Annotated in this window: 69 protein-coding genes (1 of these 69 only partly in view); 34 read left to right on the top strand and 35 right to left on the bottom strand. The window is 69.7% G+C overall.

Annotated elements, in window-relative coordinates; all coding sequences use genetic code 11:
* The 11 genes from F7R91_RS42265 to F7R91_RS32765 form a co-directional block, all read right to left on the bottom strand.
* Window positions 1–21: the 5' end (the start) of a phage tail protein gene (locus F7R91_RS42265; RefSeq protein WP_191971727.1), read on the bottom strand. It extends 2205 nt beyond the left edge of the window; only the first 21 of its 2226 coding nucleotides appear in the window; its start codon is at window positions 19–21; the stop codon falls past the left edge of the window.
* 247 nt (window positions 22–268) lie between these two features.
* Window positions 269–736, bottom strand: a complete 468-nt coding sequence (locus F7R91_RS32800) for a hypothetical protein (RefSeq protein WP_150955327.1) — start codon at window positions 734–736, stop codon at window positions 269–271.
* Window positions 733–1185, bottom strand: a complete 453-nt coding sequence (locus tag F7R91_RS32795; protein ID WP_150955324.1) for a phage tail tube protein — start codon at window positions 1183–1185, stop codon at window positions 733–735. Before F7R91_RS32795 ends, F7R91_RS32800 begins: the two co-directional genes overlap by 4 nt.
* 85 nt (window positions 1186–1270) lie before the next feature.
* On the bottom strand, window positions 1271–1426 hold the full coding sequence (locus tag F7R91_RS42260) for a hypothetical protein (protein ID WP_161069343.1): 156 nt from the start codon (window positions 1424–1426) through the stop codon (window positions 1271–1273).
* 307 nt (window positions 1427–1733) lie between these two features.
* Window positions 1734–2162: a minor capsid protein gene (locus F7R91_RS32790; protein ID WP_150955321.1), complete on the bottom strand. Its 429-nt coding sequence runs from the start codon at window positions 2160–2162 to the stop codon at window positions 1734–1736.
* Entirely contained in the window at window positions 2155–2508 is a 354-nt protein-coding gene (locus tag F7R91_RS32785; RefSeq protein ID WP_191971726.1) for a minor capsid protein, read from the bottom strand. The genes F7R91_RS32790 and F7R91_RS32785 overlap by 8 nt, the downstream gene beginning before the upstream one ends.
* A complete protein-coding gene (locus F7R91_RS32780; RefSeq protein WP_150955318.1) occupies window positions 2505–2822 on the bottom strand; it encodes a hypothetical protein in 318 nt (105 codons plus the stop codon). Before F7R91_RS32780 ends, F7R91_RS32785 begins: the two co-directional genes overlap by 4 nt.
* The gene (locus F7R91_RS32775; RefSeq protein WP_150955315.1) at window positions 2819–3211 is read right to left on the bottom strand and encodes a hypothetical protein; all 393 of its coding nucleotides are present in this window, start codon (window positions 3209–3211) and stop codon (window positions 2819–2821) included. Before F7R91_RS32775 ends, F7R91_RS32780 begins: the two co-directional genes overlap by 4 nt.
* Window positions 3212–3215: 4 nt before the next feature.
* Window positions 3216–3356, bottom strand: a complete 141-nt coding sequence (locus F7R91_RS42255; RefSeq protein ID WP_191971725.1) for a hypothetical protein — start codon at window positions 3354–3356, stop codon at window positions 3216–3218.
* Window positions 3357–3376: 20 nt separating this feature from the next.
* Window positions 3377–4234: a phage major capsid protein gene (locus F7R91_RS32770; RefSeq protein ID WP_150955312.1), complete on the bottom strand. Its 858-nt coding sequence runs from the start codon at window positions 4232–4234 to the stop codon at window positions 3377–3379.
* Window positions 4235–4299: 65 nt separating this feature from the next.
* Window positions 4300–5028, bottom strand: a complete 729-nt coding sequence (locus F7R91_RS32765) for a hypothetical protein (RefSeq protein WP_150955309.1) — start codon at window positions 5026–5028, stop codon at window positions 4300–4302.
* Window positions 5029–5641: 613 nt separating this feature from the next.
* Here F7R91_RS32765 and F7R91_RS32760 point away from each other — a divergent pair.
* Window positions 5642–6001 carry a hypothetical protein gene (locus F7R91_RS32760; RefSeq protein WP_150955306.1) on the top strand — a complete coding sequence of 120 codons (360 nt, stop codon included), beginning with the start codon at window positions 5642–5644 and terminating at the stop codon, window positions 5999–6001.
* Between the two features lies 1 nt (window position 6002).
* Here the strand turns inward: F7R91_RS32760 and F7R91_RS42250 are convergent, their stop codons facing one another.
* Window positions 6003–6176 carry an Rmf/CrpP fold protein gene (locus tag F7R91_RS42250; RefSeq protein ID WP_191971724.1) on the bottom strand — a complete coding sequence of 58 codons (174 nt, stop codon included), beginning with the start codon at window positions 6174–6176 and terminating at the stop codon, window positions 6003–6005.
* Between the two features lie 10 nt (window positions 6177–6186).
* Complete coding sequence (locus tag F7R91_RS32755) at window positions 6187–8409, bottom strand: phage minor capsid protein (RefSeq protein ID WP_331000670.1); 2223 nt, start codon at window positions 8407–8409, stop codon at window positions 6187–6189.
* A gap of 320 nt (window positions 8410–8729) precedes the next feature.
* On the opposite strand from F7R91_RS32755, the gene F7R91_RS32750 reads away from it, so the two are divergent.
* Window positions 8730–9302, top strand: coding sequence for a hypothetical protein (locus F7R91_RS32750; protein ID WP_150955303.1), 573 nt, complete (start codon window positions 8730–8732; stop codon window positions 9300–9302).
* Window positions 9303–9307: 5 nt separating this feature from the next.
* Here F7R91_RS32750 and F7R91_RS32745 read toward each other — a convergent pair whose 3' ends face one another.
* The 19 genes from F7R91_RS32745 to F7R91_RS42240 all read right to left on the bottom strand — a co-directional run bounded on the left by F7R91_RS32745 (window position 9308) and on the right by F7R91_RS42240 (window position 22548).
* Window positions 9308–10783, bottom strand: coding sequence for a phage portal protein (locus F7R91_RS32745; RefSeq protein ID WP_150955300.1), 1476 nt, complete (start codon window positions 10781–10783; stop codon window positions 9308–9310).
* The gene (locus tag F7R91_RS32740; protein WP_150955297.1) at window positions 10770–10949 is read right to left on the bottom strand and encodes a hypothetical protein; all 180 of its coding nucleotides are present in this window, start codon (window positions 10947–10949) and stop codon (window positions 10770–10772) included. Before F7R91_RS32740 ends, F7R91_RS32745 begins: the two co-directional genes overlap by 14 nt.
* Window positions 10950–10961: 12 nt before the next feature.
* Window positions 10962–12194 (bottom strand): PBSX family phage terminase large subunit, encoded by a 1233-nt coding sequence (locus tag F7R91_RS32735; protein WP_150955294.1) that lies wholly within the window; start codon window positions 12192–12194, stop codon window positions 10962–10964.
* Window positions 12184–12711, bottom strand: coding sequence for a helix-turn-helix domain-containing protein (locus F7R91_RS32730; RefSeq protein ID WP_150955292.1), 528 nt, complete (start codon window positions 12709–12711; stop codon window positions 12184–12186). Before F7R91_RS32730 ends, F7R91_RS32735 begins: the two co-directional genes overlap by 11 nt.
* A gap of 781 nt (window positions 12712–13492) precedes the next feature.
* Entirely contained in the window at window positions 13493–13786 is a 294-nt protein-coding gene (locus F7R91_RS32725) for a hypothetical protein (RefSeq protein WP_150955290.1), read from the bottom strand.
* A gap of 83 nt (window positions 13787–13869) precedes the next feature.
* A complete protein-coding gene (locus F7R91_RS32720; protein WP_150955287.1) occupies window positions 13870–14169 on the bottom strand; it encodes a hypothetical protein in 300 nt (99 codons plus the stop codon).
* A 59-nt stretch (window positions 14170–14228) separates the two neighbouring features.
* Window positions 14229–15713 carry a hypothetical protein gene (locus F7R91_RS32715; protein WP_150955284.1) on the bottom strand — a complete coding sequence of 495 codons (1485 nt, stop codon included), beginning with the start codon at window positions 15711–15713 and terminating at the stop codon, window positions 14229–14231.
* Between the two features lie 447 nt (window positions 15714–16160).
* Complete coding sequence (locus tag F7R91_RS32710; RefSeq protein ID WP_150955281.1) at window positions 16161–16994, bottom strand: hypothetical protein; 834 nt, start codon at window positions 16992–16994, stop codon at window positions 16161–16163.
* A gap of 54 nt (window positions 16995–17048) precedes the next feature.
* Complete coding sequence (locus F7R91_RS32705) at window positions 17049–17264, bottom strand: hypothetical protein (protein ID WP_150955278.1); 216 nt, start codon at window positions 17262–17264, stop codon at window positions 17049–17051.
* A 437-nt stretch (window positions 17265–17701) separates the two neighbouring features.
* Window positions 17702–18187 (bottom strand): single-stranded DNA-binding protein, encoded by a 486-nt coding sequence (locus F7R91_RS32700; RefSeq protein ID WP_150955275.1) that lies wholly within the window; start codon window positions 18185–18187, stop codon window positions 17702–17704.
* 3 nt (window positions 18188–18190) lie between these two features.
* The gene (locus tag F7R91_RS43890; protein WP_269144787.1) at window positions 18191–18769 is read right to left on the bottom strand and encodes an HNH endonuclease signature motif containing protein; all 579 of its coding nucleotides are present in this window, start codon (window positions 18767–18769) and stop codon (window positions 18191–18193) included.
* Window positions 18770–18819: 50 nt separating this feature from the next.
* The gene (locus F7R91_RS32690; RefSeq protein WP_191971723.1) at window positions 18820–18990 is read right to left on the bottom strand and encodes a hypothetical protein; all 171 of its coding nucleotides are present in this window, start codon (window positions 18988–18990) and stop codon (window positions 18820–18822) included.
* Window positions 18987–19454 carry a hypothetical protein gene (locus F7R91_RS32685; RefSeq protein WP_150955269.1) on the bottom strand — a complete coding sequence of 156 codons (468 nt, stop codon included), beginning with the start codon at window positions 19452–19454 and terminating at the stop codon, window positions 18987–18989. Before F7R91_RS32685 ends, F7R91_RS32690 begins: the two co-directional genes overlap by 4 nt.
* The gene (locus F7R91_RS32680) at window positions 19451–20134 is read right to left on the bottom strand and encodes a zinc finger domain-containing protein (protein ID WP_150955266.1); all 684 of its coding nucleotides are present in this window, start codon (window positions 20132–20134) and stop codon (window positions 19451–19453) included. The genes F7R91_RS32685 and F7R91_RS32680 overlap by 4 nt, the downstream gene beginning before the upstream one ends.
* Window positions 20131–21084: a mucin-2 gene (locus tag F7R91_RS32675; RefSeq protein ID WP_150955263.1), complete on the bottom strand. Its 954-nt coding sequence runs from the start codon at window positions 21082–21084 to the stop codon at window positions 20131–20133. Before F7R91_RS32675 ends, F7R91_RS32680 begins: the two co-directional genes overlap by 4 nt.
* Window positions 21085–21142: 58 nt before the next feature.
* A complete protein-coding gene (locus F7R91_RS43145; RefSeq protein WP_225320904.1) occupies window positions 21143–21733 on the bottom strand; it encodes a hypothetical protein in 591 nt (196 codons plus the stop codon).
* Window positions 21730–22086: a hypothetical protein gene (locus tag F7R91_RS32660; RefSeq protein ID WP_225320903.1), complete on the bottom strand. Its 357-nt coding sequence runs from the start codon at window positions 22084–22086 to the stop codon at window positions 21730–21732. Before F7R91_RS32660 ends, F7R91_RS43145 begins: the two co-directional genes overlap by 4 nt.
* Window positions 22087–22153: 67 nt before the next feature.
* The gene (locus tag F7R91_RS42245) at window positions 22154–22345 is read right to left on the bottom strand and encodes a hypothetical protein (RefSeq protein WP_191971722.1); all 192 of its coding nucleotides are present in this window, start codon (window positions 22343–22345) and stop codon (window positions 22154–22156) included.
* Window positions 22342–22548 carry an XRE family transcriptional regulator gene (locus tag F7R91_RS42240; RefSeq protein WP_191971721.1) on the bottom strand — a complete coding sequence of 69 codons (207 nt, stop codon included), beginning with the start codon at window positions 22546–22548 and terminating at the stop codon, window positions 22342–22344. Before F7R91_RS42240 ends, F7R91_RS42245 begins: the two co-directional genes overlap by 4 nt.
* A gap of 266 nt (window positions 22549–22814) precedes the next feature.
* On the opposite strand from F7R91_RS42240, the gene F7R91_RS32650 reads away from it, so the two are divergent.
* Genes F7R91_RS32650 through F7R91_RS32635 form a run of 4 tightly spaced genes read left to right on the top strand, consistent with a single transcriptional unit; the run spans window position 22815 to window position 26121 of the window.
* Window positions 22815–23249 (top strand): helix-turn-helix domain-containing protein, encoded by a 435-nt coding sequence (locus F7R91_RS32650; RefSeq protein WP_150955261.1) that lies wholly within the window; start codon window positions 22815–22817, stop codon window positions 23247–23249.
* 19 nt (window positions 23250–23268) lie between these two features.
* Window positions 23269–23643 carry a hypothetical protein gene (locus tag F7R91_RS32645; protein ID WP_150955258.1) on the top strand — a complete coding sequence of 125 codons (375 nt, stop codon included), beginning with the start codon at window positions 23269–23271 and terminating at the stop codon, window positions 23641–23643.
* Window positions 23640–25283: a recombinase family protein gene (locus F7R91_RS32640; protein WP_225320902.1), complete on the top strand. Its 1644-nt coding sequence runs from the start codon at window positions 23640–23642 to the stop codon at window positions 25281–25283. Before F7R91_RS32645 ends, F7R91_RS32640 begins: the two co-directional genes overlap by 4 nt.
* Before the next feature lie 34 nt (window positions 25284–25317).
* A complete protein-coding gene (locus F7R91_RS32635) occupies window positions 25318–26121 on the top strand; it encodes an exodeoxyribonuclease III (protein WP_150955255.1) in 804 nt (267 codons plus the stop codon).
* A 12-nt stretch (window positions 26122–26133) separates the two neighbouring features.
* Here the strand turns inward: F7R91_RS32635 and F7R91_RS32630 are convergent, their stop codons facing one another.
* Window positions 26134–26754 carry a MerR family transcriptional regulator gene (locus F7R91_RS32630; protein ID WP_150955425.1) on the bottom strand — a complete coding sequence of 207 codons (621 nt, stop codon included), beginning with the start codon at window positions 26752–26754 and terminating at the stop codon, window positions 26134–26136.
* Between the two features lie 166 nt (window positions 26755–26920).
* On the opposite strand from F7R91_RS32630, the gene F7R91_RS32625 reads away from it, so the two are divergent.
* The 10 genes from F7R91_RS32625 to F7R91_RS32585 all read left to right on the top strand — a co-directional run bounded on the left by F7R91_RS32625 (window position 26921) and on the right by F7R91_RS32585 (window position 36441).
* Entirely contained in the window at window positions 26921–28507 is a 1587-nt protein-coding gene (locus F7R91_RS32625) for a flavin-containing monooxygenase (RefSeq protein ID WP_150955252.1), read from the top strand.
* A complete protein-coding gene (locus F7R91_RS32620) occupies window positions 28504–29421 on the top strand; it encodes an alpha/beta fold hydrolase (RefSeq protein ID WP_150955249.1) in 918 nt (305 codons plus the stop codon). The genes F7R91_RS32625 and F7R91_RS32620 overlap by 4 nt, the downstream gene beginning before the upstream one ends.
* Window positions 29418–30302 carry an SDR family oxidoreductase gene (locus F7R91_RS32615; RefSeq protein ID WP_150955247.1) on the top strand — a complete coding sequence of 295 codons (885 nt, stop codon included), beginning with the start codon at window positions 29418–29420 and terminating at the stop codon, window positions 30300–30302. Before F7R91_RS32620 ends, F7R91_RS32615 begins: the two co-directional genes overlap by 4 nt.
* A gap of 96 nt (window positions 30303–30398) precedes the next feature.
* Window positions 30399–30548: a hypothetical protein gene (locus F7R91_RS42235; protein ID WP_191971734.1), complete on the top strand. Its 150-nt coding sequence runs from the start codon at window positions 30399–30401 to the stop codon at window positions 30546–30548.
* A 190-nt stretch (window positions 30549–30738) separates the two neighbouring features.
* A complete protein-coding gene (locus F7R91_RS32610; protein WP_150955244.1) occupies window positions 30739–31341 on the top strand; it encodes a TetR/AcrR family transcriptional regulator in 603 nt (200 codons plus the stop codon).
* Window positions 31342–31442: 101 nt separating this feature from the next.
* Window positions 31443–33677 (top strand): MMPL family transporter, encoded by a 2235-nt coding sequence (locus F7R91_RS32605; protein ID WP_150955241.1) that lies wholly within the window; start codon window positions 31443–31445, stop codon window positions 33675–33677.
* Window positions 33678–33807: 130 nt separating this feature from the next.
* Window positions 33808–34338 carry a YbaK/EbsC family protein gene (locus F7R91_RS32600; protein WP_150955238.1) on the top strand — a complete coding sequence of 177 codons (531 nt, stop codon included), beginning with the start codon at window positions 33808–33810 and terminating at the stop codon, window positions 34336–34338.
* Window positions 34335–35180, top strand: a complete 846-nt coding sequence (locus tag F7R91_RS32595) for a DMT family transporter (protein ID WP_150955235.1) — start codon at window positions 34335–34337, stop codon at window positions 35178–35180. Before F7R91_RS32600 ends, F7R91_RS32595 begins: the two co-directional genes overlap by 4 nt.
* A gap of 79 nt (window positions 35181–35259) precedes the next feature.
* On the top strand, window positions 35260–35535 hold the full coding sequence (locus tag F7R91_RS32590) for a DUF1876 domain-containing protein (RefSeq protein ID WP_150955232.1): 276 nt from the start codon (window positions 35260–35262) through the stop codon (window positions 35533–35535).
* A gap of 186 nt (window positions 35536–35721) precedes the next feature.
* Window positions 35722–36441, top strand: coding sequence for a ScbR family autoregulator-binding transcription factor (locus F7R91_RS32585; RefSeq protein ID WP_150955229.1), 720 nt, complete (start codon window positions 35722–35724; stop codon window positions 36439–36441).
* Window positions 36442–36701: 260 nt separating this feature from the next.
* On the opposite strand, the gene F7R91_RS32580 is transcribed toward F7R91_RS32585, so the two are convergent.
* A complete protein-coding gene (locus F7R91_RS32580; RefSeq protein ID WP_225320901.1) occupies window positions 36702–37376 on the bottom strand; it encodes a ScbR family autoregulator-binding transcription factor in 675 nt (224 codons plus the stop codon).
* A 225-nt stretch (window positions 37377–37601) separates the two neighbouring features.
* Between F7R91_RS32580 and F7R91_RS32575 the strand changes: the two genes are divergently transcribed.
* Window positions 37602–38591: a ScbA/BarX family gamma-butyrolactone biosynthesis protein gene (locus F7R91_RS32575; RefSeq protein ID WP_150955224.1), complete on the top strand. Its 990-nt coding sequence runs from the start codon at window positions 37602–37604 to the stop codon at window positions 38589–38591.
* Window positions 38592–38662: 71 nt separating this feature from the next.
* Here the strand turns inward: F7R91_RS32575 and F7R91_RS32570 are convergent, their stop codons facing one another.
* The gene (locus tag F7R91_RS32570; protein ID WP_150955221.1) at window positions 38663–39565 is read right to left on the bottom strand and encodes a response regulator transcription factor; all 903 of its coding nucleotides are present in this window, start codon (window positions 39563–39565) and stop codon (window positions 38663–38665) included.
* A 333-nt stretch (window positions 39566–39898) separates the two neighbouring features.
* Between F7R91_RS32570 and F7R91_RS32565 the strand changes: the two genes are divergently transcribed.
* The 17 genes from F7R91_RS32565 to F7R91_RS32485 all read left to right on the top strand — a co-directional run.
* A complete protein-coding gene (locus tag F7R91_RS32565; RefSeq protein ID WP_150955218.1) occupies window positions 39899–40843 on the top strand; it encodes a sensor histidine kinase in 945 nt (314 codons plus the stop codon).
* On the top strand, window positions 40827–41519 hold the full coding sequence (locus F7R91_RS32560; protein WP_150955215.1) for a response regulator: 693 nt from the start codon (window positions 40827–40829) through the stop codon (window positions 41517–41519). Before F7R91_RS32565 ends, F7R91_RS32560 begins: the two co-directional genes overlap by 17 nt.
* 214 nt (window positions 41520–41733) lie before the next feature.
* Window positions 41734–42282: a hypothetical protein gene (locus F7R91_RS32555; protein ID WP_225320900.1), complete on the top strand. Its 549-nt coding sequence runs from the start codon at window positions 41734–41736 to the stop codon at window positions 42280–42282.
* Window positions 42282–42503 carry a helix-turn-helix domain-containing protein gene (locus F7R91_RS32550; RefSeq protein ID WP_150955212.1) on the top strand — a complete coding sequence of 74 codons (222 nt, stop codon included), beginning with the start codon at window positions 42282–42284 and terminating at the stop codon, window positions 42501–42503. Before F7R91_RS32555 ends, F7R91_RS32550 begins: the two co-directional genes overlap by 1 nt.
* A 308-nt stretch (window positions 42504–42811) precedes the next feature.
* Window positions 42812–43183: a dehydrogenase gene (locus tag F7R91_RS32545; RefSeq protein ID WP_191971719.1), complete on the top strand. Its 372-nt coding sequence runs from the start codon at window positions 42812–42814 to the stop codon at window positions 43181–43183.
* The gene (locus F7R91_RS32540; RefSeq protein ID WP_150955209.1) at window positions 43180–43731 is read left to right on the top strand and encodes a nuclear transport factor 2 family protein; all 552 of its coding nucleotides are present in this window, start codon (window positions 43180–43182) and stop codon (window positions 43729–43731) included. The genes F7R91_RS32545 and F7R91_RS32540 overlap by 4 nt, the downstream gene beginning before the upstream one ends.
* Window positions 43732–43734: 3 nt before the next feature.
* Window positions 43735–44199, top strand: a complete 465-nt coding sequence (locus F7R91_RS32535; protein WP_150955206.1) for an ester cyclase — start codon at window positions 43735–43737, stop codon at window positions 44197–44199.
* A 326-nt stretch (window positions 44200–44525) separates the two neighbouring features.
* Complete coding sequence (locus F7R91_RS32530) at window positions 44526–44942, top strand: nitroreductase family deazaflavin-dependent oxidoreductase (protein WP_150955203.1); 417 nt, start codon at window positions 44526–44528, stop codon at window positions 44940–44942.
* Window positions 44939–45511, top strand: a complete 573-nt coding sequence (locus F7R91_RS32525) for an NADPH-dependent FMN reductase (RefSeq protein ID WP_150955200.1) — start codon at window positions 44939–44941, stop codon at window positions 45509–45511. Before F7R91_RS32530 ends, F7R91_RS32525 begins: the two co-directional genes overlap by 4 nt.
* A 90-nt stretch (window positions 45512–45601) precedes the next feature.
* Entirely contained in the window at window positions 45602–46915 is a 1314-nt protein-coding gene (locus F7R91_RS32520) for a cation:proton antiporter (protein ID WP_150955197.1), read from the top strand.
* A gap of 140 nt (window positions 46916–47055) precedes the next feature.
* Entirely contained in the window at window positions 47056–47718 is a 663-nt protein-coding gene (locus F7R91_RS32515; protein WP_150955194.1) for a hemerythrin domain-containing protein, read from the top strand.
* Between the two features lie 200 nt (window positions 47719–47918).
* Window positions 47919–49391 carry an MFS transporter gene (locus F7R91_RS32510; protein ID WP_150955191.1) on the top strand — a complete coding sequence of 491 codons (1473 nt, stop codon included), beginning with the start codon at window positions 47919–47921 and terminating at the stop codon, window positions 49389–49391.
* A gap of 112 nt (window positions 49392–49503) precedes the next feature.
* The gene (locus F7R91_RS32505) at window positions 49504–50604 is read left to right on the top strand and encodes a methyltransferase (RefSeq protein ID WP_150955188.1); all 1101 of its coding nucleotides are present in this window, start codon (window positions 49504–49506) and stop codon (window positions 50602–50604) included.
* 103 nt (window positions 50605–50707) lie between these two features.
* Entirely contained in the window at window positions 50708–51598 is an 891-nt protein-coding gene (locus tag F7R91_RS32500; protein ID WP_225320899.1) for a MarR family winged helix-turn-helix transcriptional regulator, read from the top strand.
* A gap of 209 nt (window positions 51599–51807) precedes the next feature.
* Window positions 51808–53466: an NAD(P)/FAD-dependent oxidoreductase gene (locus F7R91_RS32495; protein ID WP_150955416.1), complete on the top strand. Its 1659-nt coding sequence runs from the start codon at window positions 51808–51810 to the stop codon at window positions 53464–53466.
* A gap of 53 nt (window positions 53467–53519) precedes the next feature.
* Entirely contained in the window at window positions 53520–54098 is a 579-nt protein-coding gene (locus F7R91_RS32490) for a flavin reductase family protein (protein ID WP_150955183.1), read from the top strand.
* Between the two features lies 1 nt (window position 54099).
* Window positions 54100–54234, top strand: a 135-nt coding sequence (locus tag F7R91_RS32485; RefSeq protein ID WP_150955179.1) for a biotin carboxylase N-terminal domain-containing protein, incomplete at its 3' end; no start/stop codon positions are given.

Here is a 54234-nt window from a genome sequence, read left to right as displayed (position 1 = left end):
TTCACCAATGGTGAGGGACAAGGAGCACCCCCCACCGGCGCGCGCCGCGCGCTATTCAGTTGCCGTGCTGATCACCGCCCCGTGAGACGGGCGATCTCGTCGGGGTTCGACACGACGCGCGGCGTGCTGCGCCACGCGTTGGCGAACCGGGATTCGGAGGGCAGACCGGACAGTCGGACCAGGAACGCGCGCGTGGTCAGACGCGCGATGTCTTGGGCCGACAGGCCGTAGGTCTGGGCGAGGTCAGACTCGACCGCGCCCCAGTGGGTCAGGACCGCTTGCCAGAACTCCGCGGCTTCCCCTTGCCCTTGCCCTTGGGGCGGGGCTTGCCCGGGGCCGTCCGCGGCGCCGCTTTTCCCTTCGCGGCCTCGCGCTCGTCGTACAGCTGGGCGGCGCGTTCCATGGATACGGCGCCCGGCTCGGCGACGTTGGCGGTCGACCACAAAAGGACGATGCCGAGGCGGCGGTCGTCCATGCCCGCCTCGGTCCAGTGGTCTACGGCGTCCGGCCCGAACAGGGAGCCGAGCAGGCGCCGGATGTCCTCGGGGCGGGCGGAATGCTGCACGCGGTGCAGCTGGAGCGTGAACAGGGCGGGCAGCGCGGCGGGGAGGACGTACGTGCGGCCGTACAGCTTGAGCGGTACGCCCTGCTTTTCGGGCTCGGCCTGCTCGGCGAAAAACGCGTCGAAGTCGGCGACCTCGGGGGCGCCGTCCTGGTCGAGGGCGGGCTCGGTCATGTGGTCACCACCGGGGCGGTAGTCGGGGCGCCGCACCGGGTGAAGGTGCAGCCCCAAGAGGTCTTGGCGTTCGTCTCGCCGCCGCGCTCGCCGGGCGTGACCGTGCATTCCCACACGGTCCATTCGGTCTGCGAGGTGTGGCGGTAGCGCATCGTTCCGCGCGATGCCTCGCCGAACCGGTACGCCCACACCTTGTCGACGTAGTCCTGTCCGGGGTCGCGGGTGCCGGATGTCGCGCTGTACTGGCCCGACAGTTCGATTGTCGCTCCGCGCTGCATGACGTCCTGTTCGTAATAGCCGTCGCTGTCGAAATTGGTCGTGTCGGCGGTCTCCTCGTTTTCTCCGGGATTCTCGTTCCAGCTGGTGAGGTTGCCGATGCGCGCGAAGGTGTTCGCGGTGTCGGTCTCGACCTCGAACTCCCAGCCGCGGGCGTCGATGGGTCGCCCCATTTAGATGTATCTCCCTAGGCATAGAAAAAGCCGGAGCGACAGGAGTCGGCCCGGCTCTTTCTGTCGGATTCGGATTGATGCGTGGTTAATTGCTGCCATGACGAGTGAAGATGATCTCAAGCACTCGATAGGCGCGGGAACGCACCGAGGGATTGGGGTGCGCGATCGCCGCGAGGATTACGGCGCTGATGATCGCGCTCATGAACGTGAGCGGCGCAATGGCCGACATGGTTTCTGGCATGGGGCAAAGGTAACGCGGTCCTGCCCCGGACGCTGCGCGGCAAAGGCCCGAAGCCTCGCGCGCGCGCGAATTAAGAATTAATTCGAAAATTGAATGTTCGATATTCTGGAGAAGTCGAGTAATTGATATTTCTCGAAAACTCAAACAGAGTAAGCATTGTAATCTAGTCACGCGCGCGCACGCGAGGGCATGCATTCGTCGAAGATTGGCTGAAAGCTTCGCTTTCTTGGCTTGATTACGCTGCTGGGTGTGGTGGGGTGCTGATCATGATCGGCCGGGTCGGAAGAGCGAGGTTGTCTCACTCGCTCTATGCGGTGCGGTGGTCGGTCGGGGCCGAGACATCGAGGTCGAAGTTCACGACGTGTTCGTGTCGGCTGGAGGAATCGGGGCCCATCGGGGCCGGGGTGCCGCGCGCGGCGGCGAGCACAAGCCATGTCCCGTCGGTGAGGGCGACGCCGGCGAGGCCGTGCAACGCGCTGTAGATCGCCCAGCAACGGCGGCGGGAAACGCGGGGGTCGGGCCCGCCGCGTACGCGCACCTGTAGGCGCGGGGTGTCGTAGGCGTTGCGGGTGTCGGGCGCCTCGCCGTCGTACAGCCACAAGGCGACCGCGGCATCGGGCGCCGGCGGCATGACCTCGACGAACAGATCGCCGGTCACGCCCTCGGGGTCGTAGGTGACCAGGCCGCGCGCGGCGAGCAGGCGGGCGACGCCGTCGAGCGGGTCGAGGTCAGCCACGGAGCGACCTCCGCAGCTGCGCCGCGATGATCTCGGCGACGGTGCCGGCCTGCTCGGTGAGGGGGCGTTCGAGGTACTTCGCCGAACGGCCGGCGTCGTGCCGGTAGTTCAGTTCCTCGTGTTGCCTGATCGCGTACGGGGTGTCGTAGGACACGGCGGCCGTGAGCGACGACTCGTCGACCGTGGCGACGCCCGACCGTTCGAGGGTGGCCTCTTCGATCGGAACGACCTTGCGGGACTCGGCGAGGACGTGCTCGGCGGCGATGCGTAGGCCGCGGACGGCGCCGGCGCGGGTGCCGCGCATGGCGGCGGCGCCGCTCCATCGGAGACGGGTCCGTTGGGTCACTCGGCCCTCACCTCCGTTGACTGCGGCACGGGGAGGCCCGGCGCGGTGTGCTGGGCGACGCTGATCGCCTTGGTGGTCCGGCCGTCGGGGAGGGTGATCCGCGACTCGGGCGGGCAGTTGAGGCCGGGCTCGGCGATGATCTGCGCGGTGGATGTGACCTCGCGTCCCTCGCGGTCGCGCACGGTCTTGATCTCCTCGGCGACTAGCGCGGGCACGTCCTCGACGGGGGCGCCGTAGGTCGGTCCGTATGCGCTGTCGCCGAGGTACGGCTCGACCTTGATCCGGTGCCGCAGTAGCCACCGGGGGACGTTCACCAGATCACCCCCGGGAGCAGGCCGGCCCGGTTGAGGGCGCGGTGCGCGCGGGGGGCGAGGTCGACGTCGCCGGCGGCGGCGGGGGCGTCCTTGCGTCCAGACAGGGACACGGGGCCGATAGAGACGCTGTCCCATCGGCCGGCGGCGCCGGTGCCGTCGTCGCTCGTGGCGAGCTGGTACTCAACCTGTGCGCATACGGCGTCGGCGAGGGCGGTCACGACGGCCGGATCGGTCGGCATGCCTGCGCTGTTCGTCGCGTATACGGCGGTGAGTAGGGCGTCGTCGATGTCCTCGGACGCTCGGGCGAGCAGCCGTTCGGCGTCCGGCGGGGCGGGCTGGCCGGTCCACGCTGTCAGCTGCTCGGGGGTGGCGTAGACGTGGCCGGCCACCGGATCACCCCTCCTTCGCGGTCTTGCTGGAACGCGAACGCCCCGCCGGCTTGGGGGCCTGCGGGGCGTCGGTGGCGACCTCCTGCTCGTCCGACTCGGTGTCGGACTCGTCGGGGTCTCGGGGGTGATATCGGCGCAGCAACACGGCGGCGCCCTCCTTCCTGATCAGGTGGTGGCGAGGGTGCCGACAGCTACGCCGCGGTCGTCGAGCCGCTTCACGGCGTAGTGAAGGGTCGTGGTCACGACGGTGGAGCGGGCGAGGATGTCGCGGTCGGACTCGACCAGCGGGCGCCGCTTGTAGAGCAGGCCGAGCGAACCCGTCTTGAGCAGCAGGAACTTTCCGGCCGCGACACGGTTCGTCACGAACACGGACACGCCGCCGATTCGGCCGATGCTGCCGGTCACGGCGGCGGACTCGCCGGAACCCAGCTTGGACGCGTCGACGAACTGCGGGTCGGCCATGGCCTCGCCAAGCTGCACGCTGTTGATGTAGAGGCCGGCGAAGTCGTCCGGCTCCCACTCATCGCCGAACTGCCCGATGGCGGGCACCATGGCGTCAAGCCACGTGAACTTGAGCTTCCCCGCCGCGGTGGTGAAGCGGAACGGGTTGCCCCCGCCCTGCGCGGTCTCGTCCTTCTGCGCCTGGGCGATCAGGTCGGCGTCGACCTTGCGGGCAGCGAGTACGCCGAACTGCCGGCGGGCCTCGGCCTCGGGGTCGCCGAGGGAGACAAGGCGCGCCTTGTCCGTGATCTCGACGGCCTTACCGACTTCCTTGATCGTCGCCGTAGCGTCGTCTGTGGACATCGCGGCCGGCGTCATGGGCGTTGCCTCGTTGAGCTCGTCGAGCTCGCCGAGGGCGCCCCACTTCGGGAAGTGGATCGTGTCGCCGGGCGCACCTTCGAGGGTGTTGTCGTCGAGGACGGCCGAGGAACCGGCGACGCGCACCTTTCCGGTGAACTGGGCCTGTGCCATGTCGCCCCATACCTCGGGGACGATCATCGCGGCGGCGTTGGTCTGCGGCATTGCTGCTGCCTACTTTCTCCGGCGCGGTCGCCGGGCGTTGGGGCCCGGCGCGGTGCCGGGAGGTGTCAGGAACCGGCGAGGCGCCGGTATGTGTCGGGGTCGGACTGGTGCAGTGCGACGCGCTCGGCATAGGACATGGCGGCGAACTGGGCGGGGGTGACCTCGCCCGCTCCGGTGCCGCCGAAGTCGGCGCCCCCGCGGGCCGGCCCGGTCGCATGGGCGGAAAGCCACGGCTGGGCGGTCACGGCGTTGGTGATCGCCTGAGTGATCGCGGCGGTGTCGGTGGGGTCGACGGTCGCGACGGTCGCGGCGAACGACTGGGAATCGAGCAGGCGGGCCACGTCGGCGCCGGCGCCGGGTGCGGCCTGGATGATCGCGGCCTGTACGGCGGCGCGGCGGCCGGCTGTCTGTCCATCCGTGATGGCGCGCTGGGCCCACTGCGGGAGTCGGCTTACGTCACCCTCGGGGGCGTCGGCCGGCGGAGCGGTCGGGGCGGCCGGCGCGGGGGCGGTGGGCGGAGTCCCCTGCTCGGCGGTCTGCGCGCGGGTGCGGTAGCTCGCGGCCTCGGCGCGGGTGTCCGTGATGAGCTTCTGGGCCCACGCGGGCAGGCTCGCGACATCCTGCGGCTCACCCCCCTGGGGCGCGGCAGGCGGCGTGGCGGGGACCGGCGGCGTGGCCGGCGCGGGCGGGGTGCTCGCCGGGGCCGGCGGGGTCGTCGCCGGCGCTGTCGGGGTGGCCGGCGCGGCGGGCGTGGTCGAGGCGGCGGGGGTGGCGGGTGCGGTCGGGGTGGACATAGGGCCCTCCTGGAGCCGTAGTCAGGGCGGCGCGCGCCTGGCGCTCCGCGTGTCGAGGCATGCGAAAGAGGGCCCGCGCCTGGCGGGCCCCCTCGGGACGGTGCTGGTGAGTGGTGGCTAGGCGGACCTGGCGAAGTCGACTGCGTAAGGGCTGGTGGAACAGAGCCCAAGGGCATCGGATGAGGTTTGTGGTGTTGAAGTGACGACACATCTCAGATGGAGGTTCGTTTCCTCAGCCTGACAACCGATTCGTTCATGCAAACCCTTCTGGTCATCCCAACTGGAGGGCTACCCTTAGCCTGTTCGCGGGAGACACGGGGGAATTATGAGTAGTCCGCCCGGAGGGGCACCACAGAGCCCCCCTCCAGACGACGGGGCTCAGGGCAATTGGTTTAGCCGTCACTCTGGCGCCTTAATTGGCGCAACTGCGGCGGTACTGGCAGCAGTGATTGGCGTCATCGTGCCCGCCCTATTTTCCAACGACCCTTCACAGAACTCCGACCCTGGGGAGCGATTAACATCACCATCCTTCCCCAGCCCAACGAAATCCGACGGTGAATCGTCGGGGCCCTCCCCGAGTCCGACCGCCGATATTAGGGCGAACGATCAGTTTATGACGGGGGTCTATAACGTATCCTTGCTGCAACAGGCGGCACTAGATATCGATGGAAGGGAGGTTACTACGTATAAAAATAAGAATACCGATTTGATTCACATTGGGGGACTCGTGTCAAATCCACAACAGAATGGGGAGGGTGAGGGGGTGAAGCTCGGGGTCATTGATGATCTCGACATCCCGTATTGTTCAACGCGAGCAGAGCTCATCCCTGCAATCCCCGCCCGCACGCTCAAGACCGACGAAATTCTCTGCGTTCAAACAAATGAAGGTCGCTGGGCTCTGGTGCAGGTCGCATTTCCGCGAAGCACTCAACTGCTAAAACTTCGTGTTGGGTTCCTGAAGGAATCCCCCTAGGTTAGCTGGTCGTCTCGGGTTGGGACGACACGGGGTTCGCCTCGGCGTAGCCGCGAATCCACGCGGTACGCAGCGCCGACGACCGCGGGTACGGGCACACGGTCGGTGGGTCGCCTCGCTCGCCGGCCTTGCGGCCGGCCGTGACTGCCTTGACGATGTCCTCGCGTGTGCCCACGCTGCGCCCCCTACCGCTTGCCCTGCTGGTCGGATTCGTTCTTGCGGGCGCCGTCGGCCCATCGCTGGGACTTGCCGGTCACCTGCTCGACGAACTCGGCCTGAGTGAGTCGACCGTGTTCGGCCCACCACTCTTTCAGTTCGTCGCTCGCGCGCGCGTATGCGATGCGCGCGGGCCCGCTGAACAGGGTTGCCGGGTTGATGCCGGCGGTCTTGGCTTTCTTGTTGAGTAGATAGCCGTTGCAGTCGTCTTCGGCCTGTAGGTACTGCCGATACACGTACTCGTCGTACAGGGCGCGGGCCTCGCGGCGAGTGATCGTGTGCCGCTCGTCGTGCTCGTCGCCGTCCTCGTCCGTGTGGGCGGCGGCGAGGGCGGCGGCCTCGGCGGCGAACGACTCGTCGTCGGTGAGGCGCCCCCAATCCTCCGGGTCCGGCGCCGGCGCCATGGCCTCGGCGAGGGCGTCGCGGTCGGCGAGCAGGTCCTCGACGGCGTCGCCGGCGTCGGCCGGCTGGGGGAGGTCGACGGCGTCGCGGCGGTCCATCTCCGCGGCGATCCTGAACAGTTCCTCGCTGGTGGCGTACTGCATGCACCATGCGAGCTCGTCGTCGCCCACGTCGGACAGATCGCCGAGCAGCTGCCCGCCGGGGAATAGGCGGGCGAGCAGGTCGCGGCGGCCGGCCTCGGCGGCGATCAGGGCGAGCGTGTCCGGGTCGGCTCCGCGGGCGCGCGCGGCGAGGTCATGGTCGGACAGGCCGACCAGATCCGGGGACACGCCCGGTAGGCGGGTGGCGAGGTCGCGCCGGTCCATCTCCGCCATGACGCGCAGTGCGTCGCCGTCGTCGAGGTGGCCGAACGCGCGGGCGAGCTCGGTGTCGCTGAACGGCGTCAGGTCCTCGGCGAGGGTGCCGCCGGGACGTACGCGGCCGAGCAGGTCGTCGAGGTCGCGGCGGTCGGCCTCGGCCTCGATCCTCGCGCGGGCGCGGTCGTCGAGCAGGCGGGAACCCTCGGCGGCGGCGAGCTCGTCGTCGCTCATCTCGCGTATCGACTGCTCGTCGCCGGACCACACGCGCGCGGCCTCGACCTGCTCGGGCGTCGCCTCGGTGCGCTGCTCGGGGAGGTTCGAGGCGCCCGGCTGCTCGCGGTGGCGTAGCCGGCGCAAGTCGGGGTGTGCGGCGAGGCGTTCGCGCATGGCGCCTTGCCACTGCCTCAACTTCAGGCGTGCGGCGCGCTGCGCCTCGGGGGTGACGGCGGCGGCCTCGCGGCGCTTGTACTTCCTGATGTGCCGCTCGATCGCCCGCTGTCGCTGGCCGGCCTCGTAGCCGGCGGGGTCGCTGGTGGCCTGCTCGGGCACGGTCAGACCTGGGGTGTAGGCGCTGACGGCGTGCCGGCAGTTGGGGTGTTGCAGCCCGGCGAGGCGGGCCTCGTCGAGGGTGCCGGCGACGCGTACGGGGATCATGCGGCCGTCGTCGATGGCGTGCTCGACCTCGACCGTGCGCTCGCCGGTCAGGCCGTCGATGGCCAGTACGCGGCCCTCCCACGGGCGGCAGAGCGGGCACTCGCGCGGGGCGTCGCTGACGATCACCAGGTCGATACCGGCGTCGGACAGGGTTCGCATGTGCGCCTCGGTCGCGGCGCGGGCGACGGATGTCCGTACGGCCATCTCGGCATAGCTGGTGAGCTGCCATCGGCGGCCGGCGCGGTCGACGAACGCGCGTATGCCCTCGTCGGCGAACCGACGCATGGCGTCTTGCGTGGCCTGCCGGCGGGTACCGGTGCCGAGTAGGGGCGTGGCGGTGACCTCGGCGACGATCGCCCGGAACCGGTCGACGACGGCCCGCAGAATCGAGCGGTGCGTCGAGGTGACCACGTCGACGGTTTCCTGTGCGAGGCGGTCGACCGCGGCGGCGTTGGGGGTCACGTCGTCGACCAGCCGGCGCGCGTCGTCGGACAGGGCGCCCAACTCGGCGACCGCGGCGCGGTGTCCCTCGTTGTACGCCGAGGCGACCGCGTCGAACACTTCCAGCTCGACCGCTTTCCCCAACTCGTCGACGACGGCCTGTGAGGCGCGGCGTAGCTGCTGGATCGCGGCGAGCTTCCGCTCGACCCAACCGGGCGCGTCGAGGCCGGCGGCGAGCTGTCGAGCGATGATGCCCAACAGGCGCGCCTCGGCCTCGGCGTACAGGTCGCGGGTGCGGTCGGCGAGGTCCTCGACCATGCCCGGGTGAATCGGCACGATGTCCCCCTCAACGCGAGCACACTGATGATCTGGGAGCCGCGAGCCTCTACGCTGGCCTCGGCGGAGGGGGGCGCATGTCAGAGTCGAAGGACCAGGACAGCAGGACCCGCGGTCAGCGGGGGTCTCGGAGGCTGAACAAGGCAGAGGAGGCCTACCTAGCAACCACTAGGCCCACCAACTCCCCCCAGCAGACGCGGAATCTACCCCTGGATTGGTCTGAGCGTGTTGCTCGTAGATCTGTGACGCTTCGTGTCGATGTCCGTATTCCAGGCGGTACCCACTCGGGTGTCCTGGAAATAAGTGGCTCTGATGCGCGATTGACTGACTCAGATGCGGCCAGGATCCAGCGGGCAAAGGTGGATAACCCTGAATCTCACCGAACATCGATACCATCTCAGACAAGGAACCCGTCTGAAATTCCAGGTGTACGTGTATTCGGGAGTGCATACCTGGCGATCGAGGAGTTCGCCGCTCTATCTTCGCGGGTCGATGGCTCGGACAGCGATGCTTTGCAGGTCTACCTATCTGCGCTGTTGCGCAGTAATGAGGCGCTGGTGCCTCACTTCAATTCTCCGCCCTCAATCTGGTCCCCCTTGAGAGAGGTTGCTGAGCAAGCCTCAGCCGTAGGGATAGGGGTAACGATGGGTGAGGGTAGTGTTCCGATTTTGGTTGGGGCCTACATCGGCGGTCTTTTCCTCGTCAAGTTCGTCACTCCAATAGTTAGTGAAGTTGGCAATGCAACTGCTGCCGGAATCGGAGCCAAAATTAGGACGGCGTTTGGTGTTGAAGTGTCAACTGCCTCGTCGGCCTCAGCGGAAGAAGGCGTCAATGATCCAGTGTCGCCACCTGTTGAGGAATCATCTGGCGGTGCGGAGGAAAGTGGGGGCTGAGAAAGCTAAAGAGGGAAGGAGCCGACTGGATCTGGCGCAGCGGCACCGGTCTCGGCGAGGATCGCCCGAACCTCGGCTTGTACCGCGGTGTCGTCCCACGTCGGGTTAAGGATCTTCACCTTCGTTGCCGTGCTGAGGGCGCCGGCGCGGTTGAGCAGGTCGAGAGTCGTCGCCGTCTGCTCGGCGGACTCGGCGACGCCGTCGCCGAACTCCACGCGGGGGCGGGCGGGCGTGACCTTGCTGCCAAACAGTGCTGCGTCGAGTTGCAACATGACGTGACACATGTCGGCGATCCCGTGGCGCCAATAGCCGGCCTTCTTCCGGCGGGTCACCATCGATCGGGCGTCGCGGCTGTCGACCTCGGTCGCGGTGACGGGCTGTCCCTCGCCGTCGAGGCCGAACGACTGGGGCGAGTAGCCGGCGGCTTGGGCGGCCTGTCGCATGATGCTTTCGGCCGTCCGGGCGTGCTCCTCGACCCTGATATCGAACTGATTCAACGTGATGCCGGCGCCCTCGTTGGGCGGCATTCTCAGGCTGTGCCAGACCTCGCGGTCGTCGTCGAACGACGCTCCGCGGCCGGCGCCCTCGTTGCGCAAGTAGCCATCGGGGACGATCAGCCGCGCGCGGGCGAGGCGGATGTCGCGGAGCCACGACGTCCACGTTTCGTCGAGGGCGTCGAACAGGTCGTAGATCGGCGCCGCGTAGTCCGAGCGTCCGATCGGGCTCCCCCGGTGCAGCCGGTTAGGCAGCATGTTGGGTACATACGTGGCCGTGAGTTCCCGGATGCCGGTCGCGATGCTGTCGCCGTCGGCGTCGAGGGAGTCGACCAACTCGGCCGTATCGGGGTGCTCGGTGAGCGGCACGCGGCGCCCGACGTTGTCGCGCGTCCCCATATACAGGGCGTGCACTATGCGGCCGGACTCGTGTCGCTCAAAGAGGCGCCATACGGTCGACTCGGTCGAGCCGTCCAACTCGCGCCAGAACGACACGGCGCGCAGCATGTTGAACCGGTACTCGGGTACGGCTCCGTCGGGCTGCATGACGGTGAGCAGGGGGCGCGGCGCTAGGTCGCGGTCCCACGTCACACGGAGGAACACGCCAGACAGGGCGGCGGCCTGCTCGGCGGCGCCGAGCAACGTCTGTTGCACGCGGCCCTCGTCGAGCAGCTGGTCGAGGCGTTCCTGTGTGGCCTTGTCCTCGACGGTGATCGTCGGCATGTTGGCGAACAACAGGTCGGCGCTCGTCGACGCGATGTCGCCGGCGAGGGGGACGTGTAGGCGGTTGTCGCGCCGGTCGGCGCGGTGCTCGAACGATCGCCGGCCCCACAGGCGGCGCCGCTCGGAGGGGCGCCCGTGGTGGGCGTAGGCGCGGCCTAGGCGTTTCCGGTCGCCGCTGTACCACGCGTCGTCGACGCGCATCGCGGCGTAGTACGGGGCCCACGCCGGCGGCGGCCACGCTGCGCCCTGGTCAGGGAGTGCCATCGGCGCCCCCTTCCTGTGCGGTGGCCTCGCACGCGTCGGCGGCGCGGCGGAACAACTCGGCGAGGGCGGGGCGCAGCTGCTCGCCGGGGGCGAGGGTCAGTTCGCCTACCTCGACGGTGTGCTCGCCGACGGTGAGGTGTACGGGCAGGGTGAACGCTGCGGCCACGGGGCGGCCTCCTTACGCGGCGAGGGTGAGCAGGTGCCGCCACTCGTGGGCGGTCGAGTGGACGACGTAGCGCAGTGCGTCACATGAGTGGTCGGCCCGCTTGACGGGCTTGTCTTCGCCCTTGTCGGCGGCGGACTCGTCCCACACGTAACCGGGCAGTTCGTCGAGCAGTCCCTCGCACGATCGGTGTATGCGGAGCAGGCCGGCGCCGAGCAGGCTCGCCACGGACCGGATACCGTCCACCACTTCGTTCGAGGCGCGGGCCACACCCGGGTACGAGTCGGCCCACAGCTGCGTAATGAAGCTCGCCGCGCTCGGGTCGATGAACGTCCACTCGGGGGCGACGCCCTGCTCGGCAACCCACTTGCGCAGTGCGGCGCTGTACTGGGCGTCGGTCATCTGCCGGTGCGCGGTGCGGGAGTCGTGGCGCCACTCGGCGCACGCGTACAGCCGGCCGTCGACGCCCTCGCCGAGCAGGATCGCCGAGGTGGCGTTCACGGTGCCGTAGTCGAGGCCGATCCAGTACCGGCGCATCGCGGGCAGGGTGTCGACGACGTGCTCGGACTCGTCGAACATGTCGTAGATCGCGCCCTCTGCCTGCACCCATAGGCCGAGTACGTTCCGCTTGTAGAACAGGCCCGTGTGCGTCGACTTGATCCGGGCTATGTACTCGGGGTCAAGGCCCGGGTTGTCGTCCAACTGGAAGTGCCACGACCTGAGTCGGGCCTCTTCCGGCCTGAGCAGGTAGTCGCGGCGTAGCCAGTGGTTCGGGTTGTCGGGGTTGGTCGTGCCGAAGATCGCCGATCCGGGCACGCTGCAACGCGCGGTGAGCTGGTCAAAGAACGACTTGGGGAGGGTCGTCGCCTCGTCGACGTACGCGCCGGCGCACGTCAAGCCTCTTACCTTCGGCTCGGCCTGGGCGTCATTGGCGCCGAGGGCGTGCACGGTGCGGCCGAGGACGGTCGCCGTCGGCGCGCCGCTGGTGTAGTGGATATCTTGCGCGACCTCGCCGAACACGTCCGGGTTCATGAGCGGGCCGAACACGTTCCGGGCGAGGCTGTCGCGGGTGCGCCCGACCATGACCAGCTCGCCGCCGGGCGGCGGGTCGGCGACGTAGCCCAACCACCGTATGAGGCTGGCGATCGTCTTCCCGCTACGCACCGACCCTTCCCACAGGTTCAGGAATGCGGCGGCCTCGACGATCGAATCGACCTGCTTTGCGGACAGGCCAAGATCAGTGTTCATCGTCGCCGCCGGGGGCGTCGCCGTGGCGCTCCGCGTAGTTGCGGGCGAGTCCTTCCATGAGGCGCCCGATCACGGAACGGGAGCGCTCGCCGGCCTCGTCGCGCGGCGGGGTGAGTTTGAGGGACCGGTCGAGGGCGGCGCCGGCCGTGGCCATCATCGTGCGGCGGTCCGCGGGGGTCGGCTCGTCCTGCCACTTCTGGGCGTAGGTGTGATCCTTCCCGCCCCATTCGAAGTAGAGGTGTGGCTCGGTCATCTTGGCGAGCTCGCGCTCGGCGATGTCGTGCAGCGTGACGGCGAGTTCGGCGCGGCGCGCGGCGAGGTCGGCACGGCGTACGCGGGTGGCGGTCGCGACCTCGGCGGCGCGGTCGAACGTGAGCGGCGGGTCGAACTGGCCGGCGATCTTCGACACGGTCGAGGGCGACCTCTTGATCGCTCGGGCGATCTCGTTCCGGCTCTTGCCCTTGGCGTGTAGCCGGCGTACCTGCTCGCGGTCGCGGTCGTCGATGGGGCGTCCCACGGGTCACCTCCCGTGGGCATGCGAACGCCCCGCCGCTAACGGGGGGAGCGGCGGGGCGTTCGAGGTAGGGCGTCCGTTTGCGGGCACGCCGAAGACGGGCCCTACATTAGGTCACAGAACGATAACGACGCAAGTGGCTTCGATTCCTGCGGCTCGACCGCGGGTCCGCCGCTGGTTCGGCTGTACAGGAAGTCACGTATGTTGCTTAACTCTTTGTTGCAGCATGCTGCCGACGGGGGCGAGACCGTGCGTCGATCCCGCCCCCAGCGCGCGCCCTAGCCGGCGCTACGCAGTGACCGCTCAAACGGTCATTGAGGGATGGGCTCGGGTTGGTGTGCGCCTACCTCCTGAACCAGTCGCTGACGACCTCGTACGCGAGACGTCCGACTGCGACCAGGAAGGTATTGCGTTCCCAATCCGGGCCCTTCAACTTGCTGACTGGCTTCCTATTCTTCTTCCTCTGCTTCCCCAACGTTCCTCTCTCTCATTGGTGAACTGCGGGATGAGGGGAGGACGGTTGGGGCGAAGTCCCGCCCGCAACAGGCAAAACTCTAGCTGCACTTGACGGCCCATTGGGGGCTCTGTCCGCCTGCGAACAAGTCGTTAGGGTGCATACGGCATATGCCGTTCGAGGCGAGGGGGTGGCGGTGACGACGGTTCTATTCGGATGCGGCACAGGACTGTGCGATTCGGGCCTCGCTGCGTCGTGCGCGCATGTAACGGCCTGCGCGTCCGGACGCGCGACGCGCCCCGCTGTGTCGTACAGCGGGGCGCGCAGTTGTCATACGCCCTGGTCAGGCTGTCGGACGGGGCGGTACGGCTTGATGTTCGCCGTCACGATTTCGGGTGCGACGCCGGGCGGGTAGTGCCCGCGCTTCCATGCTCCGTCGTACACGTTGGCGAGGATGAGTAACGCCTGTCGGACGGCGGTCGAGGCGTCGCAACCGGTCTGCATGATCACGCGCAGATCGTCGTGCATGCCTTCGTCGAGGATGCGCACCGAGAGAGACCGGCCTACGGGCGGCGGGAGGTTCGGGGCCTTGGCTGGCTGCTGGGTAGGGTTGGCGGTGGTCATGGTGGGGGTTGCTCCCATCGTGGTTAGTCGGGCCCGCCCGGTGGTGACGTCACCGTGTGCGGGCCCGCGTCTATGCGCGGGGTCTACTGCGCGGAGCCGTGTTCGCGCAGCTTGCGATACACGTACGACTCGGTGAGGTCGAAGAGCGTCGCGATTTGCTTCGGTTCCCATCCCGCGTCGCGAACTTCGACCAGCAGGCTGGGCAAGTCCTTCTCGACCTCCTTCCACTCCTTCCGCGCCTTGACGGCTCGGCTCATCCGAAGCTCAAGGGAGTCAGCAAGCTGTCGTTGTTGCTCCTGGCCGCGCTCGTAACGGCGCACCAGGGCCGTTACTTCTTTGGCCAACTGCTCGGCCGTGACAATTGCGGGCTCTTGCGCGGTCATTCCGGTTGCTCCTGATGGGGGCGGGGCCCGCCCTCGGTCGAGGGCGGGCCGGTGGTTGATTAGCTCGTCGGGCGGTGGGCAAAGACGCACTGCGAGGACCTGAGCATCTTCTCGACCCTCCAGCCGCGGCGTTCGAGGCGGTCGGCGAGGCATTCGAGGGCGGGGCCGTGCCCGGGGGTGTCGCGGCGGATGGTGCGCCCGCCCTCAAGCCAGTAGACGGCGACGCGGTTTCCCTCGCGCGGGTCGACCAGATAGCCGCGTACGTCCTGCTCGGCCTCGGTCGGGTCGCTCACGTCGTGGTGGTCGGTCATGCGGGCGACGGCGAGGCCGTCGAGGGTGGCGCGGGCGGCGATCACGTTCGGGTGTCCGGCGTCCGCCGGGGTGCTGCCCTCCGCGGCGCCGGCGTGTCCCACGATCACGCCCTCGATTACGCGGCGGGCGGGCAGGGTCTCGGCCGGCTCGGCGGCGGCCTCGGCGCGGCGCGCGTCGATGCGGGCCTGTAGGGCGGCCGGTACGGGGGCGCCGTGGGCGATGTGGTCGGCGGCCTGCCGCTCGTCCATCTCGGCGCGGTACGCCTCGCGGTCGGCCGCGGCCTTGGCGCGGATGCGGGCGAGGCCGGCCGGCTCCGGGGTCATGCGCACAGCGATGGCCTCGCGGGCGGGCTGGTCGCCTTCGGTGAACAGGGCGCCCTGTTCGGCGGCCGGCTCGACGTCGAACAGGGTGTCGCCGGCCGACTCCTCGCCGATCCACTCGCCCCGCCATGTGCCGGCGCTGGCCTCGATCTCGGTCACCTCGGCGGCGGCCTGCTGCGCCTCGATCTCCTCGGTGGTCTCGTTGGCGGGCTCGACATGGCTCGGGTGGATGGTCGAGGTGGTGCCGTGGTCCCACTCAATGGTCACGTTGTCGCGGGTGGTGGTCTGTGTGTCGAGGTGGAACATGGGCACGTTGACGGCGGTAACCGTGCCGGTGCGGTTGCCCTGCTGCACGCGGGCGCCCTCGGCGTAGGGGGCCGGCTCGGTCTCCTCGCCAGCGAGGGGGAAACCGTAGCTGCGGGCGATCTGCTCGGCGGCCTCGGCGCTCGCTGCGTACGTGCCGCCCTCGATCTCGCGGGCCGGCGCGGTGAGGGTGTGAAGGTCGCCGTTCTCCTTGGTGATGGCGGCGGGGTAGGCGCTGACCAGGATGCCGACAACCTGCTCGGAGTGGATGACCAGTACGTCACCGTCGCGGATGTCGTAGCGGGTCTGGGTGTGGTTGTAGGCCGTGCCGGTGCTGGTGAAGTGGTGGACCATGCGGGCCGGGGAGTTACCGGCGCGCTTGATCCACAGGCGGGCGGCGTCGCGCTGGGCGCGGTTGCGCTTCATGGCGAGCACGCTTTCGGCGTACCGGCTGATGACGTGCAGGATGCGCGGGCTGGTCGGCTCGATGACCAGAGTCCGGCCACGACCGCGACGGGCGGCGTCGAGGACAGCGGCGGTCTCGTCGTCTCCGATGAACTGATCGGTGACGTAGTCGGCGAGGGCGCCGGGGATGGTGACTGCGCTCATTGGGGTTGCTCCCTTGGGCTGGTCGGTCTGCGGGTCCGCCGGGTGACGTCCGGCGGAACTGACTGTACTAAGTTCTGAACTGGGTACACAAGAGGTGTGCTCTTATCAACGCCCTGTGCTGATCGCTAAGTTGGACCTGTCTCCGCTTCCCATCTGGGGAGGGTCGCCGGGAGTCGGGCCGTCGGGGTCATGACGCCCGGCGAACCCGAACAAGGAGGAGGAGACATGGCCGAGAAACCCTCGACCAGGCGGGCAGAGCTCATGCGCGAGCTTGCTGCACGTGCAGCCGTAGCACTGGGCGTTCGCGCCCTGTGGGCTGTGATTGTGGAGCTTGTTCGCCACGATCTTTAAGGAATCGCGCGTAGCGGTTCGGAGGGCAGCGATAGCGGCGACACTGGGGGATCCCCTTACCCAGGGTTGCCGTGCTGCCCTCTCCCGCGAAGCCAGTCACCGCTTTGCGCTGAGAGCGACCCACAATCCAACGAGATCGGCGCCTCGCCACGCCCGGCGCCGGCCGTCGAGGTCGACGGGGGCCTCGCACGCCTCGCCGGTCGAGCAGGTGACGACCGGTTCGCCCCCGGGTCGGGTGTGGGCGGCGAGCTGCCCGCGGCAGAACGGGCACGGCTCGTCGAGGGTGGTCGTGCGTCCGTTGCGGCCGAGGGCGCGCTCGATCGTGTGGCGCGCGCGGCGGGCGGTCGCCGCGACCTCGTCGAGCAGGCGGGCCGACATGGGCTCGAACACGTCGCCCATGTCCTCACCGAGGGCGCGCCCCTCCAGCCATACGGCGGCCCAATGCAGCCCGTACGCGCGGCTACCGGCCGAGGCGGCGCTCGCGGGGCCGGCGTCGCGGTGCGTCGGCGGGTGCCACCGTGCCGGGTCGGCGGCGTCGACCTGGTCGGAGATGAACCGGCCGTGAGCGCCACGGGCCGGCCGTATGGAGCGCTGCACCTGCTCGGCGACGGCGTCGGCGAGGCCGAACAGGTCGCGCTCGACGGCGAGGGCGGCGTCGAGGGCGTCGAGGTTGAGCGGGGCGGGGTGTTCGCGGATGGTGAGCGGGAGCCGACCGACGACGGCCTCGACGGGCATCGCGTCGTCGTCCTCGGCGCGGTCGTCGGCGGCGAGCTGGTCGAGGAATCCGCGGGCCTCGCGCGGCGGCCACTCCGCGGCCGGTCGGTGGTTGATGGCGGCGAGCAGGTCGCCCCACTGCTCGCGCACGGCGGCGAGGTCGACCGCGGCGCGGCGGGAGACGGGCAGGGCGGCGGGGGCAAGGGTGGTCATCATGGTGTGGCTGCTCCTGTGCTCAGTGCTGACGGCGGCGAGGCTCGGCGGTGGTGGTCATCTGTTGTTCTCTTGGGCGCGTTCGGTGATCACTCGGCACGTGATGCAGTTGCGGGGGCATCGGCCTTCCCCCTTGGCGAGGCGCAACAGGGCGCGGTCGGTGTCGCAGGTGCAGGCGAGGGGGCCGGGGTCGCGCCGGCATGCCCACAGGCCGAGGGGCACGCCGGACGCGACGACCAGGGCAAGGACGATCGCCCACGTTGCGCCACTCACGCGAGGGCCTGCTCGTAGGGAATGCGGGTCATGGGGCGTGGCTCCTGGCTCGGGTTCGAGGGGTTGTATGCGGGGCGACGGTCACCACGGGCGCGATGCACACGAACGGGCGTGCTTCGCGCGCGCGGGCGGGCCGGCGACCGGTCGCGGGCGTGGTGGAAATGGGTGATTGCACATCGCTCTGGTGCATGTTGTGGGCGACGCCCGGTATGCCGGTGAGACCTTCGGCGCATGACTGATGTGAATCGATTGGTGGACGGCATCCGCGCTGGTCGGGAGTGGGCTCAAAGCGAGGCGGATCGTCATCGCACGTCTGCAATGCAGGGGGCAAAGCGGGAGCCGCACGCAGAACTGGCCGTGGCGTATATCGCCATTGGAGCGGTCCTGGACAAGATCTTGGAACGCGCCCAAAGTGATTAGCGTGCCTTCGGGTGTGATCAAAATGGGGGCTCGGCGTTGTATCTCTGGGTAGCCCACGGGTTGCCGGCGGGCTGCTGGGCGTATCCCTCGTGCTGCTGGCCGTGCGACTGGGCGGGCTGCTGGGCGCCTTGGGTGTTGCCGTTGGCCTTGGTCACGACGGCGGTCGCGCGCAGCAACGACGGGGCGACCTCGTCGGCCCGAATCTCGTAACTGCTGCGCTTGCTGCCGTCGGTGGCCTCGTACTGGCGCTGCGTGAGTCGGCCCACGACGATCACGCGCATGCCGCGCTGGATGGACTCGGCGACGTGCTCGGCCTGCTGGCGCCACACGGCCACGCCGAGGAACAGCGGCTCGCCGTCTTCCCATTCGTTGGTCTGGCGGTTGAACTTCCGGGGCGTCGAGGCCATGCGGAAGTTCGTCACGGCGGCGCCGGACGGGGTGAACCTGAGCTCAGGGTCGGCAACGACGTTGCCGGTCATGGTGATGGTGGTCTCGCCACTCATGGGTTACGCGGCCCTTTCGAGGGTGGGGACGGTCGGTCGGATGGGCTCGACGACGGCGAGGCGGGCCTCGCGCTTCGCGGCGCGGGTGGCGCGGGCGGATGCGTTCTTGCACGCCCGGCACTTCCTCGTTCCGTTCTTCGCGCGGATGGTGTTCGCCCGGTCGTAGCGGTGGCCGGCGGGGCAGTGCGTGACGGCGGCGCGGGCGGCGACGTGGTTCGTCGAGCGGAGGATGTTCGTGCGGTGTGTGACGGCTTCGAGGTGGGAGGGGGCGACGCACTCACGGCGGCGGCACCGGTGGTCGACTTCGAGGCCGGCGGGTATGGGGCCGTTGGCCTGCTCGTAGGCGTAGCGGTGGGCCTTGACGGTGCGGCCGTCGACCCAAAACGTGCCGTAGCCCTTTTCGTTCTGGGCGCCGTCCCACGGGTGGCATGGGCCGAGGCAGTTCCGGCGGAGTGACCAGGGGCCGGCGGTGGTCACCTTGTCGGCGAACCGCTGGGCCGGGGTGGGCCGGTCCATGGGATGTACCTCCGTCGGGATGTAGCCGTTCAGAATGTTCTTTCTCGTGCGAGCTGTATCGCTCACGAACGAACGATAGCTCTCGTGTGTGACCCTTGGTCGATTCGATTTCCGGGCTACGCGGCTGCTGGGCGGTCGTCGTCGGGCTCGTCGAGGGTGATCGTCCACCCCATCGCCGTCAGTTCCTCGACGACCTGCTCGGCCATGTCGCCGGCGCTGCGTAGGCCGTTGCCGAGGGTGATCTCGACGGCGGCGCGCACGATGGCGACGGCGGCCGGCGGGATCATCGCTGTGCCCCGGTGACGTGCCGGGCGTCGCGGCGTCCGCACTGCTCGCGGGCGACTGGCGGGCGCACCATGAGGCGGGCGAGGCCGGCGCGGTCGCGCTCGGACTGCTCGGCGGCGGCCTCGACCTGCTCGGCCCGACGGCGCTCCTCGACGGCCTGCCGGCGCTGCTCCTCGGCGGCCCGCCGGTGCTCGGCGAGCAGGGCGGGCCCGTCGAGTTCGTATAGCGTGCGCCACTGGCCGTGTCCGCGGTGCTGCTCAACGATCACGTATGCGCCTTGGTCGCGCATCTCGCGGGCGATCCGGTCGCGGGCGTGCCGGTCGGACGTGGCCTTGATGGCGGGCCGGTTGGGGCGCTTGTCCCATGATCCCGTCACGCGGAACGACTTGGTGTTCTTCGTACGGTCCGTCGCCGAGGCGCGGCGTCGGTGCGGGGCGCGGTCGGGGTGTTTCTTGTTGCGCTTCATGCGGCCGGCTCCTTCGGGGCGTAGCGGCGGGCGGTGGCGAGGTCGAGGCGGGACGGGTGCGCAGTGCTGCGCGGGTTGCGGCGGTAGTTGACGCACGGCTCGCCGGCGTGGGCGCGACACTGCTCGTACGTGCACGCCACGTCGAGCGGGTCGGGCAGTCCCTCGACGGCGAGGCGTTCGCGCTCGGCGCGGCGCGGCCGGAACTCGGCGAGGGTGGCGGCGACGGTGCGCGGGACATACTCGCCGAGGGCGGCGAGGCGTTCGGCGACCTCGGGGGCGGGCCCGCCGGTCAACTCGCGGAAGGTCGCGGCTGGGGCGGCACCGACGGCTACGGCGTGCCGGGTGCCGAGCAGCTCGGCCCGGTACGCCTCGGGGTTGTCCGGATCGGCGGCGGGAACGGGGTCGTGGTGCCGGTCGACCACGTCGCGCCGGAAGCTGTGCCACGGGCGCGACACGTCCGACGGCTTGATCGGGTACGGGCTGGTTGCTATGTGATGGCGTACGACCTGTGCGGCGTCCCAGTGCCGGCCGGCGGGGTGCGGCGCGGTCGGCGGTACGTCGTCGAGCAGGTCGGCCCACTGGTCGAGGGTTTCCTCGGCGGCGGCCTGGTCCGTCGGGGCGCTCCGCGGGTCGAGGCGCACGGCATAGGCGAGCAGGGCGGCGACTTCTTCCCGGGTCATCTGGCGTGCTCCTGAGGCGAGTTGAGGGCGGCGGCGAACATGTCGGCGGCGCGGGCCACGCGGCCTGGGCGGGCGGCGTCGAGGGGGATCACGTCGGCCCCGGGGGCGGTCGGGGCGCCGGCCGGCACGGGCGGGAGTGCGGTCCAGCCGGGCAGGAAGTAGCGCACGCTGCGGGGGCGGGAACGGGCGCGGCGCCACTGCTCGCGGGCGTGATCGACCAGGGCGGGGACAGCGGTCCGCTTCACGATCGCTTCGAGGCGGAACCAATCGGCCTCGGCGAGGGACCACTCGACGACGACGCCGGCGGCGGTGAGCGCGTCACGCAACGGCCGAAGGCTCGGCGGGACGGCGGGGGTCGAGCCGTAGCTAGCTTGCTGTACCTCCGTAGGAGGTACAGCGGGGCGGGTCGGGTCGGGTCGGGGGGACCGTGACGGGTCGACCTCGTCACGCTGTGACGGTTCGCCCTGACCTGCGATGTCTTCCGGGAACTCGATTTGATTCGCGGACGGTTCGCGATTTTCCTGCCTCGGATCGTCGTCGATTCGCGGACGATTCGCCGACGAATCGAGCGGATTACGCTCCTGGTTCCGCTGCTCGGCGGCGCGTTCGCGGGCCCGCTGCTGCCGGTCGGCGGCCTTGGCTCGCTCGTCCTCGACGCGCGCTCGGCTCGGGTTGTAGATCAGGAAGTCATGCATCACGTAGTCGCCGGCGGGCGGCTGCTTGCATCGGGTGCAGTCGTGCCCGTGGGCGTGCCACAAGCCGGACGCGACCAGCTTCCGGGCCTGGGGGGCGGTGCCGTACAGCTGGGCGACGACGCCCGGTATCACTCCCTCGGTGAGGTGCTGGGCGGCGTAGGCGCCGGCGCGGACCCACAGGCCGAGGGCGGCGTTTCCGGCCCTCAACAGCTTGGGGTGCGCGTGCGAGGTGTCGTCGACTTTGAACCACGTCACGGGGGTTGTGCTCCTGTCGGGGTGGGGCGCCGGCGGTTCGTCCTCGCCGCCGGGCCAGTCATGCGGCGGTGAAGTAGGGGCGGGTGCGGGCCGGTTGGTGGTCGTCGCATCGCCACCCGCACGGGTACGGCCGTACGGGCTGGGCGCCGCACCGGGGGTTCCCGTGGGCGCAACCGTCCGCGGTCGCGGGGTTGTTGCACGCGTTGCAGTACCGGCGGCCGTCGGCGTGGTGCCGGCCGTGTACGCCCTGGTTGTGGTCGCACGACGGGGCGCGGTGTTGCATGCCCTTTACGGCGGCGCGGGGGTCGATGTGTGCGGCGAGGCCGGCGATGCGCTGGGCGAGGGTGAGCGCGTCGTCGGGGTCGAGCAGGTCGTCGAGGCTGTCGGCGGGCGGTGCCTCGGCGAGCAGGGCCTCGCGGGTCCCGTCGGCGGCGGCGGCACGCATCGACCGCTCGTACTCGGGCATGTCCTCGCTCACGACGGCGTGATCGAGGCGGACGACGTTCGCGGCGTGCGTAGCGAGCAGTGCGCCGACGTCGTCGGGGTGCTCGGCGTATGCGAGGGCCAGGGAGTCGAGCAGCTGCTCGGCGCGGTCGGCGATCGGCAGACGGACGGCGAGGCCGTCGGCGGTGAGCGTGGGGCGGATCATCCGTACAGCTCCTCGGGCATGGTCGGCTCGTCGAGGGCGAGGTCGCCCGTGATCGCGTCGTAGGCGTGGGGGCGGGTCCAGTCGGCGGCGGGGAACATCCGCAGCAGCAGGCCGCGGGCGGCGCGGTGCGCGTCGTGGTCGGCCTTGACCGGCCCGCCGAGGGCGTCGTCGAGGGCGACCCACGTCGCGAGGCGCTGCTCGCCGTCGCGGTCGGTCGTCACGGGGACGGTCCGCACGCGGGCGGTACCGGGGGCGATCTGGTCCAGCTGCCGGGCGATCACGCCCGTACGGATGCGGTGCTTCTCGGTGTCAGTGGCGGCCGGTGCGGGGGCGGTACGCTCAGCGATGTTCACGATCGGTACCTCTCGGGGTTCGGTCGGGAGGGCCGTCCGGGTCGCGTCCGGGCGGCCCTCCGCGTTTTCAGGCGGCGGCGCGGTGCTCGACGGCGGGCGCATGCTGGCGCTGCTCGCGTTCGAGGCGGCGCAAGACGAGTTCGACCTCGGGGGCGATGCGCCCGGCGGCGCGGTCGGCGTCGCGCCGGTCGCGGGCCTGGTCGAGGACCCGGCGGGCGTTGGCGAACGCCTGCTCGCGGGTGATTACGCGGGCGGTCATGCAGCCGCCTTGCACAGCTGCGAGGCGGGCACGCCGTAGGCGCGCTCGACGGCGGCGGCGACACGCGCCGAGGGCGCCGTGTGCCCGTGGAACAGGCGCCAAGCGGTCGCCGGGGCGACTTCAAGACGCCGGGAGATGTCGGACGGAGTGGAATCGCCGGCCCCTCGGGCGGCGTTCCGCAGAAGCGTGCGGTCGTAGCGCATGACACAGAAGTCCTTTCACGAACGATACGTTTCGCTCGTGAACGCAACGTACCACGCATCGATCACGCGTGAACGAACGTGAATCTCGTGTGACTCTGAGTTCACAGATGTTTACTGTTGACTCGCATATGCCACGAGGGCAGAATCGGACACTCGTTCGAGTAAATGCGCGGACCAGGGGCAAAGGGGGTGCTCTGTCGTGACTCACGTCATGGTCATGCGTGATCGGTCTGTCGATGTACGTTCATGGGCGATACATTGCACGCATGAAAAACAGCAGCAACGCCGACCAGGCGTTCGGTCAGTGGCTCCGCAAGGAACTGGAAGCCCGCGGTTACAACCTGTCCCCGCGCGGCGGCGGACAGACCCGGTTCGCCGAGGACTCCGGCATCTCACGCCCGACGATCTCGCGCCTGTTGAAGGGCACCGGCGAGCAGGACATCAACACCCTTACGCAGCTCGCCGAAGCGCTCGGCCTCCGCCTCGGCGTCGTACTCGTACGCGCCGGAATCCTCAGCGACAGCGACCTACAGGCCGTCCAGCACCCACCCGCTGGCGAATCCCGCATCACCCCCGAGGACGCCGCGACCCAACTCGGCATCACTGACGAGCAACAGAGAGACCTGTTCGTCGCGATGACACGCACGCTCCAGCAGCAACGACAGCGCTCCGGCGACGGAGACCACGCCGCCGAGCAATAGCGATCACGGAGGCTCCGCATTGAACACCAGCCGCTATCTCCCATGGCTGGCAAACTCACTGTTCCTGGCGGGACTCACCGTTGGCGCTCTGGGCCTCCACCCCGAAAACCAAGACACCGGAGCAGCCGCAGCAGGGTTCTTCATCGCCATTGCGGCCCTACCCGCCGTAATCGCGTGGCTGCTAGGCCGCAACCAACGGGTCACGGACGCCCAACTCTCCACAGCACACCGTGTCGGCTATCAGCAGGCACTCGAACACGTTGCGCGCGGTCTGCTCGACCAGCCCACCGCGCCGCCCAACCCTGGCGAACGCTTACCGGGCGAGCAGGCCGCGGGCAACGTGATCCAACTGCGCCCATCCACGGACGATCGATCCGAACGGAAGGCACTGTGACCATCCTTGACCTACCTGCCACATTCCGCGGCTCGCCGGTTGACGAAGACGGCGAACCGTGGCTCGGATACATCCGCGTGTCAACGTGGAAAGAGGAGAAGATCAGCCCCGAACTGCAAGAAACGGCCCTTCGAGGATGGGCCAAGCGCACCGGCCGGCGTCTCCTCGAACCGCTGATCATCGATCTTGACGTTACGGGTCGTAACTTCAAGCGCAAGATCATGGGCGGGATCAGGCGCGTTGAAGCTGGAGAGGCGCGCGGCATCGCGGTATGGAAGTACAGCCGCTTCGGACGCTCCCGCGACGGCGTCGCCGTCAACCTCAAACGCCTTGAGGACGCGGGCGGCCAACTCGAATCCGCCACCGAGGAAGTAGACGCGCGCACGGCTACCGGCCGACTGCAACGCGGCATCCTCTTTGAGTTCGCCGCGTACGAATCCGACGTGCGCGGCGAGCAGTGGCGCGAGACTCACGACCACCGCCGCTACAAGCTCCACCTACCCGCCACCGGGCGCCCCCGATTCGGGTACGTATGGCATCCGCGCCGACTCCCAGACCCGGAGAGGCCGGGCCAATTCATCCTGCAAGAGGAACGCTACGTCGCACACGACGTCCTCGGCCCCGCCATGGCCGACCGCTTCCGCCAGTACATCGACGGCGACCCCTTCTATGCGCTGGTGGGCGAACTGAACACCGACGGCCACCGCACGACCCGCGGCGGCCACTGGTCCGAACAGACCCTTATCCGGTACATGGATTCGGGTTTCTGCGCTGGCCTGCTTCGCGTCCACAACCCGAAGTGCCAGTGCGCCCCGGAGGTACGCGGGAACTGCCCCGATGTGCTGTTCATACCCGGAGCGCAAGAGGAACTGATCAGCGCTGAACTCTGGCAGATGTACCAAGAGCGACGCGAGGCGATGCGCCGCACCGCGCCACGTGCCCGCCGGGCGACCTACGAACTGTCGGGACTCATGCGTCACACGCAGTGCCGCGGCAACCTAGCCGCGAACAACGCTCAGCGGGTTGTCGACGGCCAGACAGTCAAGGTCCCTGGTTTCTCGTATCGGTGTGGACGCCGAACCGTCAGCGGTCCGACCGCATGCCCCGGCGTGTGGATCAAACGGGAGCACGCCGAAGGCGAAGTCTTCAAGTGGCTTGCGAGAGAGGCCGCACCCGGTATTGACGCCGCCCCCAGCATTCCCCAGCAGCGCACCGAAGTGCGCGACGATCGCGTGCAGGCCGCCCGCGAGCGCGCACGCCTCCAGCGCGAGGCCGACCAACTCGCCAGTGCACTGGTCAACCTCCGCACGGACCGGGCCATGAACCCGGACGACTACGGGCCCGGCGAGTACGAGGCCGCTCGGGACCGTATCCGTACCCAGCAGGCCGCCAACACGAAAGCGATGGAGCGGGTTGCCGAGGTCGAGGCGACTCCACACCGCGCCGACTACGAATCGTTGATCGTCGGCACGGTCGAGGAGTGGGAGACGCTAAACGCACGCGAGCGCAATGAGATCTTGAAACAGCTTGTGCGCCGCGTGGCCGTCACCAAGACGGAAGACGGTGTTCGGGTCGAGGTTCATCCCGTGTGGGAGCCGGATCCGTGGGCGCCGGAAAGTGAGGGTGCCGCCGTCCAGTAGCGTTCCTGCGTCTTCCTTTGTTCTGGAGAGTGTTTTGCTAACTGTGACCTCCGCCAATGTGAACGGACTGCGCGCCGCCGCCAAGAAGGGCTTCGTGGAGTGGCTGGCCGCCACCTCCGCCGATGTGCTCTGCCTCCAGGAGGTGCGCGCCGAGCCGCACCAGCTGCCCGAACCCGCCGGCGCGCCCGAGGGCTGGCACGTCGTCCACGCCCCCGCCGCCGCCAAGGGCCGCGCCGGTGTCTCCCTCTACTCCCGCCGCGAGTCCGACCGCGTCCAGGTCGGCTTCGGCTCGTCCGAGTTCGACACCGCTGGACGGTACGTCGAGGCCGACCTGCCGGGTGTCACGGTCGCCTCCCTCTACCTCCCCTCCGGCGAGGTCGGCACCGACCGCCAGGACGAGAAGACCCGCTTCATGACCGAGTTCCTCGCCCATCTCAAGGAACTCCGCGTGCGCGCCGCCGCCGACGGCCGCGAAGTGGTCGTGTGCGGCGACTGGAACATCGCCCACCAGCGGGCCGACCTCAAGAACTGGCGGTCCAACCAGAAGAACTCCGGCTTCCTGCCCCAGGAGCGGGCCTGGCTGACCCAGGTCTTCGACCCGGCGGACGGCGGCTATGTGGACGTCGTGCGGTCGCTGCATCCGGAGGTGGAGGGGCCGTACACGTGGTGGTCGTATCGGGGGCGGGCCTTCGACAACGACTCGGGCTGGCGCATCGACCTCCATGTTTCGACCCCCGGCCTCGCCGCCAAGGCGGTCAAGGGCTTTGTCGAGCGTGCGGCCACCCATGACGAACGCTGGTCCGACCATGCGCCGGTGACTGTGGTCTACGACCTCTAGCCAGGTAGCTAGCTAGCCCTGCTTCCTCAACCGCCGGTCCAGCGCCAGTGAGAGTTCCGCCGCGACCACGCTCTGGGCCAGTGGGCGCAGGCGCTGGAGGTCCTCCTCCGGGGCGTGGCGCAGGATCACGTCGGCGAAGAGTTCCGCGAGGGCGTCCGCGTGTGCGCGTACGCGGCGGCCCGCTTCCAGGACGTCCGCGAGGGGGATGCCTTCGCGGACCAGGGCGGACGAGACATCCAGCAGACGGCGGCTGATGTGGACGATCTCCTCGCCGTCGGTGCCGAGGTAGCCGAGGTCCAGCGCGGCCGCGAGGTTCTCGGGGGTGGCCTCGCCGGCGAAGCGGTCGGCGAGGTCCTCGGGGGTGAGGCGGACCGGGGTCTCCTCGGTGGGGGTGTCCATGCCGAGCAGATCGGCGACGTCCCGGCCGTGGTCGAAGGCCTCCGCCAGCTCCGCGATGCCGTTCAGGGTGTGGCCGCGTTCCAGGAGCGCCGAGATGGTGCGCAGCCGGGCCAGGTGGTGGTCGTCGTACCAGGCGATGCGGCCCTGGCGCCGGGGCGGCGGGATGAGTTTGCGTTCGCGGTAGAAGCGCAGGGTGCGCACCGTGATGCCGGCCAGCCGGGCCAGCTCCTCCATGCGGTACTCGCGTCGTCCGCCTTCTTCGTCCACGTCAGAAGCCTATGTTGTACCGCCGGTAAGTTGCTGGGGCCCGACCCCTACCGGTCGGTATGGGTGCTGCTCTACGCTCCCATTGCGCCAGTGTTCACTGGCGGAGTCCTAGGCGATGCGTGGAGGCTCAGGGATGGCGGAGCACGAGCACGAACACGAGCACGTACGGGTGGCGGTGATCGGGTCCGGGTTCGGCGGGCTGGGCGCCGCCGTCCGGCTCAGGCGCGAGGGCGTCACCGACTTCGTCGTCCTGGAGCGGGCCGGCAGCGTCGGCGGTACCTGGCGGGACAACAGTTATCCGGGATGCGCGTGCGACGTGCCGTCCCATCTCTACTCGTTCTCCTTCGCCCCTCACCCCGACTGGCCCCGCACCTTCTCCGGGCAGCAGCACATCCGCGCCTATCTGGAGCATGTCGCGGACGTCTTCCGGCTGCGCCCCCACATCCGCTTCGACTCGGAGGTGAAGCGGATGACCTGGAACGGCGAGCGGCTGTGCTGGGACATCGAGACCAGCGGCGGGAACCTCTCCGCCGACATCGTCGTCTCCGCGACCGGTCCGCTGTCCGACCCGAAGATCCCGGACATCCCCGGGCTCGACTCCTTCCCCGGCAAGGTCTTCCACTCCGCCCGCTGGGACCACGACTACGACCTGCGCGGCAAGCGCGTCGCCATGGTCGGCACCGGCGCCTCCGCGATCCAGATCGTGCCGGCCATCCAGCCGGACGTCTCCCGGCTGACCCTCTTCCAGCGCACCCCGCCGTGGGTGCTGCCCCGCATGGACCGCGACATCACCGCAGCGGAGCGATGGCTGCACCGGCGGCTCCCCCTCACCACTCGGGCCCGCCGCGGAATCCTGTGGAGCATCAGGGAGTTGCAGGTCCAGGCGTTCACCAAGCGCCCCAACGAGCTCGGCGTGATCGAAGCCCTGGCCCGGCGCAACATGGCCCGCTCGGTCAAGGATCCGGCCCTGCGCGCCAGGCTCACGCCCGACTACCGCATCGGCTGCAAGCGGATCCTGCTGTCCAGCGAGTACTACCCGGCGATCGTGCGGCCCAATGTGGACGTGGTCGCGAGCGGGCTGTCCGAGATCCGCGGCTCGACCGTGGTCGCCGCCGACGGCACCGAGGCCGAGGTCGACGCGATCATCTTCGGTACCGGGTTCCATGTCACCGACATGCCGATCGCCCAGCGAGTGGTGGGCGCGGACGGGCGGACCCTCGCCGAGACCTGGAAGGACGGCATGGAGGCCCTGCGCGGCGCCTCCGCGGCCGGCTTCCCCAACTGGATGACGGTCATCGGGCCCAACACCGGCCTCGGGAACACCTCCATGATCCTGATGATCGAGTCCCAGCTGAACTACATGGCCGACTTCGTACGACAGCTCGACGTCCTCGGCGGACGCGCCGCCCTGGACGCCCGCCCGAGCGCCGTTGACGCCTGGAACCGCCGGGTGCAGGAGCGGATGAAGCGCACGGTGTGGAACACGGGCTGCGACAGCTGGTACCTCGACGCCAACGGCCGCAACACCACCATCTGGCCCGGTACGACGACCGAGTTCCGGCGTGCCACGCGCCGGGTGGATCTGGCGGAGTACGAGATTCGTCGCCCGCCCGCCGCCAAGGAGCCGAAGCAGACGATGAAGCCGACGACGGCGGACACAACAGATACAGCAGACACGGCAGACACAGCGGACGCGACGGACAAGGCGGTGACCGCGTGAGCCGCCTGACCCATGTGGCCTCCGGCCCCTACGCCCCGCCCGCCCCGGCCCGCGAACTCACCGTCGTCTCCGCCGACGGCGCCCGGCTGCATGTCGAGGTGCACGGCGCCGACGACGCGCCCGCCGTCCTCCTCGCGCACGGCTGGACCTGCTCCACCGCCTTCTGGGCCGCCCAGATCCGCGAACTGGCCGCCGACCACCGGGTCATCGCCTACGACCAGCGGGGCCACGGACGCAGCCCGGCGAGCCCCGCCTGCGGTACGGAGGCACTCGCCGACGACCTCGAAGCCGTGATGGCGGCGACGCTCGCGCCGGGCGAGAAGGCCGTGGTCGCCGGTCACTCCATGGGAGGGATGACGGTGCTGGCCGCCTCCGCCCGCCCCGGGTTCCGGGAGCACGCGGCCGCCGTACTGCTGTGCAGCACGGGCAGTTCACGACTGGTCGCCGAATCGCGGGTCGTGCCGATCCGGGCCGGCCGGTTGCGGACCCTGCTGACCAAGCGGATTCTCGGTTCACGGGCGCCGCTCGGGCCGGTCACACCGCCGGCCCGGCGGATCCTCAAGTACGCGACGATGGGCCCGGGTTCGGCCCCGCACATGGTCGAGGCGTGCGCCCGTATCGTGCACGCCTGTCCCCGCAAGGTGCGGTACGCCTGGTCCCAGGTGCTCGATCTGCTCGATCTCGACCACGGCGTACGGGAGTTGAGGGCGCCGACGGCCGTGGTCGTCGGCACGGCGGACCGGATGACCCCGCCGGTGCACGCGCGCTCGCTGGCCGCGGCCCTGCCGGTCTGCCTCGGCGTGACCGAGCTGCCCGGGCTCGGCCATATGACACCGGTCGAGGCGCCCGAGCTGGTCAGCGGGAAGATCCGGGAACTCGTCACGGCGTACGGACAGGTGAAGGAGGGCGCATGAGCAGGGTGAGCCTGGAGGGACAGGTCGCGGTGATCACCGGGGCCGCCCGGGGCGTGGGCGAGCTCCTGGCCCGCAAGCTGTCGGCGCGCGGCGCCACGGTGGCGCTGGCCGGCCTGGAGGCGGACGCCCTCAAGCAGGTCGCCGATCGGCTGCACGGCGACAGTGCCCACTGGTACGCCGACGTCACCGACCACGAGGCAATGACCCGGGTCGCTCGGGAGGTCAAGGAGCGGTTCGGGAAGGTCGACCTCGTCGTCGCCAACGCCGGTGTGGCGACCGGCGGTCCGTTCATGGACTCGGATCCGGAGGCCTGGCGGCGCGTCATCGAGGTCAATCTGATCGGTTCGGCGGTGACGGCCCGCGCGTTCCTGCCGGTGCTGACGGAGAGCCGCGGGTATCTGCTCCAGATCGCCTCCCTCGCGGCGATCACCCCGGCGCCGATGATGACCGCGTACTGCGCGTCCAAGTCCGGGGTGGAGGCGTACGCGCACAGCCTGCGGGCCGAGGTCGGTCACCGGGGCGTACGGGTCGGCGTGGCCTACCTCTCGTGGACCGACACCGACATGGTGCGCGGGGCCGATCAGGACGACGTCATGCGGGAGTTGAGGCAGCGGCTGCCGTGGCCGTCGAACAAGACATATCCGCTGGGGCCGGCCGTCGACCGGATCGTCGCCGGGATCGAACGGCGGTCGGCGCACGTCTACGGGCAGTGGTGGCTGCGCGGGATGCAGGGTGTGCGCGGGTATCTGCCCGCGCTCATCGGGACGGTGGGGCAGCGGGAGATGCGGCGGTTCGCCTCGCGGCTCGAAGGGATGCGGACCGGGCTGGTCGGAGCGGGCGGCGCGGCGGACGAACAGGCCAGGGCTACACACCGTAACTGATCGAAATGCGGAGCGTGTCCGCCCATGTGAATCTGATCGGGGCCCCGCCTCGGGGTCTCAACCCCTCACCCACCACGGGAGTGAACCCACATGGGTATGAAGGACAAGTTCCAGGAGCAGTCTGAGCAGCGGGGGCGCCGCCGGGATCGCATGGACGATCCTGAGCGTGAGCGTATGGAGGAGCGGGAGCGGGAACGGATGGAGCGGGAGGACGAGGATCGCCTCGATGACGACTACGACCGGTAGTCCGGCGGCTTGATCCTTGATGTGGGGTGCCCTTCTTCGGAGGGCACCCCACATCGCTTTTTTGGCCACATCTCTTTTTTGGGTGGAGGGCGTGACCCACAACACGAACGAAACAGTTTCGTTTCGCTTGGAGCTGCGCTACATTCGTCATGTACGAAACCGTGTCGTTCGGAGTGGGAAGGTGGGAGGCATGACAGAGGTCTCGACGGCCCGTCGCAGTCGGATCACCCCCGAGCGCGAGGCCGAGCTGTACGCGGCCGTGCTCGACCTGCTCCGGGAAGTCGGCTACGACGCCCTCACCATGGACGCCGTGGCCGCCCGCACCCGGTCCAGCAAGGCGACCCTCTACCGCCAGTGGGGCGGGAAGGCCGAGCTGGTGGCGAAGGCCGTGCGACAGAACAAGCCCGGCGCGTCCTCCGACGAGGTCGACACCGGATCACTCAGAGGCGACCTGCACGCCCTGACGCTGCAGTCGGACGACTGCCAGATGGAACAGGACTCCGCGCTGATGCGGGGACTGGCCATGGCGATCCACGGCAACCCGGACCTCCTGCAGGCGTTCCGGGAGCATCTGATCGAGCCGGAGATGGCGGAGTTCCGCCGGGTGCTCCAGCGGGCGATCGACCGGGGTGAGGTCCGTGCGGACAACCCGGCGATCGAGTTCGTGATGCACATGATGATCGGTGGGTTCGTCGCCCGCACGATGATCGACGAGAAGCCGCCGACCCAGGCGTTCCTGCTTTCGTACATCGACGCCGTGGTGCTCCCCGCCCTCGGCGTGCCCACCACCTGAGAGTCCCCGTACTCACTCACCACCTGACGCGACCGCTCACGTCGTCGGGCTGATCACCCCTGCCCCGAAGAACCCAACGACCTGACCGGGAGTACGCCCTCGTGGCCACGTTTCTCTACAGACTCGGCCGGCTCGCCTTCCGGCGACGGCACTTCGTCGCCCTGATATGGGTGGCCCTGCTGACGCTCGCCGGCGTCGGCGCGGCCAGCGCCCCCGCCGCCGGCTCCACCTCCTTCTCGGTCCCCGGAACCGAGGCCCAGAAGGCATTCGACCTGCTGGAACAGCGCTTCCCGGGGATGAGCGCCGACGGCGCAACGGCCCGCGTCGTCTTCAAGGCGCCCACCGGCGGGAAGATGACCGACGCCGACCACAAGAAGACCGTCCGGAAGACCGTCGACGAACTGGCCGACGGCTCCGAGGTCGCCTCCGTCGCCGACCCGTACCAGGCCAACGCCGTCAGCAAGGACGGCACGATCGCGTACGCGTCGGTCAAGTACAAGGTGTCCGGCATGGAACTGGAGGACGCCACCCGGGACGCCCTGGAGGAGGCCGCGCAGGACGCGCGGGACACCGGGCTGACCGTGGAGGTCGGCGGTGACGCACTCCAGACCACACCCGAGACCGGTGCCACGGAGGTCATCGGCATCGCGGTCGCCGCGGTGGTCCTGGTCATCACCTTCGGCTCGCTGATCGCGGCCGGACTGCCGCTGCTGACGGCGCTCGTCGGCGTGGGCATCGGAGTCTCGGCGATCACCGCCCTCGCCGGCATCCTCGACCTGGGCTCGACCACATCCACGCTGGCCACGATGATCGGCCTCGCCGTCGGTATCGACTACGCCCTGTTCATCGTCTCCCGCTACCGCGCCGAACTGGCCGAGGGCCGCGAGCGCGAGGAGGCGGCCGGCCGGGCCGTCGGCACCGCGGGCTCCGCGGTGGTGTTCGCCGGCCTCACGGTCGTGATCGCGCTGGTCGGCCTGGCCGTCGTCAACATCCCGATGCTGACGAAGATGGGTGTCGCGGCCGCCGGCACGGTCGCCATCGCGGTCCTCATCGCGCTGACGATGATCCCCGCCCTGCTCGGTTACGCGGGCCGGAAGGTCAGGCCGGCGGGTGAGAAGAGCAGGTTCCTCGGCGGCGCCCGGGCCGCGCGGAAGGCGTCCTCGGGCAGGGCCAGGCCCAACCTGGGCACGCGCTGGGCGAGCTTCGTCGTACGCCGTCCGGTCGCCGTCCTGCTCCTCGGCGTCCTCGGCCTCGGCGCCGCCGCCGTCCCCGCGGGCTCCCTGGAGCTGGGCCTCGGGGACGACGGCTCGCAGCCGACCTCGACCACCCAGCGCAGGGCTTACGACCTGCTCTCCGAGGGCTTCGGGCCCGGCTTCAACGGTCCATTGACGGTCGTCGTCGACGCGCAGGCGAGCGACGCGCCCAAGGACGCGGTCACCCGGGTCGGCGACGACATCAAGGGCCTCAAGGACGTCGGGACGGTGACGCCGGCGACGTACAACAAGAACGGCGACACGGCGACGATCACCGTGATCCCGGACTCCAAGCCGTCGTCGGCCACGACCGAGGACCTGGTGCACGGCATCCGGGACACGGGTACGGACATCAAGGCCGACACGGGCGCGGATGTGCTGGTCACCGGCACCACGGCCATGAACATCGACACCTCGCAGAAGCTGAACGACGCGCTGATCCCGTATCTGGTCCTGGTCGTGGGCCTGGCGTTCCTGCTCCTGATCGCGGTCTTCCGCTCGATCCTCGTCCCGCTCAAGGCGGCCCTCGGCTTCCTGCTGAGCGTGATGGCGGCCCTGGGTGCCGTGGTCGCGGTCTTCCAGTGGGGCTGGCTGGCCGGCCTGATGGGCGTCGAGGAGACCGGACCGGTCATGTCGATGATGCCGATCTTCATGATCGGCGTGGTCTTCGGTCTCGCGATGGACTACGAGGTGTTCCTCGTGACCCGGATGCGCGAGGCGTACGTCCACGGCGAGAAGCCGAGCCAGGCCGTGGTCACCGGGTTCCGGTACGGCGCACGGGTCGTGACGGCCGCCGCGGTGATCATGATGGCGGTGTTCGCCGGCTTCATCGGCTCCAGCGAGTCGATGATCAAGATGATCGGCTTCGGCCTGGCGATCGCGGTCTTCTTCGACGCGTTCGTCGTCCGTATGGCGATCGTCCCGGCGGTCCTTGCCCTGCTCGGCAAGAAGGCCTGGTGGCTGCCGAAGTGGCTGGACCGGGTGCTGCCGAACGTGGACGTGGAGGGAGAAGGGCTGCGGGCGGCGAGTGAGCCGGACGGCTCGCCCGATCCCGACGAGAAGCGAGAACTGGTCAAGGTCTGATCCCTCGGACCTCCGACGGCCCCCGGACCGACGACGCGGCGCGCGTCCTCGGTCCGGGGGCCGCGTCGCTGCTGCGTGCGCCCCGCAACCCGGTCGCGTGTCACCTACACCCACCACTACCGTGCCCTGCATGACACCGATCGACAGCGGCACCGGCGCCACCCCCGCCCCGCAGCCCACCGGGGTGCACCCCCGTTTCGTCGACGCCCTGCGGGAGCTGGGGATCGAGGAGCTCGTCTCCCGGGTCCGGCGGTTTCCGGACGCGACCCGTACCGCCGCCGAAGCCGCCGCGGCGCTCGGGTGCGAGCTGAGTGAGATTTGCAAGTCGCTCGTCTTCGCGGCGGACGGCGTGCCGGTGCTCGTGCTCATGGACGGCGCCTCCCGTGTGGACCTGGAGCTGGTGCGGCAGGAACTCGGCGTCGAGAAGGTGACGCGGGCCGAGGCCGAGGTCGTACGGGAGACCACGGGGTATGCCATCGGCGGCGTACCGCCCTTCGGGCACCGTACGAAGACACGGGTGCTGGCCGACCGGTCCCTCCTCGAACACGACATCGTCTGGGCCGCGGCCGGCAACCCGCACACCGTCTTCCCCATGGAGCCGGGCACTCTCGTCGCCCATGCCGGCGCCACCGTCGTGGACGTTCGCGAGCACACCCCGTGACGCCGCTGGTCACCGCGGCCGTCCTGCTCGCCGCGGTGACGCACGCGAGCTGGAACGCGATCGCCCACCGGATCACGGACAAGCTCGTCGGGTTCACGCTGATCGCGGGCGGGGGGATGCTGATCGGGCTGGCCATGGTGTCGTTCGTGCCGTTCCCGGCGGCGGGCGCGTGGCCGTATCTGATCGGCTCGGCGGTCATCCACATCGTGTACTACATCCTGCTGATGAGGTCCTTCCGGCTGGGGGACTTCGGGCAGGCGTATCCGATCGCACGCGGCACCGCGCCGCTGGTGGTCACCCTGCTCGCCGCCGTCTTCGCGCACGAGGTACCCGACGGGTGGGCGGCCGCCGGAATCGCCCTGTCCTGCGCGGGGTTGACGGGAGTCGCCCTGTGGGGGCTGCGCGGCCACCGGCCCAACTGGGCCGCGATCGGAGCGGCGCTCGCCACCGGGCTGACCATCGCCGGGTACACCGTCGTCGACGGCCTGGGGGTGCGGGCCTCGGGTTCCCCCCTCGGGTACATCGCCTGGCTGATGGCCGTGGAAGGTGTGGCGATCCCGGCTTACGCGCTGTACCGGTGGCGCGCCCAGCTCCTCACCGTCCTGCGGCCGTTCGCCGGACTCGGTCTGCTCGGGGCGGCACTCTCCGTCGCCGCCTACGCCCTCGTCCTGTGGGCGCAGACGAAGGCGGAGCTCGCGCCCATCGCGGCGTTGCGCGAGTCCTCGATCATCGTGGGCGCGGCCATCGGCGCCCTGTTCTTCAAGGAGCGGTTCGGGGCGCCCCGGATCGCGGCGGCGGGGCTGCTCGTGGTGGGCATCGGGCTGATGCTGCGCGCGGGATAGCGGGATTTCACGGGCGCCTCGGTGGTGTCCGGGGCCGCTGAGGAGCACCCTGGAAGCAGGTGTTCCGGAGGTGATCGTCATGATGCACACCACAGTGGGATGGCACATCGAGCTCGAGTTCCAGGAGGACGACGAGCACACGCGGGCGGCGGCGCTGGTGCGGTTGCCGGACGGTACGGAGGTACGGACGCACGGGCATGCCACCCGGCATCACACCGACGCGAATCAGCCGCGCGTCGGGGAGGAGATCGCGGGGGCCCGCGCGCTCAACGAGCTGGCGATGCAGCTGCTGACCAAGGCGCACGGGGAGATCGACGCGGCCTCGGGGCGGACCTCGCATTCGATCAACGTCTGAACCGGCCGGGCCTGACCCGCGGTCAGGTTTGGTGTTCCTCGACAGTCCTCTGACATGGGGTTTGCGTTCCTCTGACGCGGGTGGGCGTATCAAGGAAGGGAGGCGCCGGGCGAGCGCCGGGCGTCCCCCCTTCCGGCGCTCGCCCGGCGCAGCCGTGTGTGCGGTGGGCGTCGAGGGGCGGTGCGGATGGTCGGCAGGCAGAAGCGTTCGGAACGGACCGTCGAACGGTTGGTGACCGCTGCCGCCGACCAGTTCGCGCGCCATGGCTATGTGCGCGCGACCCTGGCCGACATCAGCAGCCGCGCCGGGGTGACCAAGGGAGCGCTCTTCTTCCACTTCGCCTCCAAGGATGAGCTGGCCGTCGCCGTGCAGGAGCGCGGACGGGAGCTGATGGAGCGGTCGGTGGCCCGGATGGGCCCCGCGGAGGGCTCGTATCTTCAGGCCGTCGTGGACCTGACGTTCGTCCTTCAGCGGCTGCTGCGGGAGGACGTGTTCGTACGGGCGTCGGTGCGGATCGCGCGCGAGCACAAGGACGCCGGTCTGGCCGAAGAGTCCGCGGATTCCGCGGATTCCAGGGGCTACTCACGTCCCGCCGCGACCGGTGTCGAAGAGCTCGACTTCTACCGGGTCTGGCTGGAGCTGCTGTGGGATCTGATGGGGGAGGCACGGCGCAGTGGTGAGCTGGGCCGGACCGTCGCGGACGCGTCCGCGCGCACGCTGGTCACTGCGGTGGTGGCCGGCGTCGAGGCGCTGACCTGGCTGGGTGCGCAGCGCGCGGAGTCGGAGGCCTGGCTCACCGATCTGTGGTCGCTGCTGCTGCCGGCGCTGCGCCCGGAGCGTCCGGGGCGGCGGCCTGTCAGGACGACCGCCCCTGTACTGCCGGCGGCGCGTGGCGGGTCGTACTGAGACGGGGGCGGAACGGGCGGGGTTGTGGGCATGGCACGGTGGCCGGTCGGGGCACGCGAAGGGGGCGTGGGTGTCAGCTCACTCGTGGTCGCGCCTCCGGGGTTGTGGCCGGAGCGTCCGGGACGGCGGCCTGTCAGGACGACCGCCCCCGTATTGCCGGCGGCGCGTGGCGGGTCGTCCTGAGCCGGGGAAGGGCGGGCGGGGTTTGCCGGCGTGGCACGGTGAGTGGTCGGGGCACGCGTAGGAGGTGTGGGCGCGGGTCAGCTCACCCGCGACTCCACCTCCTCCGGTGCGGGCAGCCCCAGTTCGGCGCGGCACTCGGGGGAGCCGGCCGCCTCGAAGCGGGACAGGCGGCGGGACGGGACGATGCCGGGCAGCACGAAGGTCCACAGGTCCGTCACGCGCGCGTGCAGGTCCCCGCGGCCGGTGCGGACGTGCGAGGCGACCTGGATACCGGTGAACGAACCGCACAGGAACGTCGCGAGGTCGGTGACATTGACCTCGGGAAGGACGTCACCACGGCCCTGCGCGGGCGCCAGACAGTCGCGCAGCGCGTCGATCCACATGTTGTACGGCGTGGGGTCGGGGTCGGTGAAGGAGCCGAACTCGATCACCAGCCGGATCCCGGCGCGGACGCGCACGTCGGTGAGGAGCCCGTGGGCGAGCTGGTGGGAGAGGTCGATCGCGGTCTGCACACCGGGCATCGGGGTGCTGACCACCGGGCGGAAGATCTGGAACTGCTCCTCTATGAGCGTGCGGGCGAGCGCTTCCTTCGACTGGAAGTGGAAGTACAACGCCCCCTTGGTCACACCAGCCTGCTTGGAGACGTCGCTCAGACTCGTACTCCCGAAGCCGGTGCTGTCGAAGGCGACCGCCGCCCCGTCAAGAATCGCCTGCCGGGTGATCTCGGCTCGTTCCTGCCTGGCCCTCGCCACTTCAGTGCCTCCTGTCCGCCGCGGTGCGGATGGTGGTCTTCCATCCTTCCGGTTGATCACCACGGCAAGTAGCTGGAACAAGCCTGCCATGAACTAGCGAAAAAAAACCAGTCACCTAGTATGGTTAAGGAAGTGGCGCCACACGTGGGGGGCGGGCCTTTCCTGCCTCGTGTCCTGTTCATCCTGCGGGTATCTGACGTCTGCGCGCGTCTCAGGAGGCAAGCGATGAGTCCACTTAAGCAAGCCGTCCGACCGGATTCTTTAAGTCCGGAAAAGGAAGCCGAGCTCTTCGAGCGCACGGTTCCGCGCGGGCTCGTGCACCGATCGGCCGTCTCGGAGGTCCTGCTCACGGGGCTGCGGCCCAAGGGCCGGGACAAGTACCACATAGGCGCCCAATGGGCCCGGGGGCACAGTTACTACGGCCCGGTCGCCGGCCGGTGGCACGATCCCATGCTGCTCGGAGAATCGATACGCCAGGCCGGGCTGCTGCTCGCGCACGAAGCGCTGGGGATACCGCTCGACTACCACTTCCTCACGCAGTCCACGTCGTTCGAGCTGACGGAGAGAGGAGCGAGGCTCGCCGGTACCCCCGCCGACGTGGTACTGGGCGTGACGCTGCGGGACATCCGGTGCCGTGGTGCGTACGTCTCCTCGTTCGCCCTCGATGTACTCGCCCATCGCGACGGGGAGCTGATGGGCAGCGGCCACGCCGCCAGCGACTGTGTCGGGCCCGCGGTGTACCGCAGGCTGAGGGGGGCACGGGCCGAGGCGAGGCCGGCGTACACCCTGATCCGGGCCGTCCGGCCCGACCTGGTCGGGCGGAGTTGCGAGTTCGACGTCGTGCTGGGCCGGCCCGAGGTGGAGGACGCGGAGGGGCTCGGCGGCGTCCATCTGCTGCGCGTCGACGCCACGCATCCCGTCCTGTTCGACCACCCGGTGGACCATGTGCCCGGGATGCTGCTCCTGGAGGCCGCCCGCCAGGCGGCATTGTCGGCCCTCGGACTGCCCCGCGGACTGCTGGTGGGCTGCGATGCGTCCTTCCGGCGGTACGTGGAGTTCGACTCGCCGTGCCTGGTCTCGGCGTCGAAGCCGACGGCGGACCCGGAGGGGGGCCGGACGCTGACCGTCCAGTTCCACCAGGCCGGCTCGGTGGCCGCGACCGTCGCCGTGACCGTACTGGACGGCGAGAGCGGACCACCGGGTACGACGACCTGACCCGGAGCGAACGTGCGGTGCCCCCCGGCTCGGGCCGGGGGGCACGCTGCGTTTCGGGGCGGGCGGGACACTCAACTCCTCAGCATCTCCGGCACGGTGAGCCGGTAGCCGACCCCGCGCACCGTCTCGATCCACTCCGCGCTGCCCAGCTTGCCGCGCAGGGAGCCGACGTGGACGTCGAGCGTGCGGGTGGAGCCGAACCAGTTCTCGTCCCACACACGGGCCATGATCTCCTGGCGCTTCATCACCGTGCCGGGGTCCTCGATGAGCATGGCCAGCAGGTCGAACTCCTTGCGGGTGATGCGTACTTCGGAGCCGTGCAGGAAGACCTTGCGGATGCGCTGGTCCAGTCGTAAGGGGCCGGCGCTCAGGCATCCGGAGCCGTTCGGACCGGGGCCGGCCGGCAGCTCCGTGGCCGTGGCCGTGGCCGTGGCCGTCGCCGCCGCGACCGGCTCGGCGGACGGAGCGGCCGGCCGGCCGTCGGGAGCGGACCGCTGCCCGGGAACCGGAACAGCTCCCGTGCTCTCGGCGCCCGTTGTGGTGACGTGCTCCTCCGTGTCCCGGAGTGGTTCCGCCGCTGCGACCGCCGTCCGCTCGTGCCACGGGCAGTGCCCCGCCCTGCGCAGCACCGCCTGCACCCGCGCCATCAGCTCAAACCGGCCGAACGGCTTGGTGACGACGTCGTCGGCACCCATGTGCAGGGCCATCACCCGGTCCAGCTCGTCGAGTTCGTCGGTCGGTTCGCTCAGTGCGATGACGGGCACGCAGGAACGCTCGCGGATACGGCGGCACACCTCGTGCCCGGCGAGGTCCGGCAGGGTGAGGCCCAGCAGAACGAGCCGGACGCCGTCGAGCAGGCCGAGTGCGGCGATTCCGCTGTCGGTGCGCTGGGGCGCGTATCCGTGCACGGTCAGGGTCTGCGCGAGGGTCTCGGCCACGCCGTCGTCGTGCTCGACGATCAGAACGCTCTTCATCCGGTGTCTCCCGGCGCTGTTGCCCCGTGTCGGCGGGGCGGTCCCGCATGGTCCCTTAAAAAACTGGTCGAACGGTATCTTCTAGAGAGCCTAACAAGTCGGTCGACCGGTTCTCAAGAGGTATGACCCTCCTGTCCCGTTCGGGACAGCCGATCCTGCCCCGCACGGGACATCGAGGAGGTACCGGGTGCTGCCCCGACCGGTTCCGAGCGGCTGCAAGGAGTGCCGGAGGCGGTACTCTCCGAGCAGCCAAGATCAGTGCAGGACTGGGGAGTTCGCTGGTCGTCAGGGGGGTGACGGGTGTCGTCACAGGGGGGTGCGCACAGTGCTGCCGTGGACGTGCTGGAGCGCCGGATGGAGCAGGTGCTGGAGTCCTGCGCGGAGCACGAACGGGACTCTGCCCGGCGGCTCCTGAGTGACATCATCGGTGAACTGCGGTTTTCGACATACCAGTTGGACGGTCAGAAAAATGATCTAGGCTGTCCCGAGCCCGCTCCGCGACCCGTCGCCGTGTCCGAGCGGACCGCGACCCTCCTCTTCGAGGCCGTGGGACGCGTGGTGTTCGCCGAACCGGTGGCCGCGCAGGACGGCGTACGGCTGCTGACGCTGCTGCACCGGCGTACGGTCTCCGCGGCCGCCGCGGCCGCGGCACGGGAGTTGCACGACGAGGTGGCGGGGCGACTGGCGGTGGCGCTCAACTGCTTCGAGCTGTACGACCTGCACCGCACGCAATGGCCGCGGACGGCGCAGGAACGATTGGCCGGCGCACGGGAGTCGGTACGTGACTCCTTGACGGCGCTGCGCTCGCTGATGGCACGACTGCGGCGGCAGGCCGTGGACCCCGGTGCGCCGGGGGCGGTGCGGCCGCTCGGGGCCGCGCTGCTGCGGGATCTCGGTGAGCCGGGCGGGTGCCCGGGGGTGGCGGAGGGGGGAGTCCGGGTGCGGGTCGAGGTGAGCGGGGACGAGCTGCTGTCCGAGCGGACGGCACGGGAGCTGTTCCTGATCGTGCGGGAGGCCCAGCGCAACGCCGTACGTCATGCGAAGGCGTCGCAGGTCACGGTGTCCGTCGAGGTGCTGCCCGAACGGGTCGAGGCCCGGATCGAGGACGACGGGTGCGGATTCGCTCCTGATGCGGCGCCGTACGGATGCGGCGGTCTCCTCTCGATGCGGGAACGCGCCGAACTGCTGGGCGGCAGCCTGGCCGTGGAGTCCGGGGCGGGGACGCGCGTCCTGGTGCGTGTGCCGCTGAGAGGGGGCATGCGTGCTGCCCGCCGGTAGACCGGTCCGGATCGTCCTGGCCGACGATCACACGCTGTTCCGCCAGGGAATCGCGGAGATCCTCGCGGTCGCCGGCGGCTTCGAGGTGGTGGGGGAGGCGCACCGGGGCGACGAGACCTGCCGCGTCACCGCCGAGGCACGGCCCGACGTGGTGCTCCTGGACGTGGAGATGCCGGGTCCCGGGGTACGGGAGGTACTGGCGCGTCTGGTGCGGATGACCCCGCGTCCGCAGGTGGTCGTGCTGACCGTGCACGACGACATCGCCCTGGCCCGGGAACTGCTGGGGCTGGGTGCGGGGGCGTATCTGGTCAAGGGGTCGACACGGCAGGAGCTGCTGTCGGCGATCCGCAGCGTCACCGTGGAGCGGCGCTCGGGACATGTGGTGCTGTCGCTGTCCCAGCAGAGCCTGGTCTCCGGCCCGCGGCCGCTGGAGGTCCTGTCGGTGCGGGAGCGGGAGGTGCTGGCGCTCGCGGGACAGGCGCTGAGCAACTCGCAGATCGCCCGGCGCCTCGCGATCGCCGAGGGCACGGTGAAACGGCATCTGCGCAACATCTACGGCAAGCTCGGCGCCGTATCCCGGATGGACGCCGTCAACAAGGCGCTCGCGGCCTCGCTGATCGTGCCGCCGCCGACGGGAGAGGACGGTAGTTCCGGGGGACGGATTTCGGACGTCTGACGCTGGGCTGACGGTTCCCTGATACAGCTGCGGAAGTCTGGCGAAGCTCTGAACCGGCGTGTGTTGAAGCGTGTCCGAGGCCTGGCGACGATGGTGGAAACCACCAGAAGCCACAGGGATTTGGGGGGTCCAGGTGCACCAGGTTCGGAAACTTCCAGACAGTCACACAGGCCGGGACTGCAGGGCGGCGTGCGGTCGGATCTGCGCCAAGTGCGTGGAGCGGCTGCGCGGCGAACTGCGCACGCTGCTGGAGCTGTACCAGGAGAGCGATCACGCCCTCACCGCCGCGTCGCCCCGGCTGCGCGAGCGGGTCAGCGGCAGCCGGAGCGCCGTCGGGATCGTCCTCGACGAGCGGGCCGTGGACATGCGGGCGCGGATGACCGAGGTGCTCGCCTCCTGGGCACGGCTCGTCGTGGAGGAGCGGGGCAGCGAGGTGCCCCGGCCGCGTGAGCGCGAGGTCGGCGACCTGGTGCCCTTCCTGCGCCAGCAGGTGCGGTGGATCGCCGGCCACCCGGCGGCCGTCGACTTCGACGAGGAGGTCGCCGAGCTGCTCGGCGAGTTCGGCGGACTGTTCGGGCCGGGGCAGGCGCGGAGGTTCCCGCTCGGCCCGTGTGTGCAGCCGGGCTGCGACGGCACGCTGCACGGCGTCCTGGGCGCCGACGGCTCGGCCGCGCCGGGCCATGTCTCCTGCGACGCCGGACACGCGCTGCCGCCACGGCAGTGGCTGCTGGTGGCGGGCCGGACGGCGGAGGGAGCCGCGTGATGCGGGGAACCCGGAAGCGGCGCACGGTGCCGACGGAACTGGCGGCCCTGGCCATGGGGGTGTCCGAGGCGACGATCCGCAAGTGGGCGAGCCGCGGCAAGATCACCCGGTACGGGGGCCCGCAGCGGGCCGAGTACGACCTCGACGAACTGCTTGCGCTGGCCACACCGGCCGTGCCGCCGCCCGACGCCTACGGAAATCAGCGACTGAAGAATTCATGAACCATGACCGAAATCCCGGATCCGTGCGGGGATCCGGACAGAAGAAAGCCCCTTGCGGCCCACCCTCGGCCGCAAGGGGCTTTTCTCTGCCCGCAATTGATCAGACCCCGCTTATCGATCAACCACCTTATTCAAAAGGGGAGTTGACCGGACGGGTAGATGGGTGTCACACTTTTCGCGGCGCCCCCATGCCCTGAACCTCGCGTTCCCGGGGCGGGCGCAATTCCCTTGATCCGCCGACCGTCGGTTCTCCACCGCGGTGGCGGATTTTTTGTCTCCTTTCGCCCCGACCCGAGGAAGTGTGGTCGATGTCTGTTTCTGCCAAGACGCCTGTCGGTACGTGGACGGGTGAGGTCGCGCACGACGGTGAGGTGGACGCCTACACGGCCACCTTCGAGCCGGACGGTTCGCTGACGGTCACCACCAGCAAGAGCACCGGCAAGGGCACCTGGACCGCCACCGGCGACACGAGCTTCGACTTCTCCGTCCGTGAGGACTTCAACCCCGACTACACCCAGATCAGCCCCACCGGCAAGCGGGCCGCGTACATCCAGATCGACTTCTCCGCGCAGCACGACGGCGAGAAGTTCACCGGCGCGGGCAAGGCCGTCATCTACGCCGCCGACGACTCCCTGATCTACGCGACCGACGCCGGCACCGAGGGGCGCCGGGTGTCATGACGCAGCCGGAGGCCGCAGAGCTCAAGGCCCTGGCCGCCGAGATCGGCCGGCTGTCCGACCTTGCGGCGCTGGGCAAACTCGTCGACCGCTACCTCGCCAGCCTCGACGAAGGCGCCTTCCACGAGACCTGGGCCCGGTCGCTGTTCACCGAGGACATCGAGATGACCTTCCCGGTGGGCAGCCACCGGGGCATCGACGGCGTCGACGGTTTCACCGGGCGGATCATGGCGCGCTGGGGCCGTACGCACCACCACGGCTCCGACAGCTCGATCGACGTCGACGGCGACCGGGCCGATCTCAGCTGGAGCCTGATCGCTTCCCACGTCCACTTCGCCTCGCCGCTGCCCCCCGACCCCTCCGAGTACTTCCAGCTCGGCGGCAGGTTCACGGGCACGGCCCGGCGCACGGCCGACGGCTGGCGCATCGACAGCCTCCGGCTGCGGATCGTGTGGACCACCGGGTCCGTGCCCAAGGGCGTGACCCGGGTCGACACGAACACGCTCGACACCCGCGGAAACACCGTCTCAACTTCAACAGAGGAGAACTGACGCATGGCCACCACGCTCACCGCAGCGCAGCAGAGGGAACTGGTCGAGAAGGTCTTCCACGAGGGCCTGGACCTGGGCGACCTGTCGGCCGCGGACCGCTATCTGACCGCCGACTTCCGCAACCACGGCAGCCACGACGACTCGATGCGGGGCCCGGAGGCGTTCAAGCACACGATCCGGATCCAGCAGTCCGCGTTCAGCGACATCAAGTACGAGATCCTCGACTTCATCTCGGACGGCGACAAGGCCGCGATCCGCTGGGTGATGCACGGCAAGCACACCGGGCCGTTCATCGGGATCGCGCCGACCGGTCTGCAGGTTCAGCACCAGGCGATCATCTGGTTCCGCTTCGAGGGGGACAAGATCGCCGAACGCTGGGGCATCGTCGACAACTTCTCGCTGCAGCGTTTCCTCCAGTCCGGCGGCAAGCCGGTGGGTCCGCTGACCCCGTCCAAGCCGGCGGCGTGACGTACCGGCAGTCCGGGTGAGATGCGCCCACCCGGACTGCCCGCCCGGTTTTCCTCGCCCCCGCCGCCCCTACCCGTCCCCTCCCCAGGGGGCTCCGCCCCCTGGACCCCCGTTCGGCCTGAACGGCCTCGTCCTCAAGCGCCGGACGGGCTGGGTTTCCTGAACCCCCGTCGACTCTCACGGCCCCGTGCGTAAGCGCCGAACGTGCTGGAGCTGCTGACCGGCGTTGTTGAGGCCATTGGCCCCCCCTCGGCGGCGAGGGGACCGGGCCGGGGGGCCGCACAGGCCGCCGCAGGCATCCGACCACCCCAACCAAGGAGCGAATCGTGCCGATCGACCGAAAGGTGGCCCGCTTCAACCGGCGGTTCGCCAACCACCTCGTGGGCCCCCTGTTCAGCCGGCTCCCCGGCTTCGGAAGGGTCCACCACCGCGGCCGCAAGTCCGGACGCGAGTTCACCACCCCGGTGAAGCTGTTCCGCCGCGGCGAGGACATCATCATCACCCTGCCGTACGGCCCCGGCTCGGACTGGGTCAAGAACGTACTGGCAGCAGGCGGTTGCGAGATCACGACCCGCGGCCGCCGCATCCAGGTCGCCAACCCGACCGTCTTCACCGACGACGGCACGACCAGGATGCCAGCCCTGACCCGCCGCATCCTCTCCAAGGTCGACGCCCACGAGTTCCTGGCACTGACCCCGGTCAAGGAACCGGCACCCGCACCCTCGCGGGCGGCCCACCGATGACCAGCCCCGTCCAAGTCACCCTCATCATCGGCTCCGCCCGGGACGGCCGCCTGGCCCCGGACGTAGCGGCCTGGTTCCGGCAGCTGGCGGCACGCCGCGACGACCTCACCCTGGACGTGGTGGACGTGGCCGACACCCTCCTGCCCGCCGACCTGGACCCGAACCACCCCCGCACCACGGCACTGCGCCCCCGGCTGACCGCCGCGGAGGCGTTCGTCCTGGTCGTACCGGAGTACAACCGCAGCGTCCCCGGCCCGCTCAAGACGCTCATCGACAGCTTCCAGTCCGAATGGCAGGCCAAGCCCGTCGGCTTCGTCAGCTACGGACTGAGCATGGCGGGCGGCGTCCGCGCCGTGGAGCACCTGCGCCAGATCTTCGCCGAGTTCCACTGCGTGGGGATGAAGGACGTCGTCACGTTCCCCCGGATCCTCGAGCACTACGACACCGAGGGCCGCTTCCCCGCCGACCCCGAGGGCGCCGAGGCCGCCGCCAAGCTCATGCTCGACCAGCTGCTGTGGTGGGCCCGCGCCCTGCGCGAGGCCAAGACGGTCCGCCCGTACGGAACTTGAGCACGCCTCCCCACCAGCACAGGTGCCCGCACCCCCGCCCCATCCCACCCCACCCCGCACCACCCTCACCTCCCACCCTCAGGAGATGCGATGGCAGCTGTTTCCGATCCCCTGCCCGACCTGCTGATAGCCGTCCCCGCGGTGATCCTGGCCTGCAAGGCCGGCGCGCAGCTGGTGCGCCGGATCGGCCAGCCGCCCGTGGTCGGCGAGATCGCGGTCGGCATCCTGCTCGGCCCCTCCCTGCTGGGCTGGCTGTGGCCGGACGCGCAGACCGCGCTCTTCCCGCAGTCCGTACTGCCGTACATCGGCGCGCTCGGCAACCTCGGCCTGCTCGCCTTCATGTTCCTGGTGGGCCTGGAACTGGACCTGGGCTCGCTGCGCGGCCACAGCCGGACCGCCCTGGCGGTCTCCCAGGCGAGCATCGCGCTGCCGCTGGCCCTCGGCACACTTCTCGCGTTCGGCATGTACACAACCTTCGCGCCCGACGGCGTCGACAAGCTGCCGTTCGTGCTGTTCATCGCGGTGTCGATGAGCATCACCGCCTTTCCGGTGCTGGCCCGCATCCTCACCGACCGGGGCCTCTACCGGACCAAGGTGGGCGCGCTCGCCATGGCGTGTGCGGCGGTGGACGACGTGACCGCGTGGTGCCTGCTGGCGGCGGTGGTCGCGGTGACGAAGAGCAACTCGCCCACCGAGGCGGTCACCACCGCGCTGTACGCGGTCGCGTTCACGCTCTTCATGTACTACGCCGTACGTCCGCTGCTGGCCCGCTGGGTCAGGCGTGCGGAACGGGCGTACACCGAAAGCGTTGTACTCGTCGTGCTGTTCAGCGGGCTGTGCCTGAGTGCCCTGGCCACCGACAAGATCGGCGTACACGCGCTGTTCGGCGCGTTCCTGTTCGGGGTGGTCACTCCGCGCGGCAGCCGCATCGTCGAGGTGACGGCGGCCCGGGTGCGGGCCTTCACCGTGCCCGTGCTGCTGCCCCTGTTCTTCGTCACGACGGGTCTGAAGACCGACATCTCGCTGCTGGCCGGCGACCCGGTGCAGTGGCTGTGGGCCGGTGCCGTGCTCACCGTGGCGGTGCTGGGCAAGTGGGGCGGCGGCTCCGTCGCGGCCCGGGCGTCCGGGCAGTCGTGGACCGACGCCATGTCGATCGGCGCGCTCATGAACTGCCGCGGGCTGACCGAGCTGGTGGTGCTGAACATCGGCCTGGGCCTCGGCGTCATCGGCCCCGACCTGTTCACGATGCTCGTCCTCATGGCCCTGATCACCACGGCCGCGACCGGTCCCGCGCTGAGCGTGATCCGGCGGCGGGTCGGTGACCTCGACGCCGCGGACCAGCCCGAAGCGGCCGACGAAGAAATGGCCGAAAAGACCACCCTGCAGTCCGCCGGCACCCGCTGACCCGCTGACCTGCACCTTCGTCAGCCGGAGGGTCACTTAACCGGCTGATGGTTAGGGCTCTTGTTAGTTATAGAGCTTGATGGATAAGTGGTTTGACGATACCGTCGAGGTACGACGCAGGAGCACTGAGGGAGACAGCGATGAGCCAGGACTTCAAGAACCTCGACATGACGATGATGTTCGCCATCCATGACGCCCTCCGGCGCGAGCTGGAGCGCATCGCGCGGATCACCGCCCGGGTCGACGAGGACCCCCGCCACGTACTGAGCACCGCCGTCGGCTGGGAGCTGTTCAAGAAGTTCCTTGTCATCCACCACACGTCGGAGGACATCACCGTATGGCCCGTGATGCAGGAGGCCCTGGCCGGCAAGCCCTCCGAACTCGCCCTGCTCGACGCGATGGAGGCGGAGCACGCGGTCATCGACCCGCTGCTGGCGGACATCGACACGGCGCTCGCCGACCGGGACTCCGGCCTGGAGCGCCTCGGCGGTCTCGTCGACACCCTCTACACCAGCCTGAGCGGCCACCTCGACCACGAGGAGCGGGACGCGCTCCAGCTCATGGACATCACCCTGAACCAGGAGCAGTGGGCGACCTTCAGCTCCGAGCAGCGCGGCCGGGTCGGCCAGGACTCCGTCCGCTATCTGCCCTGGCTGCTCGACGACATGGACGCCGCCAAGGTCGCCAAGATCCTCGGCGGGATGCCGGAGCCGCTGCGCAAGGCCTACGAGACCGAGTGGCGCGTGGCCTACGAGGCGCTCGACATCTGGGGCACGAAGGCCGCCGACTCGGCCGGCCGCTGAGGGCAGCACCCAAAGCCTCCGGGGGGTGTTCCGCCCCCGTCCACCCCCCGGACTCCCCTTGACCGCACCACATCACGCACAGCCCGTCCGCACGGCATGTCCCGCACACACCCCACTCGGCACCACACCGCACGCACCGCATTGCACTGCACCGCCAGCCGTTCACCGCCCCCCATAACCAGAGACATCGGAGAGAGCTCATGTCGCTGCAAGACCGAACCGAAGCCGTTCCCAAGGCATCGGCCCCGCCCGGGCAGGGCGGCAAGCTGGGCCTCGCGCTGCTGGTCATCGCGGCAGCGCAGTTGATGCTCGTCCTGGACAACACCATCGTCGCCGTCGCCCTGCCGAGCATGCAGAGCGCGCTCGGGCTGAGCGAGTCCGCCCTCGGCTGGGTCGTCACCGCGTACGCCCTGGCCTTCGGCGGATTACTGCTGGCCGGCGGCCGCGCCGGTGACCTCTTCGGCCGCCGCCGGATGTTCCGCATCGGCCTGGTGCTGTTCACCGGTGCCTCGCTGCTCGGCGGTCTGGCCGGCAGCGGCGAAGTGCTGGTCACGGCACGTGTGCTGCAGGGTCTGGGCGCAGCGATCGCCGCACCGACCGCCCTGTCCCTGCTGGCCACGACCTTCCCGGCCGGCCCGGCCCGCAACAAGGCACTCGGTGTGTACGGCGCGATGGGCGGCCTCGGGTCCGTGGTCGGCCTGCTGCTCGGCGGCGCGCTCACCGAGTACCTGAACTGGCGCTGGGTGATGTACGTCAACGTCCCGATCGCCGTCCTGGTCCTGATCGGCACCGGTGTGCTCGTCGAGGGCGACCGTGAGCGCGGCAAGGTCGACGTGCCAGGCGCCTTCACCGCCACCTTCGGCTTCGCGGCGCTCGTCTACGCCATCACCCGCGCGGGCACCGAGGGCATCGGCGACTCCGTGACGCTGATCGGCCTGGCCGTCGCGCTCGTCCTGCTGGTCGCGTTCGTCGCGATCCAGCGTTCCAGCCGCGCGCCGATGATCCCCGGCAGTGTGCTGGCCGACAAGAGCCGGGTCGGCGCCAACCTGATCATGTTCCTGATGGGTGCGGGCATGCTCGCCACCTTCTACTTCCTGACCCTCTACATGCAGCTCGTCAAGGGCTACGAGCCGATGGTCACGGGCCTTGCCTACCTGCCCTTCGCGGTCGGTATCGGCTTGGCGGCCGGCGGTATCGGCCCGCAGCTGCTCGCCAAGACGTCCGAGCGTTCGGTCATCACGGTGGGCCTGCTCATCGGCATCGCGGGCATGCTCTGGTTCAGCCTGCTGGCCCCGGGGCAGAACGCGCTGTTCGTCCTGCTGCCCGCGCAGCTGGTCTCCGGCCTGGGCCTGGGTCTGGTCTTCGTGACCGTCACCGTGATCTGCGTGCGCGGTGTCGCGCCGCAGGACACCGGGGCCGCGTCCGGTCTGGTCAACACCGCGCAGCAGATCGGCGGTGCCATCGGCCTGGCGCTGCTGGCCGCGACCGCCCAGCACATCACGGAGGGCAAGCTGCCGGGCAATGTGCCCGAGGCGCTGTCCGACGGCTACTCGTACGGCTTCCTGCTCGGCGGCGGCATGTACCTGCTGGCCCTGGTGGCGGCCGTACTGACCATCCCGGCGACGGCTCCGCAGGCGCACCGGGACGGCGAGCACGTACCCGCGGCCTTCTGACGAGCCGCACGGCGGCCCCGCCCCCGCGGCGGGGCCGCCCCCCTGACCGACCTTCGATCCACTCTTCGCGAAGCCCCCGGAAACCCCACTGCCCGGAAAGAGGCGACACGAAATGGCACAGCACGACTCCGCACACCCCGAGCACTTACCGTCCGAGAGCACCCGGCCGGAGTCCGCTCAGCCGGAATCCGCGCAGGCTCCGCACCCCCGTGCGCTCGGGCTGTGGGAGATGGCCGACCTGGTCACCCCCATGGCCGTGCGCGTGGCCGCGACCCACCGGGTCGCCGACCACATCACCGACGGCCGTGTCACCGCCTACGACATCGCGCGCGCCGAGGGACTGCGCACGCAGCCCCTGCAGCGGGTGCTGCGCCACCTCGTCACCGTCGGGGTGCTGACCGCCGACGGCGGGACGTACGGGCTGACCGAGCTGGGGCAGGGGCTGCGCGCCGACCACCCGAGCCGGCAGCTCCACCTCATCGACCTGGGCGGCGCCATCGGACGCGGCGATCTCTGTCTCGTGGACCTGCCGCACGTGGTGCGCACCGGCGACCCCGCCTACCCCGTCCGCTACGGCCTGCCGTACTGGGACGACCTGGAGGCCCACCCGGAGCTCGCCGAGTCCTTCGACCGGGTCATGGCCGACAACGTCGCCCGTGACGCCCGCTCGATCGCCGCGGCGTACGACTGGTCCTCCCTCGGCCATGTCTACGACCTCGGCGGCGGCAACGGCGTACTGCTCGCCGGACTGCTGACGGCCCATCCGACCCTGCGCGGCGCGGTCGTCGATCTGCCGGCCACCGCGGCGCGCGCCGCGCAGCGCTTCCGGGCCGCGGGGCTCGGCGACCGTGCGGGAGTCGTGGGCGGCAGCTTCTTCGACGAGCTGCCGACGGACGGCGGCGGGTACGTCCTCTCCTCCGTCCTGCACAACTGGGCCGACAACGAGGCCCTGCGGATTCTGGAGCGCTGTGCCGAAGCCGTGGCCGGCGGTGACGGCCGGGTCTTCGTCGTCGAGGAGACCGGGGAGTCCGCCCACACGGGCATGGACCTGCGGATGCTCGCCTACTACGGCGGCCTCGAACGCCCGCTGGACGAGATCACCAGGCTCGCCCGGGCGGCCGGGCTGGAGGTGGCCGGCGTACACCGGGCCGGCGGCCAGGCCACCGCGGTCCGCTCGATCGTCGAGCTCGTGCCGGAAGGCCGGGCGCACTGATTCCGGGGCGGTGCACACGACCCCGGGGCCGTGTGCACCGCCCGTATACACTCGGGCAGGAGGTGCTGTCGTGCGGCGCGAGCGCGAAAAACTGCAGGGTCCCGTGACGAGGACCGAGGAGGCCGCCGAAGTACCGGGGGTGCTTCCCGAGAACCTCACGGGGTTCATCGGCTACCTCCTCCGCCGGGTCTACGCGCAGTTCTCCGCGACCGTCGACGGCACCGAGGCCGACTCCCGTGAGTTCCTCGTCCTGGACGCGCTCGCCGGCCGCGACTGGGAGTCCCAGCTCGACCTGGCCGAGCGTCTGGGCATCAACCGCACCATCATGGTCGCGGTCATCGACCACCTGGAGGCCCGCGGCGAGGTGCAGCGCACCCGCAACCCCCACAACCGGCGCCAGTACGTGCTGTCCCTGACGCGGCAGGGGCGCAGCGCCCTCGACGCCCGGCGCCGGGCGGTGGCCGAGCGCGACGCCCGGCTGACCCGTGTGCTCACGTCCGAGGAGCGGGCCCGGCTCGACGAACTGCTGGCCAGGCTCCTGCCCGAGTCCGCGCAGCCCCTCGTCCAGGGCAGCGAGTACCTGGTCGCGCAGGCGCACCACCGGCTGCGCAAGCACGGCGACGACAAGCTGGCCGGCACCGGTCTGCGAGTGCGCCACTACGGACCCCTCTACGCCCTCGACAAGTTCAGCCCCTGTTCGCAGCAGCGGCTCGCGGAGTTCCTCGCCATCACCGGGCCGGCCGTCTCGCAGATGGTGGACGAGCTGGTCAAGGGCGGCCTGGTGCGCCGGGGCCGCGATCCGCACGACCGGCGCCGGTACGCCCTGGAGGTGACCGACCTCGGCCGGGAGAAGCTCGGCATGGTGGCCCGTGCCGTCGATTCCCTCGCGGCGGATGTGGCGGCCATGCTCGGTCCCGGCGGCGAGGACGAGCTGCGCGCCCTGCTGATGAAACTCCTCGCGGAAACGCATTTTGTCAACTCCCCTGTGCGATAAGGGGGTTGACCCGGCGCAGTAATTCTGTCACGCTTTAGCCAGCGGTTGACTCACGCCTTTTTCCAGGGCTCTCCGGCATAGAGACGGAGGGCCCTTTTTGCATGCACTTTTTCGCTGTGGACCGCACCCGACGAAGGAGATAGCCCATGGTCGCGAAGAGGACCGAAGGCGCGACGGAACCGACGAAAGCATCCGGGATTTCCGAGGACATGACGTTCGACGTCATCATTCTGGGTTCCGGCCTGGCCGGTTCGGTGACCGGCACGATCCTGGCCCAGCACGGCGCCAGGGTGCTGCTGGTCGACGCGACCGCCCACCCCCGCTTCGCCATCGGCGAGTCCATGACTCCGCAGCTCGTCGAATGGATCCACATTCTCGCCGAGCGCCACGACATCCCCGAACTCAAGAGCCTGGCCAGTGTCCAGCAGTCCACCCGGGACATCGGCCCGACCTTCGGCACCAAGGCGCATTTCGGCTTTATGAAGCACGAGGTCGGCAAGGAGCCCAACCCGCGCGAGGCCACCCAGCTGGCCCTGCCGAAGATCTTCCACCAGAACAGCCATATGTTCCGCCAGGACAGCGACGCCTTCATGTTCCATGTGGCCGTGAAGTACGGCTGTGTGCCGCGGCAGAACTGGCGGGCCGCCGAGGTCGACTTCGACGACGACGGTGTGACGGTCACCGGTAAGAGCGCCGCCCCGGGTGCCCAGAACGAGGTCTACCGGGGGAAGTACCTGGTCGACGCCTCCGGGTTCCGCTCACCGCTCGCCGACAAGTTCGACCTGCGCGACAAGCCGGCCCGCTTCAAGCACCACTCGCGGTCGATGTTCACGCACTACGTCGGCATCAAGCCGTTCGACGACGTCAGCGGGCACCCCAAGGACCTGCGCCCGCCGGCCGACTGGCACACCGGCACCATGCACCACATCATCGAGCGCGGCTGGTTCTGGATCATCCCCTTCGACAACCACAAGGATTCCCGCAATCCGCTGTGCAGCGTCGGTCTGACCATCGACGAGCGCACCTACCCCAAGCCGAAGGATCTCAGCCCGGAGCAGGAGTTCCAGCTGTTCCTGGACAAGTACCCGGCGGTCAAGCGGCAGTTCGAGGGCGCCGCCCGCATCCGTGAGTGGATCTCCACGGACCGCCTGCAGTACTCGTCGAAGCAGACCATCGGCGACCGCTGGTGCCTGATGTCGCACGCGGCCGGCTTCCTCGACCCGCTGTTCTCCCGCGGACTGTCGAACACCTTCGAGGTGGTCGACGCGCTCACCTCCCGCCTGGTCGACGCCCTCAAGGACGGGGACTTCTCGGCGGAGCGCTTCGAGTACGTGGAGCGCCTGGAGCAGGGCCTGCTCCAGTACAACGACGAACTGGTCAACAGCTCCTTCATCGCCTTCTCGCACTTCCGCCTCTGGAACGCCGTCTTCCGGATCTGGGGCTCCTTCATCACCCCCGGCACGATGCGGCTGACACGGGCCCGCCTCAAGCACCTGAGGGACGGGAACCCGTATCACTTCCAGGAGCTGGAGGCGAACGACTACCCCGGTCTGTGGTGGCCGCAGAGCGACAAGTTCAAGATCCTGCTGGAGACGGCCGCCGAGACCTGCGAGAAGTACGAGGCGGGCGTGCTGACCGGCGACGAGGCCGCCGACACCATCTTCAAGCTGCTCGACGAGTCGCCCATCGTCAATCCGGTCTTCGGCTGGAAGGACGAGAACAAACGATTCATCTACCCGTCGACGGTCACCATGGCCCGCTACCTGTACTGGGCCTCCGTCCAGGCCCCGGCGGAGATGAACAGCGTCGGCCGGGAGTTCCTGCTCGGCATCGTCAAGGCCGGCGCCAAGGTCCGCAAGCTGCTCTGAGAACAGGCACTCGCGCGCGGCACTTCTCCGGACCCGTCACGAAAGGGATGCGCATGTCAGCAGCAGCGCGCTCGCTGATTCACACCCACGAGCAACAGCCGATCGAACCACTCACCCTGCGCCGCGTCTGCGGCCTGTTCACGACCGGGGTCACGGTCATCACCACAGGACCCCAGGGGCGTGCCGAGGGCACGACCGTCAACTCCTTCACCTCGGTCTCCCTGGAACCCCCGCTCGTCCTGTTCTGCCTGCACAAGCAGTCAAGGCTGCACGCGGTGCTCGAGGAAACCGGCGGGTTCACCGTGAACTTCCTCTCCGGCCGTCAGGAGAAGCTGGCCCGGTCCTTCGCCGGTCGGCGGCCAGAGGGGTTCACGGGCGTGCCGCACCACTTCAGCGACGGCGGACTGCCGGTGCTGACGGAGGCGCTGGCGTACCTGACGTGCACCACCGTCGACATCCACGCGGGCGGTGACCACGAGATCGTCGTCGGCGAGGTGGTGGAACTGGGCGTGCCCGACCACGGCCAGGAACCGCTGATCTTCTTCGACGGGGCGCTGGGCGCGCTGGAATCCGGGGCGGGACGGTTCAACCAGGCCGACGCGCCCGGGACTCCGGGCAGGCGGGCTTCCTGACATGCACAGGGTGCTCATCGCCAACCGTGGCGAAATCGCTGTCCGCGTGGCCCGGGCGTGCCGGGACGCCGGGATCGCGAGCGTGGCCGTCTACGCCGACCCGGACCGGGACGCTCTGCATGTCCGTGCGGCGGAT

Origin of the sequence: Streptomyces luteolifulvus (assembly GCF_008806595.1) — a bacterium.
Taxonomy (GTDB): Bacteria; Actinomycetota; Actinomycetes; order Streptomycetales; family Streptomycetaceae; genus Streptomyces; species Streptomyces luteolifulvus.
The sequence above is the reverse complement of the archived record's forward strand: the minus strand, read 5'-3'. Positions and strand labels throughout refer to the sequence as shown.

Excerpts from the sequence above, each read along its gene's own strand:
- F7R91_RS32800 (WP_150955327.1), bottom strand. The coding sequence starts at position 736 with ATGACCGAGCCCGCCCTCGACCAGGACGGCGCCCCCGAGGTCGCCGAC.
- F7R91_RS32490 (WP_150955183.1), top strand. The coding sequence starts at position 53,520 with ATGTCAGCAGCAGCGCGCTCGCTGATTCACACCCACGAGCAACAGCCG.
- F7R91_RS32495 (WP_150955416.1), top strand. The coding sequence starts at position 51,808 with ATGACGTTCGACGTCATCATTCTGGGTTCCGGCCTGGCCGGTTCGGTG.
- F7R91_RS32720 (WP_150955287.1), bottom strand. The coding sequence starts at position 14,169 with ATGACCGCGCAAGAGCCCGCAATTGTCACGGCCGAGCAGTTGGCCAAA.
- F7R91_RS32765 (WP_150955309.1), bottom strand. The coding sequence starts at position 5,028 with ATGTCCACCCCGACCGCACCCGCCACCCCCGCCGCCTCGACCACGCCC.
- F7R91_RS32690 (WP_191971723.1), bottom strand. The coding sequence starts at position 18,990 with ATGATCCCGCCGGCCGCCGTCGCCATCGTGCGCGCCGCCGTCGAGATC.
- F7R91_RS32745 (WP_150955300.1), bottom strand. The coding sequence starts at position 10,783 with ATGGCACTCCCTGACCAGGGCGCAGCGTGGCCGCCGCCGGCGTGGGCC.
- F7R91_RS43145 (WP_225320904.1), bottom strand. The coding sequence starts at position 21,733 with ATGATCCGCCCCACGCTCACCGCCGACGGCCTCGCCGTCCGTCTGCCG.
- F7R91_RS32610 (WP_150955244.1), top strand. The coding sequence starts at position 30,739 with ATGACAGAGGTCTCGACGGCCCGTCGCAGTCGGATCACCCCCGAGCGC.
- F7R91_RS32760 (WP_150955306.1), top strand. The coding sequence starts at position 5,642 with ATGACGGGGGTCTATAACGTATCCTTGCTGCAACAGGCGGCACTAGAT.
- F7R91_RS32615 (WP_150955247.1), top strand. The coding sequence starts at position 29,418 with ATGAGCAGGGTGAGCCTGGAGGGACAGGTCGCGGTGATCACCGGGGCC.
- F7R91_RS32505 (WP_150955188.1), top strand. The coding sequence starts at position 49,504 with ATGGCACAGCACGACTCCGCACACCCCGAGCACTTACCGTCCGAGAGC.
- F7R91_RS42245 (WP_191971722.1), bottom strand. The coding sequence starts at position 22,345 with ATGACCGCCCGCGTAATCACCCGCGAGCAGGCGTTCGCCAACGCCCGC.
- F7R91_RS32570 (WP_150955221.1), bottom strand. The coding sequence starts at position 39,565 with ATGAAGAGCGTTCTGATCGTCGAGCACGACGACGGCGTGGCCGAGACC.
- F7R91_RS32710 (WP_150955281.1), bottom strand. The coding sequence starts at position 16,994 with ATGATGACCACCCTTGCCCCCGCCGCCCTGCCCGTCTCCCGCCGCGCC.
- F7R91_RS42235 (WP_191971734.1), top strand. The coding sequence starts at position 30,399 with ATGAAGGACAAGTTCCAGGAGCAGTCTGAGCAGCGGGGGCGCCGCCGG.
- F7R91_RS32525 (WP_150955200.1), top strand. The coding sequence starts at position 44,939 with ATGACCAGCCCCGTCCAAGTCACCCTCATCATCGGCTCCGCCCGGGAC.
- F7R91_RS32715 (WP_150955284.1), bottom strand. The coding sequence starts at position 15,713 with ATGAGCGCAGTCACCATCCCCGGCGCCCTCGCCGACTACGTCACCGAT.
- F7R91_RS32550 (WP_150955212.1), top strand. The coding sequence starts at position 42,282 with ATGCGGGGAACCCGGAAGCGGCGCACGGTGCCGACGGAACTGGCGGCC.
- F7R91_RS32575 (WP_150955224.1), top strand. The coding sequence starts at position 37,602 with ATGAGTCCACTTAAGCAAGCCGTCCGACCGGATTCTTTAAGTCCGGAA.
- F7R91_RS32650 (WP_150955261.1), top strand. The coding sequence starts at position 22,815 with ATGAAAAACAGCAGCAACGCCGACCAGGCGTTCGGTCAGTGGCTCCGC.
- F7R91_RS32520 (WP_150955197.1), top strand. The coding sequence starts at position 45,602 with ATGGCAGCTGTTTCCGATCCCCTGCCCGACCTGCTGATAGCCGTCCCC.
- F7R91_RS32535 (WP_150955206.1), top strand. The coding sequence starts at position 43,735 with ATGGCCACCACGCTCACCGCAGCGCAGCAGAGGGAACTGGTCGAGAAG.
- F7R91_RS32630 (WP_150955425.1), bottom strand. The coding sequence starts at position 26,754 with ATGGAGGAGCTGGCCCGGCTGGCCGGCATCACGGTGCGCACCCTGCGC.
- F7R91_RS32590 (WP_150955232.1), top strand. The coding sequence starts at position 35,260 with ATGATGCACACCACAGTGGGATGGCACATCGAGCTCGAGTTCCAGGAG.
- F7R91_RS32510 (WP_150955191.1), top strand. The coding sequence starts at position 47,919 with ATGTCGCTGCAAGACCGAACCGAAGCCGTTCCCAAGGCATCGGCCCCG.
- F7R91_RS32680 (WP_150955266.1), bottom strand. The coding sequence starts at position 20,134 with ATGACCCGGGAAGAAGTCGCCGCCCTGCTCGCCTATGCCGTGCGCCTC.
- F7R91_RS32625 (WP_150955252.1), top strand. The coding sequence starts at position 26,921 with ATGGCGGAGCACGAGCACGAACACGAGCACGTACGGGTGGCGGTGATC.
- F7R91_RS32725 (WP_150955290.1), bottom strand. The coding sequence starts at position 13,786 with ATGACCACCGCCAACCCTACCCAGCAGCCAGCCAAGGCCCCGAACCTC.
- F7R91_RS32700 (WP_150955275.1), bottom strand. The coding sequence starts at position 18,187 with ATGAGTGGCGAGACCACCATCACCATGACCGGCAACGTCGTTGCCGAC.
- F7R91_RS32540 (WP_150955209.1), top strand. The coding sequence starts at position 43,180 with ATGACGCAGCCGGAGGCCGCAGAGCTCAAGGCCCTGGCCGCCGAGATC.
- F7R91_RS32770 (WP_150955312.1), bottom strand. The coding sequence starts at position 4,234 with ATGCCGCAGACCAACGCCGCCGCGATGATCGTCCCCGAGGTATGGGGC.
- F7R91_RS32600 (WP_150955238.1), top strand. The coding sequence starts at position 33,808 with ATGACACCGATCGACAGCGGCACCGGCGCCACCCCCGCCCCGCAGCCC.
- F7R91_RS32685 (WP_150955269.1), bottom strand. The coding sequence starts at position 19,454 with ATGAAGCGCAACAAGAAACACCCCGACCGCGCCCCGCACCGACGCCGC.
- F7R91_RS42260 (WP_161069343.1), bottom strand. The coding sequence starts at position 1,426 with ATGCCAGAAACCATGTCGGCCATTGCGCCGCTCACGTTCATGAGCGCG.
- F7R91_RS42240 (WP_191971721.1), bottom strand. The coding sequence starts at position 22,548 with ATGCGCTACGACCGCACGCTTCTGCGGAACGCCGCCCGAGGGGCCGGC.
- F7R91_RS32735 (WP_150955294.1), bottom strand. The coding sequence starts at position 12,194 with ATGAACACTGATCTTGGCCTGTCCGCAAAGCAGGTCGATTCGATCGTC.
- F7R91_RS32545 (WP_191971719.1), top strand. The coding sequence starts at position 42,812 with ATGTCTGTTTCTGCCAAGACGCCTGTCGGTACGTGGACGGGTGAGGTC.
- F7R91_RS32515 (WP_150955194.1), top strand. The coding sequence starts at position 47,056 with ATGAGCCAGGACTTCAAGAACCTCGACATGACGATGATGTTCGCCATC.
- F7R91_RS32585 (WP_150955229.1), top strand. The coding sequence starts at position 35,722 with ATGGTCGGCAGGCAGAAGCGTTCGGAACGGACCGTCGAACGGTTGGTG.
- F7R91_RS32795 (WP_150955324.1), bottom strand. The coding sequence starts at position 1,185 with ATGGGGCGACCCATCGACGCCCGCGGCTGGGAGTTCGAGGTCGAGACC.